The organism is Roseateles chitinivorans (assembly GCF_050632235.1).
Lineage (GTDB): Bacteria > Pseudomonadota > Gammaproteobacteria > Burkholderiales > Burkholderiaceae_C > Roseateles > Roseateles chitinivorans_A.
The window spans coordinates 4,301,696-4,356,666 of sequence record NZ_CP192584.1 but is presented as its reverse complement, the minus strand read 5'-3'; the positions used below and the strand labels follow the sequence as shown (position 1 = coordinate 4,356,666).

Here is a 54,971-nt window from a genome sequence, read left to right as displayed (position 1 = left end):
ATCGATCCGGACGGGCACAACATCGAGGCGGTCTGCCATTCGGCGGGCTGACCGCGCTTCAGTGCGCCGTTCAGCCCGGGTTCATCGCGGCGAACAGCGTCTCGTACTTGCCGTCGCGCTCCGCCCACCGGCGTGGGAGATCGCGGTCGAGCAGCACTTCGCCGCGCGGCGTCCGGCCGTCCTCAAGCAACTGCAGCACCTCGGCGACGTAGTCCGTCAGCGGCATCGCGCGCGGGTCGCTGGCCTGCTGCGCGCCGGTCAATTCGGTCTGCACGTAGGGCGGCGACAGTTCCAGGACCTCGATCGGCACGTGGCGCATCTGATGCCGCAGCGACTGCAGCCAGGAATGCAGGAAGGCCTTGCTCGCGCAGTAGGTCGGGAAGTCCGCGCGCGGCACGAAGGCCAGCGCGGAGCTGGTCGCCAGGAAGGCCGCGTCCGCCTTGCCCTTGAGCAGCGGCAGCAACGCGGCCGCGACGCGCACCACGCCCAGGATGTTGGTCTGCACGATGGCCTCGGCGTCGTCCGCGGTCCACGTGTCGCTGGTCATGTCCTCGGTGCGGGAGATGCCGGCGTTGGCGATGACGACGTTGAGTTCGGGGAAGTGCGCTCGCAAGGTCGCCGTGAATCGCGCGAGCGAGGCGGGGTCGTCGACATCGAGCGCCAGGCCGACGAGGCCTGGCCGCGCGAAGCTCATGGCCTCGAGCAGGGCTTGCCTGCGGCCCGTGACGATGACGCGATTGCCGCGGTCGTGGAGGGCCTCGGCGAGCGCGCGGCCGATGCCGCTGGAGCCGCCGGTGACGAGGATGGTGTTGCCGGTGAGTTTCATGGGAAGTCCTTCTGGGTTCTGGGAACCGGATGGCTGTGAAGCCGCAAACCAGACCGGCAGAAGGACGCCCGGGCGTGAGGGGACCCGGGCAGGCACTACAAGCGGTCATCGAAACGGCGTCACGATTCATCGAGAACTGCCCCGCTGGGCTCCTCTCGACAAAGGACGCGTTGGATGACGGTAACGCCTACGGCAGCGCGCAAGGCACTGCGGGGCGGAGTGTAGCGCGGGCGGCGGCGGGGCCGCTCAGAAGCCGTAGAGACTGAGCGCGTTGTCGGTGAGCACGACCTCGGTCATCGTGTCCGAGGCCAGCCAGTCAGCGAGCCATCGCGGCGAGACCGACGAGGCCTGCGACGCCTCATGGGCCGTGCACGGCCAGTCGCTGCCCCACACCAGCCGCATCGGACCCACGCGGTCCAGCCAGCGGGCCGCCAGGTCCTGGGCCTCGCATCCTTCCGCCAGCCGATAGGGCGCGCTGAGCTTCACGAAGAGCCGGTCGTGCTGACCGGCGACCAGGCCACTCACCTCGGTCGGCGACGCCGGCTTGCCGAAGTGGTCGACGACGACCGTCAGCGATTCGGGCAGCTGGCGCAGCACGTCCGCGAGGCGCCCGTGGTCCGTGTGGATCTGCAGGTGCCAGGACAGCGCCTCGAGCTGATCGAAGAGCGGATGCAGCGCCTCGCCGATGTGGTGATCGGTGCCGACCAGGTTGAGCCGGACGCCGCAGACGCCGAGCGCGTCCATGCGTCGCAGGTCGTTCACCGCGAAACCGGGCGAGACGACGGCCACGCCCCGCAGTTGCGCGGGACGTTGCGCCAGCAGCCGCAGCAGATGGGCGTTGTCCGTGCCGAGGAAGCTCGGCTGCACCAGCACGCCGTGCGAGACGCCGTGCGGCGAGACCGCCGCATCCCAGGCCTCGATGGGCGCCGCGTAGGCCGGCACGTAGCGCGATCCCGGTGCGCCGGCGGTCGTCAGATCGAACGCGTGGAAGTGCGTGTCGACCACGCCCGTGAGGGGCGGGGACACGGTCTCGGGCTGGCCTTCGGGCTTGACGGCGGGGAGGGGCGTCGGCATCATGCGCGAATTCTAGTCCTATAGAGGACTATAGGAAAACAGGTTTGAGCACATCCATCCGCCCGCGTACCTCGCGTACCCAGGACCCCTCGGGGACGCCCGGCACATCGGGCACCCCGGACAAGGCGCTGTCTCCCGCCGCCGGCGTCAGCCGCTATGCGCAGCTGGCCCAGGACCTGCGACAGCGCATCATCGACGGCGAGTGGTCCGCCGGCGCGGCCATCCCTTCGGAGACCGACCTCGCGCAGCGCTTCGGCGTGGCGCTGGGCACGGTCCGGCAGGCCGTCGCCATGCTGGCGGCCGAGGGCATCGTCCAGCGCGTGCACGGCAAGGGCACTTTCGTCACGCAGGGCTTGAACGGCCCGTCGCTGCTGCGTTTCTTCCGCTTCCGCGGTCCTGCGGACGGACCGCCGACGGCGCAGATCCGGCGCTGCCAGACCGTGCGCCTGCGCGCGGCCGAGGCGAAGGCGCTCGGCCAGGAGACCGGTGACGGCGCGCTGCGCGTGAAGCGTGTGCGGCTGCTCGACGGGAAGCCCGTCCTCGCCGAGGACATCCTGCTGCCGCTGGCCCGTTTCGCCGCGTTGCGCGACCTGCCGCCGGGCGAGTGGGAAGACCTGCTCTATCCGATGCTCGCGCGCCTGTGCGGCGTGACGGTCGCGCGTGCCAACGACGAATTGACCTTCGGTCAACTGGATGCCGCGACCGCGGCCCTGCTGGACCTGCCCGAGGGCGCGCCCGGGATCCGTGTCGACCGCCAGGCCTTCGACCTCGGCGGCCAGTGCATCGAGCTGCGCACCACCTGGGGCGACGCTACCGCTTTCCACTACAGCGCCGAGATGCGCTGATGACCGCCAGCGCGCGGAGTGCGCCGTTCCCTGATGCGCGGATCGCGCTGGTCCCTGATGCGCGGTGTGCGCTGTTCCCCGTTTTTTCCTGGAGACTCCCGATGATCACCCAACGACGCCATGCCGTGCTGACGGCGCTGGCCCTGGCCGCCCTGACGACCTTCTCCGGCGGCGCCTCGGCGCAGGCCTGGCCCACCAAGCCCGTGACCTTCATGGTGAGCTATCCGCCCGGCGGCGGCGCCGACCTGATCGCGCGGCTGATCGCGCCCAAGGTGGGCGAGGCGCTCGGCCAGACCGTCATCATCGAGAACCGCCCGGGCGGCAGCGGCCAGATCGCGGCGGGCGCCGTGTCGCGCGCGCCGGCCGACGGCTACACGCTGCTATTCGACGCGTCCTCGTATGCCGTCACGCCGACGCTGTTCCCCAACTCGCCCTACAAGCACGGCAAGGCTTTCAAGACGGTCGCGGTGACGGCGCTGTTCCCCAACGTCGTGCTGGTGAACGCGCAGTTCCCGGCGAAGAACGCCGCCGACCTGGTGGCCGCGGCCAAGGTGAAGACGGACGCGGTGGCCTTCGCCTCCTCGGGCAACGGATCGGCGCAACACATCGCCGGCGTGCTGTTCGAGCAGTCCGCGAAGGTCGAGATGATGCACGTGCCCTACAAGGGCGGCGGTCCCGCGCTGACCGACGTCATCGGCGGCCAGGTCCCGGTGTTCTTCGGCAACGTGGCTTCGACGCTGCAGTACGTGAAACAGGGCAAGCTGCGTCCGCTGGCGGTCAGCGGGAAGAAGCGCTCCGCGGCGCTGCCCGACGTGCCGACCGGCGCGGAGGCCGGCCTGCCGGGCTTCGAGATGTACGAATGGAACGGGCTGTTCGCCCCGGTCGGCACGCCCGCGCCGGTGGTCGACCGGCTGTCCAAGGCCGTTCAGCAGGCGCTGGCCTCGCCCGAAGTCAAGGCGCGGATCGCGGAGCTCGGCGGCGATGCCTTCCACGGCGGCGTGGCCGAGTCGGAGAAGTTCGTCGACGCCGAGCTGAAGCGCATGGCGACGCTCATCAAGGATCGCAGCATCACGGTCGAGTGAACGCGGCTCCGCTTTGGGCGCACCGCGTTGTTGCAAATCCTCGCCATAGCGCTGCTATGGCTCCGGTTTGCGCCTAGCGGTGCATCCCAAACCGGAGCCGCGTGGCGCGCGGGGTCAGTCGCGGAGCATCTTCAACCGGACGAGGCTCTCCGCGGTCGCCACGATCGCCTCCTCGTTCGAACGCGGCCGCCAGCCGAGCACGCGTCGCGCCTTGTTGCCGGACGCGTTGAGGTTGCGGTCGAGCAGCGAGGCGACGCTGCGTCCCGCCGGCGTGCCGCGGCCGATGAGCTTCACGAGCCAGTTCGGCAGCACCCGCGTCTTCACCCGATGCGCGGCGGCGCCGAGCTGACGCTTGAGCACCTTCGCGATGTCGACCATCCACAGGCTGTCGCCGGCGGTGGCGAGGAAGCGCTCGCCGTTGGCTGCCGGATCGACCATCGCGCGCAGATGCAGGTCTGCAACGTCGCGGACGTCGACGATGCCGGTGTTGATCTTCGGGCAGCCGGGCTGGCCGTTCATCATCCGCTGGATGATGCCGATGGAATGGGAGGTGTCGGGACCCAGCGCCGGACCGAGCACCGCGACCGGGTTGATCGCGGAGAGCTCGAGCCCGCGGCCTTCCTTCGCGATGAAGTCCCAGGCCGCGCGTTCGGCCAGCGTCTTGGACTTCTGATACGGCCAGACCTCGCCGGACTTGCCGGAGAGATCGCTCCAGTCGGTCTCGTCGAAGGGGCGGGACATCGGGCCGTGGCCGGCGCAGATCGCGCCGAAGGCGGAGGTCAGCACGACGCGCTTGACGCCGGCATCCCGCGCCGCGCGCAGCACGCGCAGGTTGCCGTCTACTGCGGGGCGGATCCAGTCGTCTTCGGTCGTCTGGGCGCCGGAGGGCGTCGGCGAGGCGCCGTGCAGCACATAGCGGCATCCGGCGGTGGCCTCGGCCCAACCGGCGTCGGCCGACAGGTCGGCGACGACGAAGGACAGGCGATCGCCGGGCTCGGCGCCGCCGACACGCAGATGCGTGAGCACCTCCGCCTCACGCTTCGCCGAACGGAGTGTGGTGCGCACGCGATAGCCGCTCGCGAGCAGCGCGAGGATGCAGTGCTGCGCGATGAAGCCGGTGCCGCCGGTCACCAGGACGAGATCGCCGCGCGGGTCGTTGGATCCGGTCGGCCGCTGGAGGTCGTTCGAGTTGCTCATGTCGTGGGGGTTCCTGTCGTTCACGGAGACGTTGCCGGCGGGCATCCGGTCCGGTGTCCGCCATGGCGCATGACCGGCACGATAGGCGTCGGGTTTCGAACTGTGAATGCTTGAGCGTTCGCATCACTTGCGCGATAGTTCGGAAATGCAGGCTGATCCGTTCTCCGACATCCTCAAGTTCACGCGCGCCGCATCGCTGGTCACCGGCGGATTCCAAGCCGGCGGCGAGTGGGCGATCCGCTTCCCCGCGCCGGACAAGATCAAGTTCTTCGCCGTGGTGAAGGGCCGTTGCTGGGTGCGGATCGAGGGCGAGCCGACGGCGCTCCTCTTCGAGACCGGCGACGTGGGGCTGTTGGCGTCGAAGCGGACGCTGGTGCTGTCGAGCGCGTTGGACGTCGAGCCGGTGGACGCGATGGCGCTGTTCTCCGGATCGGGCCGGTCGACGGCCACCTTGGGCGATGGCCAGGACTTCGCCCACATCGGGGGTCATGTCTTGCTCGACCCCGCGAGCGCACGTCTGCTCGAAGGCGTGCTGCCGGCGTGGATCCACATCCAGGCGGCCTCGCCGCGGGCGACGGTGTTCCGCTGGGTGCTGACCCAGCTGGTCGAGGAACGCGCCCATCCGCTGCCCGGCGCGCAGCTCGTGACGGAGCAGCTGTCGCAGCTGCTGTTCATCCAGATCCTGCGCGCGCATCTGGAGGCCTCGGGTCCGCTGCCGGCGGGATGGCTGCGCGCGCTGGCGGATCCGCGCATCGCGCCGGCGCTGCGTCTGATGCACGGCGAGCCGGCGCGCAGCTGGCATCTGGAAGAGCTGGCCAGCGCCTGCGCGATGTCGCGGACGACCTTCGCCGTGCGCTTCAAGGAGGTCGCCGGCGTCGCGCCGCTGAGCTACCTCGCCGACTGGCGCATGCGCCTCGCGGAGCGCGCGTTGAGGAGGAGGACACGCCGGTGGCGGTCCTGGCGCAGACGCTCGGCTACGCGTCGGAGAGCGCGTTCAGCAACGCCTTCAAGCGCATCATGGGACGCTCGCCGACGGCGTGGCGCAAGGCGGTGCCCGAGGTGCCTGCGGGCTGACCGCCGGTGTGCTGCCGGGGGCGCGATGTCCTGTCGCGCGATGTTCGATGCCGTTTGGCCGAAGGTCACTCAGCGCCGGAGCGCGTGCCGATTAGGCTTCCGGTCGGATGGACGGGCGTGCGGTCGTGAGACGCGCCCGCATCGACGCATGGAGCCCTTTGATGATCGAACAAGCCGCCTTCGCTGAACTCTTCCGGGGCCGTCCCGTCCCGCAGGAACTCTCCCGCCTGCTGGACTTCCAGAACGACCTCGATGCCGAATACACCGAGAGCCTCTTCCTGACCCTGCGGGAAACGAACGGGCTGACGGCAGGCTGGTCGAAGGATCCTGCCTTCCTCGCCCGGTTGACCGCCTTCGGCGTCGCCACTGGGTCGGGCTCGTTCTATGCGCTGTGGAATCCCGAGGATGGATCCGCGCCGGCGCAATGGCCGGTGATCGTGTTCGGCGACGAAGGCGGCGAATGGGTGATCGCCGGCAACGTGCGTGAGCTGCTGCAGCTGGCGGCGTTGGACGTCGAGCCCATGGTCATGCACGACAGCGCGTACTTCTACATCGACGATGAAGACGACGAGGAGGACGAGGACGACGAAGACGACGGCGAGTACATCGAGGCCATCGTCGCCTACCGCGACTGGTTGAAGGCGACCTTCGACCTGGAGGCCGTCGAGGATCCGGATCCCGTGGTCGAGGCCGCCCAGGCGCGATGGCAGGCCGCGTTCGACGCGTGGAAGCGGCCGTTCCTGCAAGGGGATGAGGGCACGGACACCGATGCCGCGTCGGACGATGAGGACGACGACGAGACGGAAGCCGGCGACGAGGCGCGTTCAACCGAAGAGGCGGCCCCGCCCGCACCGACCCGTCCCGACACGCCGGAGCGCCAGCTGCTCCTGGACTTCATCGCCGACGAGGCCAGCTCGCTGCGCTACGGCGAGCAGGGCGAGTTCTGGCCGAGCCACCATCACCTGATCACGCCCTTGATCGGCAAGGCGGGCAAGTTCCTCGTCGAGGCCGAGCACACCGCGTTCTTCTTCCACCTGCTCCGGCTGGACCACCTGCCGTCGCTGAAGTCGGAGGAGGACTTCGCGCTGCTGCTCCGTGCCTACGAAGGACTGCGCAGCATCGTGTGGCGCGGCTATCCCGTCTGCAGCCTGCCGCTGCATGCCGCGGTCTTCCTCTTCGGCCACGACCAGTTCGCGCGTCTGCCCGGGGAGCCGGAGCCGTCGCTGGCGGGCTACCGCTCGTCGCTGGACTTCCTGCGCTATGCGCGCTCGTTCTCCCACATGCCCGGCATCATGGGCAAGCGTCAGAAGTTCGCGGACCTGAGCGCCGATCGCGCCCTCGTGGCCCGGGTCCGCAAGACGCTGGTGCATGGCAACCAGGAACTGCTGGACGGGCTCGGTCAGCTGTGGCTCTGGGCCTTCGTGTTCCTCGTGCTGCAGGTGGAAGAGGAGGCGCAACCGGTCATCCGGCAGATCCGAGACGACGCCGCCAAGGCGGGCGATCCCAAGCACGTGGAGACGCTGGAGAGGTTCATCGCCGCCTCGGCGGGATGAGCGGTGGCCTTGTCACACCGTTGTCATCTGTCCGACTCAGACTCCTGAGCACAACAACAAAAAGAAGAGACGAACATCCAGAGCAGGAACGACCAGAACAAGAGCGACCAGTCCCACGACATGCGTCGCCATCGAGGCAAGGACAGCCTCCTCGAAGCGCTCCTTCAGCGCTTGCGCCAGGCCGGATTGACCTGGCAGCTTCGCCGGCATGAGCGGCGCCAACGCGCGATCGCCCGCCAACGAGGCCAGCCGGTGCCACCGGGGCTTCCCCTGCCGCTGAAGTCCGCCTGGCTCGCCTGGGTCGACATGGAGCATCCCGGCTGGAAGCCCGGCGAGCACGGCTGGCGGCTCGCGGCCCATGCCCTCGTCCAGTTCTTCGATGCCAGCGCGGCCGCCGCGCCGCTTGGATGCGCCTTGCCCTCGCGAGCCGCCGATCTGGTCTGGCACCTGTGGATCGAGCACGATCCCGACGGACTCGCCGCCTGGCAGCAGTCACGCTACGGCCGGACGGTGGCGCATCGCGAGCACGAGGCCGGCGACGACACCGGCGCGGCCTTGGCGCGCTGTCTGGTCCGCGCCGCGCGGGCGGAGCGGATCTCCCCGGTCAAGGGGCCGCTGCCGCTGGTGTTCCGGGTCGACGGGATTCTGGGGACCCCCTGGGGTTGGGCCTACGAACGCATCGCCGGCACGGTGCGGCACAAGGACCTGCTGGCGGATGGCCGGGCCGGCGGGAGTGCGCATCCGCACTACGCGCTGATGCCGGCGGCGCTGTTGACGTTCGGTCTCGTCAGCTGGCGCGAAGCCGGACATCTGGCGCGCGAACGCGCGAAGACGGGCGACAAGACCGGCGACAAGGGCGACGGAAGTTCATGCGGCAGCGCGTGCGGGGGCAGCCTGGGTGGCGGGGATCACGGCTGCGGAGGCGGTGCGGGTGACGGCTGCGGCGACGGCGGTAGCAGTGGCAGCAGCTGCGGGAGCAGTTGCGGCAGCGGCTGCGGGAGCTGAGGGTCAGGCGTCGCGTGCCTGGTTGAGGAACCTCACCAGGCTGTGCGGCGCCTCGTGGCCGAGGCACGCGTCGAGCACTTCGGCCGCACCCGCGGCGGCCTCGATGCTGCGAGGGAAGAGCGTCTGCTCATAGGCCGTGAGCGCGGCTTCGAGATCATCGGGATGTGCCGCGATCGCCTGGCCGAGCTCCGCGCCGTCGACCATCGCGAGATTCGCCCCGTCGCCCGCGGGCGGCATCAGATGCGCCGCGTCGCCGAGCAGCGTCACGCCGGGGACCCGCTCCCACCGGTGATCCGACGGCAGCGCATGGAGCGGACGCAGCACGGGATCCGTCTCGCCATCGGTGATGAGGGCGGTCAGCGCGGGATCCCAGCCGTCGAACTCGGACGCCACCCGACGCAGCGCGACGGCAGGATCGGCGGCCTCGATCCCGGCGACCCAGGCCATCGGTTGTCGCACCGCCACATACGTGTGCAGCATGCCGTCCGGCTCGCGGTGGGCAAAGATGCCCCGGCCCGGCGCCATCGCGAAGAACGCACCGCCGCCCACCGCCCGGGCGCTCGCCGGATGCCGGACATCGGCGTCGGACAGGTAGGTCTCGATGAAGGTCGTCCCGATGTAGGCGGGCTTCGCCTCGGAGAGCAGGGGGCGGACCTTCGACCAGGCCCCGTCGGCACCGACCAGCAGGTCCGTCGTCACCGTCGATCCGTCGGTGAAGGTCAACGCGTGCCGGCCTGCGCCGAGCGCGGCGACCGCCGCCAGCTTGCGGCCCCATTGCACCGTGCCTTCGGGCAGCGCGTCCAGCAACAGGCGGCGGAGCTCCCCGCGGCGCACCTCGGGCCGTCCGCCGTGGCCGTCGTCGGGGTGGTCGAGCAGCACCGCGCCGTGCCGGTCGAGCACACGCGAGGCTTGGCCGCCAGGATGGATGAGACGGACGAACTCGTCATGCAGCCGCGCGGCTTTCAATGCGAGCTGGCCGCTGTCGTCGTGGATGTCCAGCATGCCGCCCTGCGTGCGCGCCGTGGGCGAGGCTTCGGCCTCGTAGACGGTCGAGGGGATGCCGTGGACATGGAGTACCCGGGCGAGCATCAGGCCGCCGAGGCCGGCGCCGACGATCGCGATCGTGCGTGTCATCTTGAAATCCTTCAGGGTGGGGTGACATCGCCCGAACAGAAAACGGCCGATGCATGGAATGACGTTCCATGATGATGGAGCGGCGTTCCAGTTGTGTCAAGATCGGGGCATGGTCAAGAAGACACGTCCGCCTCAGCGGCGGGAGGATTCCCTCTCGCGGGATCGCATCATCGAAGCGTCGATCGAGCTGCTCGACAGCGCCGGGGAGGGCGGGTTGACCTTCCGGGCCTTGTCGGAGCGGCTCTCGACCGGACCCGGCGCGATCTACTGGCATGTCGCGAACAAGGGTGACCTGCTCGTCGCGGCCTGCGATGCGGTGATCGCCGGCGTGATGGCCGCGCACGTGGACCTGCGTGCCGACGCGAAGACGCCCGAGGACACGATCCGTGCGCTCGCGCTCGGCCTGTTCGATGCGATGGACGAGCATCCCTGGATCGGCTCGGTGCTCTTCCACTCGGCCGGCGCGTTGCCGGCGGTGCGTGTCCTCGAATGCCTCGGGCAGCAGGTGCGCGCGCTCGGCGCGCCGGCGGCGGGCGAGTGGTCCGCGACCTCGGCGCTGCTGCACTACATCCTCGGCGTCGGCGGACAGAACGCCGCGAACCGGCTCTCGGCGCAGACGCGCGAACTCGACCGGGATGATTTCCTCGGCGAGGTGGCGGACGCGTGGTCGGCGCTCGACGAGCGCGACTACCCGTTCACGCGATCGGTGGCGGACGCACTGCGCGAGCACGACGACCGCGGCGACTTCCTCGCGGGGATCGATCTGATCCTGGGCGGAATCAAAAGCCAGGTGGGAACGACGGCGCGAAAGCGCGCGGTCAGGCGGAGCTGAGCATGCAGGAGTTCCCAGAGTCGCCAGTCGAGCACAGGCCGATCCATTCACTGCTGCGCTCGCGCGGCTTCTGGATCACGGCTGTGCTGCTCGTGGTGGTGCTCGCGTTGATCTTTGGTTATGTCGAGATCCGGACGAGGGACTGCCGGCTGCTTTGCGGCGAGCGGGCCGGTAAGAACGCGCGGTTCGTCGTCAGTGGCGGCATCGTCCGCCAGTCTGACAAGCCGGTGACCGCACGCTGTGCCTGCGGCGGTTGAAGGGTTGAACGCGCGCGACGCGTACGCAAGGGCACGGACTTTGGATTCATCGGATTCCTGCCCCCGCTGTCCCTTGCAACGCTGACACCCGACCGGGCATGTGGGGCGCGCCCTTGCCCTAGCGGTTCCAGCGGTGGAAATCAAACCCGCTACACGGTCGAGACAGACGCATCCAAGGCGCCTCCGGCCGCGTAAAGGGACTCGGGCGGCAATCCTCCGCGCCCGTCTCCACCACAACGTTCCCTCCACAACGAGGAGCACTCCATGACCCCCTTCCCGTTCGCCCCTTCGGCGACGACCCTGCGCGCCGGGCTGTTCGCCGCCAGCGCGCTTTGCGCCGGCCTGGCCTTCGCGTCCAGTCATCGCGAGGCGCCGTTCATCACCACCGTCCCCAAGGCGGATGCCACCGACTTCTACATGTTCATGAGCTACGAGGCCGGCCGCACCGACTACGTGACGCTCATCGCCAACTACCTGCCGCTGCAGGATCCCTACGGCGGCCCCAACTACTTCTCGCTGGACCCGAACGCGCTCTACGAGATCCACGTCGACAACAACGGCGACGCCAAGGAAGACATCACCTTCCAGTTCCGCTTCAAGAACGCGCTGAAGGCCACCGCGCTGACGATCGGCGACAAGACCGTGCCGATCCCGCTGATCCAGTCCGGCCCCGTCTCCGACGTGAAGGCCGCCACGCTCAACGTCAACGAGAGCTACACCGTCGATGTCGTGCGCGGCGACCGCCGCTCCGGCACGCGGGCCGCGCTCACCAACGTCACCGGTGGCGGGACGTCCTTCGACAAGCCCGTCGACAACATCGGCAAGAAGACGATCGCCGATTACTCCGCTTACGCGGCCAAGCACGTCTACTCGGTCAACATTCCCGGCTGCAACCAGCCGGCCAAGGTCTTCGTCGGTCAGCGCAAGGACCCGTTCGCGGTCAACCTCGGCACGATCTTCGACCTGGTGAACGCGCCGGTCGGGCTGATCACCGACCCGGCCCAGATCAATGCCGCGCCCAACACGCTCGACGGCAAGAACGTCACCACGCTGGCGCTCGAGGTGCACAAGAGCTGCCTCGTCGCCGGCACCGAGCCGGTGATCGGCGGCTGGACCTCCGCCAGCATGCGGCAGGCGCGCATCCTCGATCCCGCGCCCAAGCCCGGCCATCAGACCAGCGACAAGGCCGGCGGCGCGTGGGTCCAGGTCTCCCGCCTGGGCATGCCGCTCGTCAACGAGGTGGTCATCGGCCTGCCCGACAAGGACCGCTTCAACGCCTCCAAGCCGAAGGACGACGCACAGTTCGCCACCTATGTGACCAATCCGACCCTGCCGGCGCTGCTCGCCACGGTGCTCAACCTGCCGGGCTCCGCGCCGACCAACCTGCCGCGCAACGACCTGGTCACCACCTTCCTCACCGGCATCAAGGGCGTGAACCAGCCCGCCAACGCGGTCGCGTCGGAGGAACTGCGCCTGAACACGTCCATCGCGGCCGTGCCCTTCGCGCAGCAGAACCGGCTGGGCATCGTCGGCAACCTGCTCGCACACGGCAATGACAACGCCGGTTATCCGAACGGCCGGCGACCCAAGGACGATGTCGTCGACATCTCGCTCGTGGCGGTGATGGGCGGCCTGTGCATGGCCAACGGCGACACCGACGCGCTGGGCTTCGGCGCGGCCTGCAAGCCGTCCGCGGTGCCCCTCGGCGCCACGGCCTTCAAGCTGCATGACGCGGTCGACCAAGCCGTCGTGCCGCTGCTGCCCGGCTTCCCCTACCTGTACCCGCCCATGGGCGGTACGCAGTGAACGAGGAGCGCATCATGAACGAGTCCTCTTCGAGTTCGTCCCGATCCTCCGATGACAACGGGCGGATCCGCGCGACGGCCTTGCGCCGTCCGGCCCTGGCGCTGACGGCGATCGCCGCCGCGGCGATGGTGGCCGGCTGCTTCGGCGGGGGTGGTGGCGGAGACGATGGCGGCGGCGTCCCTGGCGACCCGACGCCGGCGTCGGTGCCGGACAGCGCGCTCGGGTCCTCCACGGCCTACACGCAGTTCACGCTGACGACGTCGCAGTCGAGCAGCGAGACCGCGGAGCCGTTGACGGCGGACAAGGTGACGACGCCGCCCGCCAGCGAGACCGACGAACCGGCGTCCGTCAGTTGAGCGCCGCGCGAGCCTTCGCGCTCGCGTGCCTCGTCCTCGTCGCTGCCGTCGCGTCGGCGGCGCCCTTCACGCCTCGTCAGGACGACGAGGTCGTGGAGCGGTTGCCGCTGCGCGCGGGATCGGCGGGCGAGCGCGCGCGTCAGCGCGCCGAGCAGCGGGTGCTGGCGCAGCAGCCGCGCGATCTCGGACTGGCGCTGCGCGCCGCGCGCGAGGCCATCGAGCGTGGCCGGCGCTACGGTGATCCGCGTGACCTCGGCACCGCGCAGGCATGGCTGCAACCGTGGTGGAGCGACCCCGCCGCGCCGCCCGCGGCGCGTCTGCTGAAGGCGACGGTGCTGCAGGCGCGACACGACTTCGACGCGGCGCTCGGGGAGCTCGACGGCCTGATCGCCGAACGCGGACTGCCGGTCGCCTTGCAGGCGCAGGCGGAGCTCACGCGCGTCGGCATCCTGCAGGTGCGTGGACGCTGGGACGAGGCGCGGGCAGGCTGCGAGCGTCTGGTGGCCCCGCCGTTGTCGCTGCCGCACGGACACGCATGCCTGGCGGAACTCGACAGCCTGCAGGGCAGGGACGCCGCCGCGACGCAGCGGCTGGCGGCGCTCGATCGCGCACCCGGCGCGCCGCATGCGTGGATCGCGCTGCTGCGGGCCGAACTCGCCGAGCGCCAGGGACTTGCGGCGGCGGGACCGCTGTATGCGCGGGCGATGCAACTCGACGACGACCTCTACGTCCGCGCGGCCTACGCCGACTGGCTGCTGGACGCGGGCCGGCCGAAGGAGGCCGCCGCCATCGTGCGCGCCGGGCAGCCGGAGGGCGTCGATCAACTCCCCGATGCGCTGCTGCTGCGGCTGGCCATCGCCTGGAAGCGGACGGGCGATGCTGGCGCCGGGCGTGCGCAGACGGAGATGCAGCAGCGCTTCGATGCCGCGGCGCTGCGCGGTGATACCAGCCACGCGCGGGAGCGGGCGCGTTTCGCACTCGACGTGCGGGACGACGCGGCGAGCGCCTTGAAGGAAGCCACGATGAACTGGAGCCAGCAGCGCGAACCGTCGGATGCGGTGCTGCTGCTGCGCGCCGCGCGAGCCGCGAAGCAGCCCGGCGCGGCCGGGCCCGTCCGCGCTTTCATCCGCGAACGATCGATGCAGGACCAACGTTCGAAGGCGTTGGAATGAGAGTCGCCAAAGAGCAGATCGCCCGCACGGGCGCGTGGTTCCGGCGTCTTGTCGTCGCACTCGTCGCGCTGGTGGGTGTCCTGGGTGCGCCGGTCGCCGAGGCCCACAAGGCCAGCGACGCCTACCTGAACCTGCGCACGGACGGCGCGGTCGCGACGCTGCGCATCGACATCGCGCTGCGCGACCTCGACCGCGATCTGGTGCTCGACGCCGACGACGACGGCCTGCTGCGCTGGGGCGAGGTGCGGTCGCGCGCGCAGGACATCGAGGCGCTCGCCGATCGCGGCATTCAGCTGGAGGTCCGCGACGTCCAAGGGACTGCCTGCCGACCCGGCGCGTACGCGCCGCTGCAGCTGGAGCAGCACAGCGACGGACGTTATGCGGTGCTGGTGCGGACCTGGTCCTGTTCCGCGACGCCGGCGACGGGCACGCTGTCCTATGGGCTGTTCGCGACCACCGATCCGACCCACCGCGGCGTGCTGGTCTGGCGGCCGGGCGGGGTGGCGAAGACGGCCGTCATCGCGCCCGGGACGGTGAGCCTGTCGGTGACGTTGGGATCGGACGAGGCCCGGACGCATAGTCTGGCGAGCGTCTTCCGCGACGGCGTCCATCACATCTGGATCGGCGTCGACCATGTGCTGTTCCTGGTCGTCCTGCTGCTGCCGGCAGTGCTCCGCCGCGAGGCGGGGACGTGGCTCCCCGCCGCCGCATGGCGGCCGGCGCTGTGGAGCGTGCTCGGCGTCGTCACGGCCTTCACCGTGGCGCACTCGATCACCCTGGCGCTGGCGGTCTTCGACGTCGTCAATCCGCCGTCGCGCTGGGTCGAAAGCCTGATCGCGTTGAGCGTGCTCCTCGCGGCGCTCAACAACCTGCGGCCGGTGCTGGTCGAGACGCGCTGGCGGCTGACCTTCCTCTTCGGACTCGTGCACGGCTTCGGCTTTGCGAGCGCGCTGAAGGACCTCGGCCTGGCGCGGTCCGAACTGGCGGCGCCGCTGGTGCTGTTCAACCTCGGCGTGGAAACGGGACAGCTGGCGATCGTCGCCGTGCTGGTGCCGCTGGCCTGGGCGGCTAGGCGCTGGCGCGCTTATCCGCGGTGGGTGCTCGGCGCGGGTTCCGTGCTCGTCGCGCTGGTCGCGATCGTCTGGCTGGTCGAGCGTCTCTTCGATGTGCAGATCCTGGGAGTGGGCGGATGACAGCCGACCTTGTGATGGCAGCGGCGACGATGACCCTGGCCATGGGCCTGCTCGGCATGGCCTGCGCCGCGGAGCCGGCGGCGGAGACGGCGACCGTTCTCGCGTCTTCGTCCGCGTCCGCGTCGGCGTCAGCCACGACGCAGACGCAGACGCAGACGCTCGCGCTGCAACGCGTCGAGGTCGACGGTCGCCACTACGACAACGGCATCGGCAGCAGCGACGCCGCGTCGCAGGGGACGATCCGTGCGGCGCTCATCAAGAGTCGGCCGGTGCTGCGGCCCGGCGAGGTGCTGGAGTTCGTCCCCGGCCTGATCGTCACGCAGCACAGCGGCGACGGGAAGGCGAACCAGTACTTCCTGCGCGGCTTCAACCTCGACCATGGCACCGACTTCGCCACGACGGTGATGGGCCTGCCGGTCAACATGCCGAGCCATGCGCACGGGCAGGGGTATGCCGACCTCAACTTCCTGATCCCGGAGCTGGTCGAGCGCATCGACTACCGCAAGGGGCCGTACTTCGCCCGCAACGGCGACTTCGCTGCGGCGGGCTCCGCCGACATCGACTACCTGCGCGAGCTCGACGCGCCCTTCGTCAGCCTGACGCTCGGCGAGGGCCGCTACCGGCGTGCGCTGGCGGCCGGATCGACGCGCGTCGCGGAGGGCGTCCAACTGCTGGGTGCCGTGGAAGCGATGGGCAACGACGGACCGTGGCGACTGCCGGAGGACCTGAACCGGCGCAACCTCGTGCTGAGCCTGTCAGGCGCCTCGGGCGCCGACCGCTGGCGCGTCGGGCTGATGGACTACCGCGCCGACTGGACGTCCACCGACCAGGTGCCGCAGCGCCTCATCGATGCCGGCAGCTTCAACGGCCGGCCGTTCGGACGCTTCGATGCCATCGACCCGAGCGACGGTGGCAGCACGCGCCGCAGCAGCCTGTCCGGCGAGTGGTCGCGCGACGAGGGCGGGCGCAGCACCCGCGTGGCCGCGTACGCCATGGCGTACCGGCTGTCGCTGTACTCGAACTTCACCTATGCGATGGAGCGTCCCGACACCGGTGACCAGTTCGCGCAGAAGGACGATCGCCAGGTCTACGGCTTCAGCGCGAGTCACGCGAGGGAGACGACGCTGGCCGGGTTGCCGGCGCGCGGCGAGGTCGGCGTGCAACTGCGCCAGGATCGCGCGCGGGTGGGACTCTTCGACACGCAGGCGCGCACGACGATCGGAACGACGCGCGACGACCAGGTCAGGGAGACGCTCGCGAGCGTCTACGGCGATCTCGGCGTGGAGCTGACACCGTGGGCGCGCACGGTGATCGGCCTGCGCGCGGACCAGGCGCGTTTCCGCGTCGACAGCCTCGGCAATGCGATGAACTCGGGGTCGTCGCGGCAGACGCTGGCGTCACCGAAGTGGTCGCTGGTGCTCGGACCCTGGTCACGCACCGAGGTCTTCCTGAACGCCGGTCGCGGTTTCCACAGCAACGATGCGCGCGGCGTGACCGCCCGCGTCGATCCGCGCAGCGGCGATCCGGTGGATCCGGTGCCCGGACTGGTCAAGGCCAAGGGCTACGAGCTGGGCGTGCGCAGCGAGATCGTGCCGGGGCTGCAGAGCTCGCTGGCGCTGTGGAAGCTGGACTTCGATTCCGAGCTGGTCTACGTCGGCGACGCCGGCGCCACCGAGGCCAACCGGCCCAGCAAGCGTCACGGCGTCGAATGGAACAACCGCTACGTGCCGCTGCCCTGGCTGCTGATCGACGCCGACCTGGCCTGGACGCAGGCGCGCTTCTCCGATGCCGATCCCGCCGGCGCGCGCATTCCCAACGCCGTCGACAAGGTGGCCTCGTTCGGGGTGACCGTCCGGGAGCTGGGGCCCTGGTCGGCGAGCCTGCAGTGGCGTTACCTCGGCAGCGCGCCGCTGATCGAGGACGACAGCGTGCGGTCCCGCTCCTCGCTGACGACCAACCTGCGGGTGAGCCGCCGTTTCGGGGCGAAGACGGAACTGACGCTGGACGTCTTCAACCTGCTCGACCGCCGCGTGAACGACATCGAGTACTTCTACGAGTCCCGGCTTCCCGGAGAGACGCTGGCCGTGGCCGACCTCCATGTGCATCCGGCGGAGCCGCGCACGCTGCGCGTCACCCTGCGCCGCAGCTTCTGAGCTGGAGCCGTCCATGCCGGTCCGCGTCGAATCTTCCGGATCCGGTCTGATCCATTGGCGTGTCCGCTGCGTACAAGGCCCCATGACCACCCCCTCCGACGATTCAGGCCCCGACGCCGTTCCCGGTCGGCAGGCCGACGCGGCGCTGTCCGGACGTCCCGAGCGCGACGCGCGCCTGGCGGCGCTGATGCAGCGCGTCGCGTCCGCCGACCGACGTGCGTTCGACGAGCTCTACCGCGCCACGAGTGCGACGCTGTTCGGCATGGTGCTGCGCATCAACCGCGACCGCGGCCACGCGGAGGAGGTGCTGCAGGAGATCTACATCACCGTCTGGCGGCAGGCGCCCAGCTTCGACGTCGCGCACGGCAAGGTGTTGACCTGGCTCACGACGATCGCGCGGCATCGGGCGATCGACAGCCTCAGGCGCCGGGCGGCTCAACCGGCGACGATCAGCCGCTTCGGCGGCATCGATGGGTCCGACGGCGGCGATGGCGAACGCGACCTGCTGGACCACATGCCCAGCGAGCAGCCCAGCCCGCTGGACCTGCTGGACGACGCGAACCGGGCGCACGCGCTGGAGCGCTGCATGTCGCAGCTCAGCGGGGAGCAGCGCAGCAGCCTGGCGCTGGCGTATTACCAGGGACTCTCCCACTCCGAGGTGGCCGAGCACATGAGCCAGCCGCTGGGCACGGTCAAGAGCTGGGTGCGCCGCGGCCTGTCGAGCCTGCGAGGCTGCCTGGACCGGGCGGCCGAACGCCTCGGCGCGATGGGCAGGGCGGTCTGATGGACTACGGACATCCGGAACGCGCGGAACGGCTGGCCGCCGACTACGCGGTGGGGACGCTGCGGGGCGGCGCGCGCCGCCGTTTCGAACGCCTGCTGCCGGCGCATCCCGCGCTCGCCGCGGCGACGGCGGCGTGGTCGGCGCGGCTGCAACTGCTGGCGGGTCAGGTGGCCCCGGTCGAGCCGCCACCGCACGTATGGACGACGATACAGACGCGCCTCTTCGGCGCCGTGGCGGATTCGGCGGCATCGACTCGGACTTCAACAGCGGCCTCGACGGCCACTTCGACAGCGACTTCGACGATGGAGACACGCTCGACCGTCGGCGATCGCCCAGGCGCGCTGAGATTCTGGCGTGGGCTCAGTGCCGTGGCCCTTGCGGCGTCCGTCGTGCTGGCGGTGATCGTCGCCCGGCCCGTCCCCGAGGCGGCGCCCGTCGTGGTGGTGCTGCGCAGCACGCCCGAGGGCGTCGAACTCGTGAAGACCGGCTTCGTCGCCGGTGTGTCCGCGGATGGCCGGGCGCTGGTGCTGAAGCCGCTGGCCCCCGTGGTGATCGACGCGGCGCACGCGCTCGAGCTCTGGGCCGTGCCGAAGGCGGGGGCACCGCGCTCGCTGGGCTTGATCGCGGCGGGCGACGTCCCGACCACGGTGACGCGCGCGAACCTGCTCGACGACACCCAGGCCTTCGCTGTCAGCCTGGAACCCAGCGGCGGCTCGCGCACCGGCAAGCCGACAGGGCCGATCGTGTCGGCGGGCGGGATCTGAGGGAAGAACAGCCCCCACCATCGGGGCTGTTCTTGTGTCGCACAGCGGGGATGTCCCTCCTGTTGAGGACCTTGTCGAAAAGACGGAGTGCCGCTCGTCGTGCATACGATGACCCCCTCAACCCCAAGGAGACCCCATGCAAGCGAAGAACACGATCTGCGTCTGGTACGACAAGGACGCCGAAGAGGCCGCGCGCTTCTACGAGAAGACCTTCCCGGACAGCAAGGTGGGCCGCATCGCGCGCGCGCCGGGCGACTATCCCTCGGGCGTGGAGGGCGACGTGCTGGTCGTCGAGTTCACGGTGATGGGCATTCCCTGCATCGGTCTCAACGGCGGGCCGGCCATGAAGCACAGCGAGGCCTTCTCGTTCCAGGTCGCGACCGACGACCAGGCGGAGACGGACCGGCTCTGGAACGCGATCGTCGGCAACGGCGGTCAGGAGAGCGCGTGCGGCTGGTGCAAGGACAAGTGGGGCATCTCGTGGCAGATCACGCCGCGCGTGCTGTCGGAGGCGCTGAACAACCCCGACCGCTCGGCGGCCAAGCGTGCCTTCAGCGCGATGATGGAGATGCACAAGATCGACGTGGCGAAGATCGAGGCGGCGTTGAAGGGCTGAGCCGTTCAAGGGGCCGAGGAGACTCCGGCCTCAGTTCCTGGCGATCACCTTGTCGGCGAGCTTCTCGAGCAGATTGAGGAGTTTCTCGCCGATCAAGGTATGAAGATTCTTGGTGATGGGATCCGGCTCGGTCTTCATCGACGACGAGCTGCGGATGATCGTCAGCAGGATCATGGTGGGCACCGAGAAGAGCGCGACGACCGTGGTCACGACGATGTGCCACTTGTCGGCGGAGACTGCTGGCCAGTGGTCGAAGACGCCGACAAAGATGCCGAGCGAAAAAGTCCGGCGATGTAGAGGACGGCCGAAGCGGCCAATCCCCCACGAGCGGCCCAGGCCCGCAGGCTCAGGTCCAGCGCCTGCGGTCGGGTCACGAAGCTCCGCTCGACCTCGTTGTCGAGAGCAGGCGTCGCCGAATTTGGCACCTTGGGTAGGCCCTTGAGTGGAGCGTCAGTCGATCGTGGCATCGGGCATCTTCCTGGCGAAGTGTTTGCGAATCACCTCGTCGTCCATGACGGCGACCTTGGCGTTCCTCATCTCCTCCCACGGCCCTTCGCGCTCGCGACCCAGCGCGGAGAGCTCCAGATCTGAAAAATCACCATACTTCTCCAAGACCTCGTCGACGTAAAACCAGAAGGGCTCGTCGTCCCGGTCTGGTATGAGAGGTACGAACTTGCACGTCTCCGGCTCGAACTCGGGGAGCATCTCGATCGCCTTGGCTTCAAACTCCCTGAGGCGGTAATAGAGTGAGGAGAACAGCGGCCCATGCTCTCAGGCTTCAGGTCGCTCAGAAACGACCGATTGGCCAAGGAGCGTCAGCGTCCACGCGTGAATGAAGAACACGAACTTCTGTACCTCAAGATGCCCGAACTTGCGTCCCGCTTGTTTTCCGCGGTAGACGAATGCATTGGCGACGAGAGCAGGTGCGTAACTCATGGCATGCGATTATCCGAGCGCATCCCCGCGTTGACAGTGAGTCGACGGGGGAGACGGACTCCCTCTCGCGGGGGAATCGCGCACTGCAATTCGACGGACATCTGAAGATGAATGACAACAACGAGGGGGTAACCTACCCACAGCATTGACTCAACTGCTGAATCGCCGTTTCGCGCACATCGTCGTGTTCAGCGGCGCCGGCATGTCGGCCGACAGCGGCATCCCGACCTTCCGCTCCGGCAGCAACGGACTGTGGGGCGAATTCGATCCCCAGCAACTGGCAACACCTGGCGCCTGGGCGCGCGACAAGGAGACCGTCTGGGGCTGGTACGAATGGCGCCGCGGTCATGTGATGGCCGCGCAGCCGAATCCCGGCCACGTCGCGGTAGCGCGGCTGCAGCGCGAATGCGGCGCGCAGGTCGTGACGCAGAACGTCGATGACCTGCATGAGCGCGCGGGCGTCGAAGGCGCCTTGCACCTGCACGGCAGTCTCTTCGCGGCGCGATGCGACCGGTGCGGTGCGCGCGCCGATCTGGACGACCCGCCGCCTGAAGCGCAACGCCGGCTGACGCCGCCGACCTGCGCGGCATGCGGCAAGGGGTCGATCCGCCCCGGCGTCGTGTGGTTCGGCGAGCCGCTCGACGACGAGGTCGTGAACGCCGCGACGCGGCGCATCGCCCGGTGCGACCTGCTGCTGATCGTCGGCACGTCCGGCGTCGTCTATCCGGCAGCGGGCATGGTCGGGCTGGCCCCGAAGGACGCGGTGATCGTCGAGATCAATCCGCAGTCCGGGGAGGTGGCCGCCCAGGTGGACCACCGGTGGCAGACGACCGCGGCGCTCGGCCTGCCGATCCTCGCGGATTGGCTCGCCGACGCGGCATCGGGCGACCGCCGGGCCGGACTCAGGCCTTCGGCGGACGCTTGACGCCGTAACGCGGGCCGAGCTCGGCCCACAGGAATTCCGCGTCGTAGACCTTGCCGTCGGCGCTCCCGGCCGGCTTGTCGTGGAAGCACTGGATCGTCAGCGTCGTCGCCGGCTGCTTGCGCGTGACCGTCTTCGCCTCGCTGTAGGTCGTCGTCGAGACCGACCTGGTCTCGTTGCCTTCGGTCTTGGTCGAGGTCTCGGTCGTCTGCGTCGCCGGCACGTCGTAGCTGCTGGTCAGCACGTCGTTGCGCTCCTCGACGACGGCGAAGTAGCGGTAGCCCTTCGTCAACGTCACCTCGGCGCTGCGCAGCAGGGCCTGGTCCGCCGCCTTGGACGGCACGTCGTCCTGGTAGCCGGCGAAGGTCACGCGGTACCGGTCCTGCGCGAGCGGCGCGTCGCTGTAGCCATAGCCGCCGAACATGCGGGTATAGGACGTGAAAGCGCAGGCGTTCAGCAGCGCCAGCGCACCGATGGCGATCCATTTCTTCATTCAGGGTTCCTCCTCGGGGGCGACTGTCCGGAAGCGCCGTGACCGTCTCATTGCGGTCATGTTGCGGAATGCTTGGCAGTCGTCAGCAATTGCTGGTTCGAATAACGCGGCGGATTGTCGCCGGTTGACTGCCGAGGCTGCTGGCCCTCACCCCGCCCTCTCCCGCAAGCGGGAGAGGGAGTGAGAATGCACCGAGCCATTCGTTGCAGGAGCACTGGGGTGGCTCCCTCTCCCGCACTGCGGGAGAGGGTGGGGGTGAGGGCCAGCGGCGCCACGAACCGCGCAGTGCGGATTGGACCACCGGTCGAGGCAAGACCTGTCACCGCTCGAAGCGGTAGCCCACGCCGTAGATCGACCGGATCCGGTCCGTGCCGGCGCCCGCGCGCTCCAGCTTGCGCCGCAGGTTCTTGATGTGGCTGTCGACCGCGCGCTCGGTGACCTCGCGGCCGTCCACGTGCAGCAGATCCAGCAGCTGCGTGCGCGCATACACGCGCCCGGGCTGCGCGGCCAGGATGTGCAGCAGCCGGAACTCGATCGGCGTCAGGTCCAGCGGCTCGCCACGCCAGCTGGCGGTCCAGCCGGCCTCGTCGACGGACAGCGCCTCGCTGCCGGCCGCGAAGGCGGCCACCGCGGCGGCCGTCGCCATCTCGTGCGCGCGGCCGCGGCGCAGCGCCGCCTTCACCCGCGCCATCACCTCGCGCGGGCTGAACGGGTTCTTCGCGATGTAGTCGTCCGCGCCGGTCTCGAGCCCGGCAAGCCGGTCCGACTCATCCGCCCTGGCCGTCAGCATCAGGATGGGCACGCTGCTCATCGCGCGCAGCGTGCGGCACAGCGTCAGCCCGTCGATGCCGGGCAGCATCAGGTCCAGCAGGATCAGGTCGTGGCGCCGCGCCGTCCACGCCGGGATCACCTCGCGGCCGTCGGCCACGCATTCCGGCTCGTGTCCGGCCGCGCGCAGGTAGTCCGCCAGCAGTGCTGCCAGCTTGGGTTCGTCCTCGACCACCAGCACCCGCGACGGACCCGGCTCCATCGGCATCGGCGCCAGGCCCGACCCCGACCCCGATCCCGATCCCGATCCTTGCCCTGATCCGGAAGCCGATCCGCCCCCGGAACCGGAACCGGCACTCGATCCCGCGCCGTTCTCAGACATGGACCGGCAGCTCCACGCGCATCCACAGGCCGCCGAGCGGGGAGGGGCGCGCCTCGATGCGGCCCTCGTGCGCCTCGGCGATGCGCTGGCAGATCGACAGCCCCAGCCCCGATCCGCCACCGCGCCGGCTGCGCGACGCATCGACGCGGAAGAAGCGCTCGAACAGCCGCGGCAGGTGCTCCGGCCCGACGCCGGGCGAGGTGTCCTGCACGTCGATCACCGCATGCTCGCCGCTGCGTCGCGCGCTGATGCTCAGCGCGCCGCCGGCATCGGTGTAGCGGCAGCTGTTCTCGACCAGGTTGCCCAGCAGCTGCCGCAGCCGGCGCTCGTCGCCGAAGACGCGCAGCGGCTGTTCCGGCAGGTCCAGCTGCAGCGTCAATCCACTGCCATGCAGCCGCTCGCCGAAGGCGCCGGCCGTCACGTCGATCAGCTCGCGCAGGTCGACTTCCGACTTGCGGTAGGCGAGGGCGCCCACGTCCGCCATCGAGAGTTCATGCAGGTCGTCGACCAGCTTGTGCAGGATGCCGACCTCGCCCTGCAGCGAGCGCAGCGCCTGTGCGTCGAGCTTGCGCACGCCGTCCTCCAGCGCCTCCAGCTCGCCATGCAGCACGCCCAAGGGCGTGCGCAGCTCGTGCGAGACGTCGGCGAGGAACTCGCGCCGCATCGCCTCGTTGCGCTGCAGGGTCAGCGCCAGCTGGTTGAAGTCGCGGCCCAGACCGGCGATGTCGTCGTTGCTGCGCGTCTCCGGCACGCGGACCTCGAAGTCGCCCGCCGCGAGGCGGTGCGTGGCGTGGGCGACGCGCCGCACCGGACTCAGCAGCCGGCGAGAGATCCAGAACGCGACCGCGCCCGCGAGCAGCACGGCCGCGCCGCCCACCACCCAGGCCGAGCGCAGCTGCGCGTCGTAGAAATGCTTTTCGGCGCCCGGGCTCACCGATTCGATCGGGGTCAGCGTCAGCCAGCCGACGGTGAGGCCGTCGACGATGATGGGCCGCTCCACGGTCGGCTCCACCGGTCCCGCATAACCGGCGACGCGCTCGCGGTTTTCGTCGAACAGCGTGAAGCGCCGCGTCGCGCCCGTCAGCTCGGCCGGGCCGTGCTTGACCGCCGGCATGTCGGCCTCGGGCACCAGCGGCCGCAGCAGGCGGCCCCAGAGCTCCGGTTTCTCGCGCAGGAAATCCCAGCTCTTGCCGTTCTCGCGGTAGCCGGCGGTGACGCTGGTCCGGGCCAGTTCCAGCCGGTTGATGCCCTGCTCGTTGAGGTAGCCGATGAAGTCCCGGTTCAGGTTGATGTGCGAGAACACGCCCATCGCCAGCGCGACCGCCATGGCGGTGCTGAAGACGGCGGCGAAGAGCCGGGCGGTGAGGGTGAACGAGAGCTTCATCCGGAAGAGGGGCAGGAGCGCGGTGCGGACCGGGGGAACGAGCGGCGCCCATCGGGTCGGCGCAGAGGGTCGGAACGAGTGGCAGTGTGCCGAAAGTGATGGGAAAACCGTCGACGGACGGGATGATGAGGGCGTCCGCGTGCGACGGGCAAGCCATCCGGGCGGAGGCCGCGCGCCTGACGCGATCTTCAAGGTCTCTCCACATTCGTGGACGAGCATCCGCCGCCATGCCGAAGAAGATTCTGACATCCACGTCGTTGAAGTCCCTGATCCCGCCGCGCACCCCGCGCGCGCCGTCCCTGGGTCCGATCGCTGCGGCGCTGGCCGCCCTGGCCGTGCTGGTGCTCGCCGGCTGCGGCGAGAAGAAGGACGAGACCGCCAAGCGCGCCCCGCCCGAGGTCGGCGTGGTCGTGGTGACGACGCAGGACGCGCCGCTGGCGCTGGAGCTGCCGGGCCGGCTGTCCGCCAGCCAGGTCGCCGAGATCCGACCGCAGGTGACCGGCATCGTGCAGAAGCGGCTCTTCGAGGAAGGCAAGCTGGTCCGTGCCGGCCAGCCGCTGTACCAGCTCGACGCCGCGACCTATGAGGCCGAGCGCGCCCGCACCGCCGCCGCGCTGCAGAAGGCCGAGGCCCAGGTGGCCGTCGCCCGCAGCCGCGCCGAGCGCGACGCGGAACTGCTCAAGGCCGACGCCCTCAGCCGCCAGAGCGCCGACGACAGCGCCAGCACGCTGCGCCAGGCGCAGGCCGACGTGGCCGTGGCCCGCGCCGCGCTCGACGCCGCGCGCGTGCAGCTGGACCGGACCCGCATCACCGCGCCGATCTCCGGCCGCATCGAGGTGTCGACGGTGACCGCCGGCGCGCTGGTCACCGCCGCCCAGACGCAGGCGCTGACCACGGTGCAGCAGCTCGATCCGATGCACGTGGACATCGTCCAGAGCAGCGCCGAGATCCTGCAGCTGCGCCGCCAGCTCGACGCCCGCAGCGGCAGCAGCAGGATCAAGCTGGTGCTCGAGGACGGCACCGAATACTCGCGTCCCGGCACGCTGCAGTTCAGCGGCGTGACGGTGGACCGCGGCACCGGCGCGGTCACGCTGCGCGCGATCGTGCCCAACCCGGACGGCGCGCTGCTGCCCGGCATGGTGGTCCGGGCCAAGCTGCTGGCCGGCGTCGACAGCGGCGTGATCCTGGTTCCGCAGCAGGGTGTGACGCGCTCGCCCACCGGCGAGGCGACCGCGCTGGTCGTCGGACCGGAGAACAAGCTGCAGTTGCGCCAGCTGGTGCTGACCCGCGCGGTCGGCAACCAGTGGCTGGTCGCCAGCGGCCTCAAGGCCGGCGACAAGCTCGCGATCGAAGGCCTGCAGCGCGTGCGCGCCGGCCAGCCGGTGACGCCGGTGCCGGCGGGCATGAAGAAAGGCGGCGCGGCGGGCGCCAGCGGCAAGCCGGCTGCAGCCTCCGCGGCGGCTGCCGTCGCGGCGGAGACCGGCGGCCCGGCCGCGTCGGCGGCGACGCAGCCCGGCGCGCCTGGGGACTCGACCTCCGGACCGGCGACCGGCTCGGCCTCCGGCGCGGGGCGCTGACACCATGGCATCGTTCTTCATCGACCGGCCCATCTTCGCGTGGGTCATCGCGATCGTGATCATGCTGGCCGGGGCCGCCGCGGTGCGCATTCTGCCGCTGGAGCGCTACCCCGACATCGCGCCTACCCGCATCTCCATCAACACCAGCTACCCGGGCGCGGCCGCCAAGGCCATCGAGGACTCGGTGACGCAGGTCATCGAGCAGAACCTCAAGGGCATCGACGGCCTGTTCTCGATCGAATCCAGCAGCAACGCCTCGGGCGGCGCCAGCACCGTGCTGAGCTTCGTCGCCGGCACGGATCCGGACCTGGCGCAGATGCAGGTCCAGAACAAGGTCTCGCAGTCGCTGTCGCGGCTGCCGCAGGCGGTGCAGGCGCAGGGCGTGCGCGTGACCAAGGCGGGCACCGAGAACCTGATGGTCATCATGCTGACCAGCGACAACCCGGCTGTGACCTCCGCCGACCTGGGCGACTACCTGTCCAGCACGCTGGTCGACATCGTCAGCCGCATCGAGGGCGTGGGCGACGTCAACGTCTTCGGCTCCGGCTACGCGATGCGCATCTGGCTGGACCCGGCGCAGCTGCAGCGTTACGCGCTGGTCCCGGGCGACATCCGCAGCGCGCTGCTGGCGCAGAACACCGAGGTCTCGGCCGGCCAGCTCGGCGCCCAGCCGGCGCCCGAAGGCCAGCGCCTGACGGCCATCATCACCGCGCGGGCCAAGCTCACGACGGCCGAGCAGTTCCGCAACATCGTGCTGCGCGTGCAGCCGGACGGCTCCGCGCTGAAGCTGGGCGACGTCGCCCGCGTGGAGCTGGGCCGCGACAGCTACACCACCAACGTCAAGAGCACCGGCCAGACGGCCGCGGGCATGGCCATCCTGCCGGCCAGCGGCGCCAACGCGCTCAAGACCGCCGAACTGGTGAAGGCCAAGCTCGCGGAGCTGGAACCCTTCTTCCCGCACGGGATGAAGTCGACCATCACCTACGACACGACGCCCTTCATCAGCGTGTCCATCGAGGGCGTGGTGCACACGCTGATCGAGGCGATGGTGCTGGTCGTGGCGATCATGTACCTGTTCATGCAGAACCTGCGCGCGACGCTGGTGCCGGCGATCGCCGTGCCGGTCGTGCTGCTGGGCACCTTCGGCGTGCTGGCGGTGGCGGGCTACTCGATCAACTCGTTGACGATGTTCGGACTCGTGCTGGCCATCGGCCTGCTGGTGGACGACGCGATCGTCGTGGTCGAGAACGTCGAGCGCCTGATGCGCGAGGAGGGCCTGAGCCCGCGCGACGCGACCCGCGAGAGCATGAAGGAGATCAGCGGCGCGCTGGTCGGCATCGCGGTCGTGCTGTCGGCGGTGTTCATCCCGATGGCCTTCTTCGGCGGCTCGACCGGCATCATCTACCGCCAGTTCTCGATCACGGTGGTGAGCGCGATGATCCTGTCGGTGCTGGTGGCGATGAGCCTGTCGCCGGCGCTGTGCGCGACGCTGCTCAAGCCCGTGCACAAGGGCGAGCATGCGGCCCACGGCGGCCCGTTCGGCAAGCAGCTGGACTGGTTCTTCGGCGGCTTCAACCGCCAGTTCGACAAGTTCAGCGAGCGCTACACGGCGCGCGTGCGCTGGCTGACGGCGCGTGGGGTGCGCAGCTTCGCCGTCTACCTGCTGCTGATCGTCGGCATGGCGTTCCTGTACAAGTCGCTGCCGACTTCCTTCCTGCCGGACGAGGACCAGGGCAGCCTGCAGATGCAGGTCCGCATGGCGCCGGGCGCCACGGCCGAGCGCATGGAAGCGGTCGCGCAGGCGATGGAAACCTATCTGGCCGAGCAGAAGGAAGTGCAGTTCTACAACCTCGTGCGCGGCGCCAACGGCGACCAGGGCTCGGGGCAGGGCTTCATCCGGCTGACCGACTGGAAGGATCGTCCGGAAAAGCAGCAGGGCGCCGCGGCGCTGGCCGAGCGCTTCAGCCGCGAGCTGGGCAAGAAGATCCGCGACGCCAACATCTTCATCGTGCAGCCGCCGACGGTGCGCGGCCTGGGCGGCAGCTCCGGCATCCAGCTGTTCCTGCAGGACCTGGGCGGCGTCGGCAACGAGGCGCTGGCCGAGGCACGCGAGCGCCTGATCGACGAGGCCAACAAGCATCCCGAGCTGGCGCGCGCGCGCATCAACAGCCTGACCGAGACGCCGCAGCTGCAGATCAACATCGACGACCACAAGGCGGGCACGCTGGGCGTGGCGACGACGACGATCAACGACACGCTGTCGATCGCGCTGGGCAGCAGCTACGTCAACGACTTCATCGACCGCGGCCGCGTCAAGCGCGTGCTGGTGCAGGGCGAGGGCGCCTACCGCGCCGACCCGGACGCGCTGCGCCACTGGTACGTGCGCAACGCCAGCGGCGCGATGGTGTCCTTCAACGCCTTCGCCACGGCGACCTGGCAGAACGGTCCGCGCCAGCTGGTCCGCTACAACGGCAGCGCGGCGTACGAGATCCAGGCCGACGTGCCGCCGGGCGTGAGCTCCGGTGCGGCGATGAAGGCGATGGAATCCATCCTGCGCGAGATGCCTCCGGGCATCGGCTTCGAGTGGTCCGGCCGCAGCTATCAGGAGCGGCTCTCGGGCGACCAGGCGCCGATGCTGTATGCCGTGTCGGTGCTGTTCATCTTCCTGTGCCTGGCGGCCCTGTACGAGAGCTGGTCCGTGCCGTTCAGCGTGATGCTGGTCGTGCCGCTGGGCATCATCGGGGCGCTCGCGGCCAGCCACCTCGGCGGGCAGCAGAACGACGTGTTCTTCCAGGTCGGGTTGCTGACCACGGTGGGCTTGTCGGCGAAGAACGCGATCCTGATCGTGGAGTTCGCCGAGACCTTGCGAGGGCAGGGGATGAGCGTGCTCGAGGCGACCTTGAAGGCGTGCCGGCAGCGATTGCGGCCGATCCTGATGACCTCGCTGGCCTTCATGATGGGCGTGCTGCCGCTGGCCTTCGCGAGCGGCGCGGGCTCGGGCTCGCAGCGCGCCATCGGCGTCGGCGTTCTCGGCGGCATGGGCAGCGCGACGCTGCTGGGGATCTTCTTCGTGCCGCTGTTCTACCTCTGGGTGAAGCAGCGCTTCAGCCGGGCCAAGCCTGCGCATGCAGCAGCGACCGGCCACGATGCCCATGGCGCCGGCGACGCGGCCAAGCCGGAGGTGCGGACATGAAGAGCACCATCACTCTGACGATGCGACTCTCCGCGATCCCGCTGCTGCTGGGTTTGAGCGCCTGCGGCAGTCTGGTGCCGAGCACCGACGCGCCACGCCCGCCGCTGCGCGAGGACTTCCGTCCGAACGCGGCCTCATCGCCCACCGCCCCGGCTTCATCGGCATCGACGACGCCAGCGGCCTCGCACGAATGGCGCGGCTTCTTCGCCGATGCGCGGCTGGACGAGGTCGTCGCGACGGCGCTCGACCAGAACCGCAGCCTGCGCGCGAGCGCGGCCGCCGTCGAACGCGTGCGGGCGCAGTACCGCGTGACCGCCGCGGACCGGCTGCCGGAGATCGGCGTCGGCGCGTCCGCGACGCGCCAGCGCACGACCAACGGCGACGGCGCGACGACGACCTACGGCGTCAACCTCGGCCTGGCGAGCTACGAGATCGATCTCTTCAACCGGCTGGGCAGCCTGGAAGGCGCGGCGCTGTCGCGCTTCCTCGCCGAGCAGGAGACGCAGCGCAGCGCGCGGCTGAGCCTGGCCGCGGAAGTCGCGACCGCATGGCTGTCGCTGGCGGCGGCGCAGCAACGCCTGGCACTCAACCGGGAACTGCGCGACAGCCAGCAGCGTTCGCTGGACCTGGCGGAGCGGCAGTACGCGCTCGGCGCGGCTTCCGGGCTCGATCGTGCGCGAGCGCGCACGGCGTTCGAGTCCGCGCGCGGCGACGCGGCGGAGAGCGTGAGCGCGGTGACGCAGGCGCGGCTGCAGCTGGAGCTGCTCGTCGGTCAGCCGCTGCCGGATCGGCTGCTGCCGACCGCGCAGGAGGCGCAAGGCGCAGCGGGCGTTCCCACGGCCTCAATCGGGTCGACTGCATCGGGCGTGACGGCTTTGCCGGCGATTCCCGGCGGTCTGCCTGCCGAAGTGCTGCTGCAGCGGCCCGACCTGCGCGCGGCCGAGCGGCGCCTGCGCGCGGCGGCCTTCGACGTCGGCGCGGCGCGCGCGGCGCGGTTCCCGCGCCTGACGCTGACGGCCAGCGCCGGGACGCGCAGTCCCGATCTGGACGGCCTCTTCAAGAGTGGCAGCGGCGTGTGGAGCATCGTGCCGCAGATCGATCTGCCGATCTTCGACGGCGGCCAGCGCCGCGCGCAGGTCGAGGTCAGCGAGGCCAGCCGGCAGGAAGCGCTGGCGGGCTACGAGTCCGCGCTGCAATCGGCCTTCCGCGAAGTCGCGGATGCGCTCGCGGTGCGCGATCAACTCGCGGAGCGGCTCGATGCGCAGCAGGCGCAGGTCGACGCGGCCGAGCAGTCGCAACGGCTGGCTGAACGCAGCTACCGCCTCGGCGGCAGCAGCCAGCTGGAGCTGCTCGATGCGCAGCGTCAGTTGACGACGGCCAGGCGCGCGCTGGTCACGCTTCGCCAGACCGAGCAGGCCAATCGCGTGGCGCTGCTGAGGGCGCTCGGCGGACGCTGGACGCAGTGAGGGGAACCCTGAGCCTCAAGCGTTCGCGGCGATGCGAAAGTCTTTGATGAGGTCTTTCGAATCCGAATAAATCGAAAATAAAGCTTTCGATTTATGTTGTAAGGAAAGAAAAAACGTGGCGTAAACCATATTCGAAAGAATTCGATGGCTTCCTAGACTCCCCTGGTCATTCACCACGACCAGGGGATTTCATGAAGCAAGCCACGCGTCCGGACACGTCGATGAACCCGTCGACCCACACGGCGTTCCACACGTTCACCCGTCTTTCCGCCGTCGTCGCGCTGGCCGGCGCGGCGGCCGGTTTCTCGACCACGGCCGCGGCGGCGCCGACCGGCTTCGGCCTGATCGCCTACTGGGGCGAGACTGCCAGCACCTACGGCGGGCAGGTGCCCTCGGGCAGCTACGTCGTCATCAATCCCAACAGCGGCGCGCAGGGGCTGAGCGCGAGCCAGGTCACCAACTGGAAGGCGGTCATCGCCAACATCCGCGCGCAGGGCGGCAAGGTGCTGGGCTATGTGCCGACCGGCTACGACCGCAACACCGCCGACGAACTGAGCCGCTACAACGCGATCCCCGCCGAGTTCTCGGCCTACAAGAACACGCTGGGCGGCGTCGACGGCTTCTTCTTCGACGAGGCCGCGCACGACGACGCCTCGCTGACCGACGCGCAGAAGTGCAGCGGCACGCCGTCGAAGTGGGCCAACGTGCGCTCGATGGTGTCGGGCTCCGGTGCGGGCGGCATCAAGGTCTGGAACGCGGGCTGGCCGGGCGCGAGCGGCTGCTTCGTCAGCGCGGCGCAGTCCGGCGAGCACATCGTGATGTACGAGGCCGCGTACGCCGACTACCTCAACGGCGCGAGCTGGCTCAACGGCGACGTGCAGAACCTGGCGACCTCGCTCAACGTCAAGACCTGGCTCCTGATCCATTCGGCGACGCAGGCGCAGATGCAGGCCACCCTCAAGGGCACGACGGCCAACTACGTGTACGTGACCAGCATGACCTACAACCCCAGCCTGCCGTGGGGTGGGCCGATCTGGAACTACACGCCGACCTACTGGGGCAACGAGACGACCAGTGGCACCGAGCGCTGGTGTCTCAAGAGCTTGAAGAGCGGCGGGAGCTGCTGACACCCAGCCGAGGCCAGGCCCGCGCCGCGAGTGGCGACGTGGCGACGTGGCGACCTGGCCTCGTGGCCAGGGTTCGCCATGAAAAAGGGGAGAGCCGCCTTCCAGCGACTCTCCCCTTGCCATCGCGGGGTTGCCCCCTCGCGGCTTACTTCAGCGTATAGCTCTGCTGCGCCGTGTCATACGCGCCGTTGCGCGCCGGATCCCAGTAGGTGAAGCTGTAGCGCACGACGTCGCCCTTCTTCAGGCCGTTCACCGTGAACGCGTTGCCGCTGCCTTCCTTGAGCATGCGCACGTTCAGCTGGCCACCGCCGTTGACCGTGTAGTGCACGTCGGCCCAGGTGCCCGTCGCCTGCGAGAACTTCACCGTGGTCGCCGTCGGCTGGCTGATGCCGTCCGGCGTGGTCGGCGTGGTCGGCGGGTTCGGGTCCGTCGGCGTCGTCGTGCCCGTATCCCAGTACACGTCGTCGATCGCGAACTGGAAGGCCTGCGTCGGCAGCTTGGTGTTGTCGCCCGAGAACATGAAGATGTCCGCGATCGACTGCAGCGCGACCTTCGGTCCGATCAGCGTCGAGATCGGCACCGTCGCCGTCGCCCACTCGCCGTTGCGCACCAGGCCGAAGGCCGTCGTGTTCGCCGGGAAGTTCACCCAGTTCTGGTTGGTGAAGGTATCGCCGATGCCGATGTTGAACGACACGTTCGCCGGGATCTTGATGCGGAACTTCAGGTTGCCGTTGCGGTAGTTCGTGAGGTCACGCAGCTGGCGCGCCTGGATGCCGCCGCCGTACCACTGGCCCGGCGTGTTGTAGCTCCACGCGATGACGTTGGTGCCCTCGGCCGGCTGGATGTTGCCCGCGCCGGTCGAGGCGCCGTTCCACAGGAAGATGTCCGACGTGCTACCGGCCTGCAGCTTGTTGGTGATCGCGGTGTTGTCCGTGAACACGCCGAACTTGCCCGCCGCTTCCGGCACGGTCTGGTTGCCCAGCTTGACCTCGCCCTTGCCGTCGAGCTCGTACACGCGGACGTAGTCCACGTACATCGTGCCCGGCAGCGGCGCCGTCACCTGCGACGGATTGGCCGCGTCGGTGAAGTTGCCGCCGACCGCCAGGTTCAGCAGGAAGTAGTACGGGGCGCGCAGGGCGTCGGTGTTCACCGGCAGCGGCTGGTCGTACATGTCGTGCTCGCCGTCGTCGTCGACGACGGTGAAACGCATCTGGCTGTCGGTCCAGTAGAAGCGGTACTTGACGAAGCGGTTCGCGAACGATTTCGTCGGCTTGTACCAGTTCTTGGTCTGCCAGGCCGTCGAGGCGGCGCACGATTCATTGCCCGGCACGCAGGCGGCCTGCGCCCAGGTGATCACGTTGGCGCCGACGAAGTAGTCCGGCCCTGGCGCGCCTGCGGCGGCCCAGGCGGACGACTTGTGGCCCAGCTCGGCGATGTCGATCTCGCCCTTGCGCGGCCAGACCTGCGGGCTGGTGCCCAGCAGCCACGCGGCCGGCCACAGGCCGGTCTGGAGCTGCGGCGTCGCCATGCGGATCTCGATCATCCCGTACTTGACCTGCACCTTGTTGAAGGTGTCGAGCTTCCCCGAGGTGAACTCGTTGCTGCCGATGGTCTGCCGGCGCGCCTGGATGGCCAGCGCGCGCGTGCCCGCTTCGAACGGCACGTTGGCGATCGAGAGGTTGTTGGGGCTGTAGTACTCGAGCTCGGCATTGCCGTAGCCGCAGAGGTTGATCTGGCAGCCGTTGCCGTCATAGGGCGTCCAGAGCGAGGTGTTCAACGAGGTGCCGTTGAATTCCTCCGACCACAGCAGGCGGCCGATGGTGGGGTTGGTCACGCTGGCGTGGGCCTGGGCGGCGCCCAGGACCAGCAGGCCCAGGGCCACGGCCTTCAGGGTGCCGGGAGCCTCGAAACGATTCCGAAAACGCATGTCAATCCTTCATCGCAAGGGTGCGAATCGATGGTGGAAGTCCTGCCGCCGGAAACAGCGCGGCAGTGGCGGGAAGGGCGCCGCCGGGCGGTGAGCCCGGCGGACCCTTCGATGCGGGGAGATCCGATCCGGCTTACCAGCCGATCGTGTACGTCACCGTGGTCGGCGCGTTCGTGTGCAGCGACGGGCTGAAGCCGCCGACGTCGTCGTAGGCGAAGCCGTACGCCAGGCCGTAGCCGTTGGCGGCGCCTTCGGTGCCCTTGATCGAGTGGTCATGCCAGAACTTGGCGAACCAGTTGCCGCGCGTGCCGGCCGGGTAGAAGGCCGCCGGGCGGTACCAGTCGGCCGGGGTGGCCAGCACGTGGCGGTTCAGCGCCGCGCACACCTGCGCCTGGATCTGCAGCTGGATCGACTTGGCCGCGTCGGCCGGCGTGTCGACCTGGAAGCTGCCGTCGGGCTTGCGCGGATCGTCCAGCTTGCCCGAACCCAGGAAGACCTCGGCCGTATTGGGCTTGCCGTTGATGTAGTACGTGCCGTTCGAGCGCCCGCCGGTGAAGACGAAGCGGTTGGTGCTGCCGTCCACGCGGCCGCGGAAGGTGCCCAGGTTGTCCAGCGTGAAGACCAGGTCCTGCGTCTTGAAGCGGTTCCACATGTCGCCGATGTAGCCGTCCAGGTAGGCGCCGTTCACGTCGCCCGGGCGGAAGGTGAAGTGCGCCGGCGCCAGGATGCGGGTGCGGTAGGGGACGTTGGCGAAGTTGGGATCCGCCAGGCTGCGGAACTCGGCCGGCACTTCCTGCTGGAACTTGGTGAACAGCGCGTCGCGCGACTCGGTCAGCGGCTCGCCGACGGTCTTGTCGTAGCCGCCCAGGCCCTGCACGCGCAGCTTCAGCGGGAAGCCGAAGTGGTCCACGCGGGTCGTGTTGATGAAGATGCCCTGGTCCGGCTGGCCCTTGGGGATCAGCGCGAACTCGCCGAAGTCGAAGATCACGTCCAGGTTGGGATCGCTCGAGTTCTCGATGTTGGCGCCGGCGTAGGCGATGTTGCCCGCGCCGTCGGTGTTGACCTCGATGAACATCGGGCTGCCGACCGACATCAGCACGCGCGCCGAGTTGACCGGCGGGATCGTGATCTGCCGGGTCTGCGACAGCGGGAAGAAGTAGTTGGCGTACTTGCGGCCGTTCTTCGTCACCGTGTTGTCGGACAGGCGCATCGGCACGACGTTGCCGGCGGCGTCGACGTACACGAACTCGCCGGTCTGCCAGCTCTTGCCGATGATGGCCCAGTAGACCTGCGAGTCGGGCCAGCGGCCGTTGGTCGCGTTCTCGATCTTGAAGGTGGTCTTGGCGTTCCAGTCGGCAGGATTGCCGGGGTTGCCCGGGGTGGTCGGCGGCGTGCCGGGATCGGTCGTGCCGCCGCCGGTCGTGACGGTCGCCGTGAAGCGGGCGCTGTCATAGGCCGGGTTGCCGTTGTTGTACGTGAACCAGTAGTCCACGCGGGTGCCGGCGGCCGCGCCCGGCAGGGCCAGCTCGTAGCGCGCCGCGCCGCCGTTGAAGGGCATGCGCAGATTCTGCTGCGCGCCGCCGTTCAACTGGTAATGCGCGTCGACCCAGGTCGTCGCGACGTTGGACTTGAACCAGAGCGTGGCCTGGCTGCCGTTGAACGCGACGCCGTGCGAGAAGCTCGCATTGGACTGCGCCTGCGTGGTGGGCGCGCTGAAGCTCAGCGCGAGGAAGGCCAGGCAGGCGCCCAGCCAGGAGAGGAGGCGATTCATGAAGTCTCCAAGAGTGTTCGATGGTGTGCTGGAGTGCACCGATCGGCGCGGCCGGCCAGCGTTCTGCGACGCTCGTCCGGGTCCGCGACTTTTCTCCTGCGCAACCATCGTAGGCAAAAGCCGCGGATTCTGAAAGCGCTTTCACAAATTGGAGGTATGCGATTGAAACCGCTTGAAAGCGGCGGTCGCCGGATGCGCCTGCAGCGGCGGCGTGAGCGCCGGGGCGATGTCCGGGTTTCAGGCGACGCGGGCGGGCGCGGTCCGGATGCCGGAAACGCCGCCGGGCGAGGAGCGGCACGGGTTGGCACGGACCTCGCTTATCGTCATGGCCGCTTTTTCTCCACGTGGTGGTGATGCCCGATGCCGACACCTTCCGCAACGTCTGATGCCGAGTTCTCGTTCCGCCGGATCGCCGTGCCCGCGTTCGGGCCGTCGATGCTGTTCGGCCTGGGCGAGGGCGCGATCCTGCCGATCGTGCCGCTGATGGCGCGGGACCTGGGGGCATCGGTGTCGATGGCGGCCTTCGTGGTGACGCTGATCGGACTGGGCTCGCTGCTCAACAACATCCCGGCCTCGGTGATCACGATGCGCTGGGGCGAACGCTGGGCGATCGTCGCGGCGGGCGTCTGGAGCGCGCTGGGCATGGCGCTGTGCGTGCTGCTGCCCGGCGTGCTGGCGCTGGGCATCGGCTGCTTCATGGTGGGCATGTCCCAGGCGGTCTACAACCTGGCGCGGCAGAGCTACCTGACCGAGGCCGTGCCGGCCGCATATCGGGCGCGGGCGCTGTCGACGCTGGGCGGGGTGATGCGGATCGGCATGTTCATCGGGCCGTTCCTGTCGGCGGCGGCGGTGCATGCGTTCGGGCTGCAGGCGGCGTTCGGCGTCGGCATCGCGGGCGTGCTGGCCGCGGCGGCGATCGGCGCGCGGCTGCCGGACCTGGAGGCACCGCCGCATCCGGCCGGCGCGGCCGCGCCGGCGCCGGTTTCGCTGAAGTCCATCGTGGCCGACCACCGCAAGGTCTTCCTGACGCTGGGCCTGGGCGTGATGCTGGTCAGCGCGGTGCGCGCGTCGCGGCAGGCGGTGATCCCGCTGTGGGCGGACCACCTGCTGCTGGCACCGGCGGTGACCTCGCTGATCTACGGCATCTCGGGCGGCATCGAGATGCTGCTGTTCTACCCGGCGGGCCGCGTGATGGATCTGAAGGGCCGCCGCTGGGTGGCGGTGCCGTCGATGGCGATCATCGGCCTGGCGCTGCTGGCAATGCCGTTCACGGTCGGTTTCACGACGCTGCTGATCGCCGCGACGGCGATCGGTTTCGGCAACGGCATCGGCTCGGGCCTGATCATGACGCTGGGCGCCGACCACGCGCCGCGCCACGGCCGCGCCTACTTCCTCGCGGTGTGGCGCTTCCTGTCCGACGTCGGCGGGTCCTGCGGACCCGCTCTGCTGTCGGCGCTGGTGGCGACGGCGTCGCTGGCCGGCGGCATCGCCGTCACCGGCCTGCTGGCGATGCTGGCGGCGACGTTGCTGGGGATGTGGATCCCGGCGAAGGTGGCCGAGCGGTCGCGTTGACATCGACGCGGCGGACCAGGACCGCCGTGATGTGGACGGGGACCCACGCTTCCCCGATCTTCAGCATGGCCGTCCGTTGATGATCGACCTCCAGCGGCCAGGGCTGTCCCGCGCGGAGGCGATAGTCGTCCTTGACTTGATAGTGCAGGCTCGAGACGTCCACGACGTCGTCCGGGCCTCTCGGAGATCCCTCCGGGCCGAGCCCCAGCTGCTTGCGCAGTTGCTGGAGGACAGGCCCCAGCACGGTGTGCATCTGTTCAGGCGGCACGGTCTGGTCGACGGTGACCTTGAAGGCCGACGTGTCGTCGGGCGCGTCCGTCGTGACGGTCCGGGAGACCGGCACATGCTGGCCGAACAGCGCAAAGCTCACTGGCGCCGTGTCCGTCGTCGTCGTCCCCGCGATGAACGAATGCCCCGCGCGCTGGTAGGCGTGTCTCAGCAGTTCGAGCAGCCAGCGGGACCAGGGGCCTTCCGCGTCCGCAGCCTGCTCGAGGCTCCGCCGCACCGCGTCACGTCGTGCGTCGGACAAGTCCGGACGGGCCAGCAACTCGGCGGCGATCTGCCGGGAGGCCGCGAGCAGATCGTCCTGGTTGACGATCCCGATGAGGCGACCCTCGTCGTCGACGGCGACGTCGAACGGCGCCTTGAGGAAGGCGTGCAGGATGAGGGCGTTGTCGTCCTGGCTGGTGGCGGAGGTCCTGGTGGTCGGCCTCGGGTCGTCGCCGTCCGACGCCACCGCGACGGATCGGCGCCAGCGGTGGATCCAGCGTCCGTCCTCCCGACGGAGCACCTCGGCGGACAGCTCCTCCGCCCGCTTGTCCTGGCCGCCCAACATGGCGGAACTCATGCCCAACAGGCGGAAGGTCGCCCGGTCGCCCACCGACCAGCCGGCCGGGATCGACAGGGTCTCCTCGACCGCGAGGGCGGGTGCGGACAGGGCGGCGAGCCAAAACGAGGCGAAGAGGCCCGCCGCGGCGCGGCGCGGCAGGCGAGGGGCGAAGATCGACGGCGGCACGACAGGCTTCGGGGATGACGGGGCCGCCAATGTAGACCAGCGCCCGCCGGCGCTATCGCCGGGCGGCCCCGATTACGGTGAAATGCGGCAATCCCGTCAAGGCCTCCGCGCTGATCCCGCGCCGGTCCATCACCGGCGGGACGAGGGCCTCCCGCCAGCGATCCTCGAAGGCCTCCACCTCGCGCAGGTAGCGGACGTGGCTGGCCGCGCCGGTGCCGGCGAGCCGCTCGCCGGTCAGCGTCAGTGCCAGTCCCGGCGACAGCCACGACCATCGCCCGACCCATGCGGCCTGCCGCAGGCGCGCGTCGTCGAAGCGCCGCATCAGCGGGCGCAGTGCGCGGTCCTGGTCCAGCACGCGCGGCACGAAGCTGGCGGGCCACGTCGCCGGCAGTGAGGCGGGGATCGTCGGATGCGCGGCGTACCAGGCGCGGGCGAGGGCGTCCTCGTGCGTCTCGCTGTCCTGCTGCGCCTCGCGGATCTGCACGATCGCGGCCAGGCGCGACGGCATCGGCGCCTCGCGTTGCGCGCCCCAGACCAGGCCGGCGGGAACGACGAAGGTCAGCATCAGCCACAGGCCCAGCGCGGCGAGCATCGTGGCGGGGCCGGACAGCGGCAACGCGGAGAGCATTCCGCCGAACGCCACCCACACCGCGCAGAAGACCGCCAGCGCGAGCGCCCAATGCCCGGCCGCGTCGACCGAGGCACCAGGGTCGAGCAGCAATGCCGGCAGGGTGCCGAGCAGGGCCAAGCCCCACAGCGCGAAGAACCGCCACCCGAGTGCCGCGAGCAGCACCGGCGTCATGCCACGTCGCGCCTGCACGCGCAGCAACCCGAGGCGACCCTGCTCGCGTTCCTCCTGCAGCAGTCCGGCGCAGAGCGCCAGCGCGACCAGCGGCAGCAGCAGCGCGACCAGGGCGGGAACGCCGGGCAGGCCGCTGTCGACGAGCAGCGGGTTGCGCAGCGGCCCGGGAGGCCGGGCGTCCACATGGCGGCTGTCGAGCGTGGCCTTGAGCTGCGCCGGCAGCACGCGCAGCCGGTCGACGCCGAGGGCGAGTCCGCCCTCGACCGGCAGGCGCGTCGCGCCGAGGTCGCCCCGGCCCAGCTGGTAGGTCTCCTGCGCGGCGGCGGGGCCGGGTGGCAGGGCACTGAACTGCGCGACGGCGGCGGTGACGAGCGCGGTCCGCCGCACCTCGTCCGCAGCGGCGGCCTGCCGCCACTCGCGGGCTTCCCACCCGGCGGACAGCGCCCCGGTCAGCAGCGCCAGCAGCAGGGCGCCCAGCGCGATCCAGGCGAGCGGCTGGCGTCGCAGCCGCAGTCCTTCGGCGCGCCAGGTGTCGAGATCGGGAACGACGCTCATGGGACCACCTTCCGCGCGCTGAACCAGAGGCCGCCGAATGCCGCCGTGAGCCACAGCGTCAGCAGGCCGAGGTCCGGCAATGCCGCGCCCAGGGTGAAGCGCCAGCCGGGCGGCTCGTAGGTCCAGGCGGGCATCGCCTGCCATTGCGCGTCGCCGGCATAGCGGCTCTCGAACGACGTCAGGCCGCGCGTCGCGTCGCGGTCCCATTCGTCCATGCGGGTCGTGAAGGTCTGGCGGTACTGCTCGGCCGCGTCCTCGAAATGGCGACGGTGCGCGAGGTCCGTGCCCGCGAGTGCCCCGCCGACCGCGTGCATCGAGGCGTAAGGGCTGATCGCGGTCAGGCCGCGCAGCAACTTCTGCTGATGCCACTGCGCTGCCCACAGCGCGTCGAAATGCAGCGCATGCACGCGCGCGGCGTAGGCGTCGCGGTACAACCGCCGCGCGGCGTTCGCGCCGAGCGGCAGCTCGTCGAGCCGGCTCACGCCGTGCTCGGCGAGCAGCCTGGACTCGAAGGCTTGCAGGCGCTGCTTCGCGTCGCCGTCGCCGGGCAGTCCCTGGTCGATGTCGCGGCCGATGGCGGCCCAGAAGTCCTGGCCCGTCGGCAGCGGCGACAGCCGCTGGACGGCCGCCGCGCCCAGGCGAGGCACGAGGAAGACGGCGGCGACCCACAGGCCGATCAGGGTCAGCAGCGCGGCGCGGGAGGTGTGGCAGCACGCGGAGACGATCACCGTCACCGCGGCCCAGACGGCGCAGGAGACAAGCAGCGCGGCGCCGAACGCGATCGCCGCCATCACGCCGTTGCCGTCGACGACGAACCAGGCGCCCAGCAGCAGCGCCGGGAGCAGCACCAGCGACACGGCCGCGCACAGGCCGAGCCACTTGCCGAAGATCGTCGGCCGGGCGCGCAGGCCGCAGGCTTGCAGCATGCGCAAGGTGCCGGACTCGCGTTCGCGGGTGACCGCGCCGTGACCGAGCACCGCGATCAGCAGCGGCACCAGCGCGCCCAGCACGAAGGCCGGCGTCAGTTCGCCGAGACCGAGGGCCGGCGCCGCGTCCGCCGCCGGCGTGAACATCGCCATGTTGCGCTTGTGCGGCTCCAGCCACAGCGCCTGTCCGGCCTGCGCATCGATGCCGGGCTCCACCGCGGCCAGCGGCGAGGCCGGCTTGAACGCATAGAGCCCGAAGTGCGCGCCCCGGTGCGGATGCTTGTCGCCCTGGTGGTCCCATTGCGCGCGCGAGGCGGCCTCGACCTCCCGCCGTTCCTGCTCGGCGAGATCGAGCCGTTGCTGCGCCAGCGCGAGCATCGCGGTGAACAGCAGCATCAGCGCCGCGCCCAGCACCCACAGACGCCCGTCCCGGAGCTGCGCGCGCATCTCCTTCATCACGAGGGCGGCCATCATGACGACAGCTCCCCGGCGGCGCGCGCGCCGCGGCGCGCGCTTCCGGCCGTTTCACCAGACACCTGGCCGGACACTTGGCCGGACACTTGGCCGGACGCGCCACGCACAGGGCCATGCTCGTCGCCCCGCGCATGCCGGAGGTAGAGGCGCTCCAGCTCCTCGTGCGCCACGCCGCGCGCCTCGAATTCGGCGACGAGGCGGCCCTCGCGCAGGATGCCGATGCGGTCCGCGACCTGCAGCGCGTTGAAGAGGTCGTGCGTCGCCATCAGGATCGCCATGCCCGCGTCGCGGGCGTCGAGCACCCCGCGCGCGAACTCGTTCGCCGCCGACGGGTCGAGGCCGGAGGTCGGCTCGTCCAGCAGCATCGCGCGGGCCTGTCGCGCCTTCGCGATCGCGAGGCCGACCTTCTGCCGCATGCCCTTCGAATAACCGTCGACGCGGCGCGAGTGCGCCTCGGCGGGCAGGCCCGACGCCGAGAGCAGGTCGCAGGCGCGCCCGAAGTCGATCCGCAGTCCGGAGAGCGTGCAGAAGTACTGCAGGTTCTCGATGCCGGTGAGGTAGGGGTAGAGGGCGACGTTCTCGGGCAGGTAGGCGAGCCGGGCGCGCGCGCCCTGCGGGTCGCGCGTGGCGTCGATGCCGTCGACCAGCGCCTGGCCGGCCGCCGCCGGCACGAAGCCGAGCAGCGCGTTGAGCGTCGTGGTCTTGCCCGCGCCGTTGCCGCCCAGCAGCGCGTAGACGCAGCCGGGCGGCACCCGCAGGTCGAGCGCGTCGAGCGTCACGCGCGCGCCGCGACGCACGACGAGACGCCGGGTCTCGAGCAGCAGGGCGGCGCTCATCAGAAGAAGACCTTCAGCGACGCGCCGACGGTGCTGCGCGGCACCGGCGAGAGCATCAGGCCGGCGGCACTGCCGTAGGCGATCTCGGTGCCGTAGCGGTGCGGCTGGAACACCGCGTACAGCGTCGCCTGCATCGACGCCCAGTCGTAGGTCGCGCGCAGGTCGTAGCGCGTGTAGACGGGCATCTCGCGCTCCTGCGTCGCGGGCGTGCCGACGTAGTAGGGGATGCCGGCGATGTAGTAGGCGTCGGCATTCAACGTCATCCGGCCTGCGCCCAGCGCGAAGCGGTGCTGCACGCCGCCCTTGATCTGCCGGCTGGGCACCGACAGCTTCGCGCCGGTGTTGGCCGCGGGGTTGTCCACCTGGGCTTCCAGGATGCGGCCGAGGCTGGCGTAGACGCTGGTCGACGCGGCGAGCTGCCAGCGCGTCTCCAGCTCGACGCCCTTGCGCGTCGTCTGGCCGACCGACTTGAACGAGCCGTCGGCCTGGCCGGTGATCTCGTCGTCGTTCTGGATGTAGTACGCCGTGCCGGACGCGGTCCAGCCGGCCAGCGGCGCGGTGGTGAAGCCGACGTCGTAGGAGCGGACCTTGCTCGGCGCCACCGGGCTGATGACGCCGCCGGCCGCGCCCAGCGGACCGGTCGCGCCGCTGCTGCTGATCTGCTCGGCCGCCGGCGAACGCATGCCCTGCGCGACGTTGGCGAACAGCTCGAGCGCCGGCAGGACGGACCATGACGCGCCCAGCTTGGGCGTCAGAACGCCCTTGCGGTAGCCGGTGCTGGCGGCCGGCAGCTTGAGGTTGTCGATGTCGTAGTCGAAGCGGTCGTAGCGCGCGCCGGCGCTGAGCTTGAGGTCGCGGACCGGTCGCCACTGCGCCTGCGCGAACACGCCGTAGGTGAGCAGGTCCAGGTCTTGCGCGTTGACGTAGTTGGCCGTCGGCGCGCGGCTGACGAAGATCCGGCGCGAGGCGTCGCCGCGGTCGGCGCGCGCCTCGGCGCCGACGGCGAGGGCGGCGTCCTCGCCCAGGCGGAAGTTCTGCAGGACGCGCCCGCCGAAGATGTTGCGGTGGTCGACGCCGACCGTGTGCGTCGTGTCGTTGGTGGTGATGCCGCGCGTGCGGTCGAAGCGCTCGGCGTAGGCCGTGCCGTACCAGCCGGCATCGCCTTCGGCGGGCGCGCGGTTCAGGACCAGCGAGCTGCGGCGGGCGTTGCCGAAGCCCGGGTTGTTGGCCTGCGTCGAGCGGGGGTCGAGGCCCTTCTCCAGATCGGGCAGCAGCAGGTAGCCGGCGGCGTCGAAGTCGGCGACGTAGCGCGTGAAGCGCAGGCTGTAGCGGGCGTCCCCCACGCGGGTGCCGAGTTTCCAGAAGACCGTGTCGCGGTCGGTGCGGGAATCGTGGCGGTAGCCGTCGTTGCGGTAGAGGTCGGCGACGAGCAGCGAGTCGATCTTCGGCAGTCCGCCGATGGACGTGCTGCCGGACGCGCCGTTCGAAGCCCCGCCGAAGGTGTTGGACAGCACGAGCGTGGCGCGGCGCAGGCCGTAGCGCTCGGCGCTGACGCCGAGGCTGGAAGGCGTCGCCGCGCCGCCGTCGCGGGTGCGGATGTCCACCGCGCCGGCGCGGTTCTGGTCGCCGTACAGCGCGGAGATCGGCCCCTTGACGACGTCGATGCCGCCGATCACGTCGCCGACCAGCCATTCGAGGAACACGGGACCGTGGCCGGCGCCGCCCTGGCTGGAGGGGATGTTCTGCGGCACGCCGTCGACGTAGACGGCGGTGTCGGCCCCGTGCGTGCCCTGCGTCGCGAAACCGCGCATGCGGAAGCCGTTGCCGGTCTCGCCCTGGTCGATGTTGTTGGCCAGGACGCCGGGCACGCGGCGGAAGACGTTGGAGATGTCGCGGCCGATGGTGGTCGAGGCGATGTCCTCCTCGCCCAGATGCTGGACGGAACCGGGCAGGGCGGTCGGCTTGAGGCTCAGTTCGTTGCGATCGCCGGGTTGGCGGAGCGTCGAGGCGGATTTGCCGGAGACCTCGACGCGTCGCAGCGCTTGCGCGTCGGTGGGCGTGTCTGTGGCCGGAGCAGGCGCCTCCGCATCCGCATGTGCGACGTCGACCGCGAAGGTCAACGCGAGGAGGAGGGCGAGGGGAGTCGGCGCGAAGCGGGAGGAGACGGACGAGAAACGATTCGAGTTCATGAGGGAAGGCCCGGGAAGAAGAGGGTCGACGCCAAGCGCGGCGCCACCCGGCACCGGAGGTGCGGATGAAGCCGTGAAGACGTGGAGAGGTCAGGCGTCCGGAGCGGACGGACTCAGGCCCGGGGTGGCCCTCGAGGATGCGCGGCCAGTGCGCAGCGACCGGTGGGCAGGCCACAGGTTGGCGCGATTGGCGGAGGAGACGCTTCCGCGTGGAAGCTGAAGACCAGTGGTGTGGCCGACGCGGCGAAGAGCTGCGCATGGAACAGGCACCACGCGCAACTGCCGCCCTTTACCTCGCCGGCGCCGCCACCATCGACGCCGTCGGTATTGCCATGATCGTCGAAGGCGAACGCGTCGGTCGCGGCGGAGACATCTGCTGCGACATCGGAGCCCCCGCCGTCAGCGGAGATCGCCGACGCGCCGACGATGTCAGCGATCGGCTGGCTCGCGTGCTTCGCCTCGTGCAACGGCCACGCCAGCAGCACGCTCGCCACCAGCAGGGCGAACGTCCACAGCGTGAGGGACCGGTTGAAACGAGGCATGGTCGCGGAGGTCGGGCGTTGAAAAGCGCGGGCGGGATTGTGCACCGGACTTCATGACGCCCCGTTGGTCATGCGCGTCCGACCTGGGGATTCATCGGCTGGTAGAGTCGCAACCCATGATCAACAGGTGGATTGCGACATGAAGGTCTCGGTGCTCGCCCTGGAAGGCCATTTCGACACCGGCCTGGCCGTGACGCTGGATGTCCTGCGGGCGGCCAACAACCTGTCGGCGCTGCTGCCAGGGCTGGCGGCGCCGTTCGACGTGACGGTGGTCGGCGTGCGCAAGCGCGTGCGCTCGGGGCAGGGACTGACGGTGCCGGTGCAGGAGATCTCCTCGCGGTCGCGTCCGGATTGGGTGCTCATGCCCGCGCTGGCCGCGACCACGCCGGACCGGTTGCTGCCCGCGCTCGAGCGGCGCGACGTGGCCGATGCGATGGACCAGCTGCGCACCTGGCATGCGAAGGGCGTGCCGATCGGGGCCTCCTGCATCGGGACCTTCGTCGTCGCGGAGGCGGGGCTGCTCGACGGCCGCGAGGCGACGACGACGTGGTCGCTCTCGCCGCTGTTCCGCCAGCGCTACCCGGAGGTCGCGCTCGACGAATCGCGGATGCTGGTGCCGACCGATGTCGGCGTCACGGCGGGCGCGGCGATGGGGCACCTCGACCTCGCGCTGTGGCTGGTCCGCAAGGCGAGTCCGGAGCTGGCGGCGCTGGTGTCGCGCTACCTGCTCGCCGACATCCGCAGCCTGCAGGCGCCGTACATCATCCCGAATCACCTCGCGCAATCGGACCCGCTGATCCTGAGCTTCGAGCGCTGGGCGCGCGGACGGCTGAAAGACGGCTTCTCGCTGCAGGACGCCGCCGGCGCGCTGGCGACGACGGCGCGCACCTTGCAGCGGCGCTGCCAGGCGGTACTGGGCAAGTCGCCGCTGGACTACTTCCAGGACCTGCGCGTCGAGCGCGCGCAATCGCTGCTGCACGGGAGCGGGTTGGACCTCGAGGCCATCGCGGCGGAGGTCGGTTACGCCGACGGCGCGACGCTGGGCACCTTGCTGCGCCAGCGGCTGGGACGCGGCGTCCGCGAGCTGCGCAACGACCTGCGCTGAGCAGCGCCGATCGTCGGTCAGCGGCGCGGTGCCGCGTCCGTCCGGCCCTCAAGCTCTCAAGCTCTCAGGCCGGAGCCGGTGTCATTTCGCCGGGATCAGGCGAGCCAGCGGCATGAGCGGCACGACCGGACGCAGTTCATAGCTCATGACGCCCGACGCCACCAGCGGCAGCGTGTTCAGCGCGGCCTGGGCGTCTTCCAGCGACGGCACGTCCATCAGGAAGATCGGACCGGCCTTTTCCTGGAACCAGAACTGGTCGACCTTGCCGGAGAGGTAGAGGCGGACCGTGTCATGGACCTCGGCGGGCATGTGCGCGTTGATGACCTCGGGGGTCAGCGAGGGGGTGGGGGACGAGATGGCGAAGACCTTCATGGTGAGCTCCTTGTCAGTTCGAAGGGGTGGATGACGGAGTGAACTCTATCGACGGGCCTCAGAGGAATGAACGGTCACAAACGACATCTTTGAAGTCGATTGCGACATCCCGTGTCGCCGACGGAGCGGGCGACTACAGTTGCGCCATGCCTGTTCCACCTGTTGAATCGCCGGCCGACGTTCCGGCCGATCCGCCCGCCGGCTTCCGGCCTGGGTCCCCGCTCAAGCTGCTGCGGACCGGTCGCCTGCTGATGCGGGCCTCCACGCCCGCGCTGGCCGAGGCGACGATCGACTTCCAGTCGCGCAACCTCGCGCACTTCGCCCGCTGGGATCCGACGCGGCCGGTGGACCATTGGGAGCTGGACGTCACGCGGACCCGCCTGGCCTGCGAAGAAGCCGCCTTCGACGCGGGCACGATCTGGCGCTACTGGCTGTCGCTGGCCGATGCGCCGGACCGCGTGATCGGCGTGTGCGCGGTGTCCGAGGTGGTGCGCGGCGTGTTCCAGAGCGCGATGCTGGGCTACAGCCTGGACGTGGGCTGTGTCGGCGGCGGCCTGATGCAGGAGGCGCTGAAGCACCTGATCGACGAGGTCTTCGGGCCGGCGGTGTCGCTGCATCGCCTGCAGGCCTCGGTGAGGCCGGAGAACGCGCGCAGCCGTCGCGTGCTGGAACGCCTGGACTTCCGCCGCGAAGGCTTCAGCCCCCGCTACCTGTTCATCGATGGCGCCTGGCGCGACCACGAGACTTTCGCGCTGATCAATCCGCATTGGGGCGAGACCCAGCGGCCGGCGGTCTGAGGGACGGCTTGAGGATGAAACAGCAGCCTGGGGACGTGTTCATCGGTGCTGGCGTGGTCGCCACGGCGATCGCATTGACCTACCTGGTATCAGGTCCTGTCGCGGTCATCGGGCTGATCTGGCTCGCGCTTTCGGCCAAGCTCGTGCTCCATCTTCTCTCGCGCGATGACGAAGGCGCCCAGTTGCTCGGAACGCTGCTGCTGTTGGCCGTGCTGCTTCGTCACCTGATGCCGCGGCGTTACAAGCAGATGATCCTGCAATGGCAGCACGACGGCGTTCCGCCGAGGATCGATGGGGTCGAATGACGGGTCGACAGTGCTCACGTCGGAGGTGCTGACGGTGGTGCTGACGATGGTGCTGACGGTGGTGCAGGCGCAGCTGCGTGAGGGTTTGAAGGCTTGAAAGGACCGAAAGCTCGACCTTCGCATGAGCATGTGCGCCGACCTTCTTTGGCCGGGCACGCCAACGCCCGCAGGCTATGAGGTTGTCGTGACTGATGAATCCCCGAAAGCCCCCATGTCCCTTCGTTCGTCCCCCCGTCCGCTGATCTCCGGAATCCCGCTGAGCGCCGTCGCGCTCGCCGCCATCGCCAGCCTTGTGCCGGCTGTCCAAGCCCAAGCCCAAGCCCAAGCTCAGACCCAAACCCAGACGGCGTCGCCGTCGGCCGCCGTCGGCGACCAGCTCCAGCAGGTCGTCGTGACCGGTACCCGTCGCGTGAATCGGACGGTCGCGGAGTCTGAATCGCCCGTCGACGTCCTCAGCGTGGCCGATCTGCAACGGACCGGCACCTCGGAACTCGCGACTGCGCTCGGGCAGCTGCTGCCGTCGCTGAACTTCCCGCGTCCGTCGCTGACCGACGCCTCCGACGCCGTGCGGCCCGCGCAGCTGCGCGGGCTCTCGCCGGACCAGACCCTGGTGCTGATCGACGGCAAGCGCCGCCACACGACCGCGGTCGTGAACATCAACGGCACGCAGGGCCGCGGCTCCGCGCCGGTGGACCTGAACACCATCCCGTTCGCCGCCATCGAGCGGGTCGAAGTGCTGCGTGACGGCGCCGCCGCCCAGTACGGCTCCGACGCGATCGCCGGCGTGATCAACATCGTGCTGAAGAAGGGCGCCAAGGGCGGCAGCGTCAGCGCTGAAATCGGCCAGACCGACGCTGGCGACGGCTTCCGTCATACCGAATCGGCCAGCGCCGGTTTCGCGCTCGGCCAGGACGGCTGGGTGCGCTTCGCGCTCGAGAACCGCCATCAGCAGCGCACCAACCGCGCCGGCGTCGACACGCGCGACGCGGCGACCGAGCCGCGCCTGGGCCAGGTCAACAACCGCCTCGGCGATCCGGACAGTCATCAGCAGTCCGCCGTGATCAATGCCGAAGTCGCGCTGACCGGCAGCCTGCAGGCCTATGCCGTCGCCACGCTCAGCCATCGCGACACGGTCTCCGCCGCGTTCTGGCGCACCCGCGCGACCGCCGTGGCCAACAACGTCGCGGGGCTGTACCCCGAAGGTTTCCTGCCGCTGCAGGACAGCACCACCGTCGACACCGGGATCGTCGCCGGCCTGCGCGGCGAACTCGCCGGCTGGTCCTGGGACGCGAGCCTCAACCATGGCCGCAACCGCTTCGACATCGACGTGGCCAACACGGCCAACTACTCGCTGGGCAACGCGAGCCCGACCCGCTTCGACGCCGGCCGGCTCAGCAACCAGCAGACGGTGCTGAACCTGGACCTGTCGCGCGAGGTCGACCTCGGCCTCGCCGCGCCGTGGACCCTGGCGCTCGGCGCCGAAGCCCGCCGCGAGCGCTACGAGATCGACGCCGGCGAACCCGCGTCGTACCAGAGCGGCGGCGCGTCCGGCTTCCCCGGCTTCCAGCCGAGCAACGCCGGCGCGCATTCGCGTCACGACATCGCCGCCTACGCCAGCCTGGAAGGCCAGGTGACGAAGGCCTTCAGCGCCTCCGCCGCGCTGCGGGCCGAGCACTACAACGACTTCGGCAACGCGACCTCGGCCAAGCTGTCCGGCCGCTATGCGTGGTCGCCAGCCGTCGCGCTGCGCGGCACCGTGTCCACCGGCTTCCGCGCGCCGTCGCTGGCGCAGCAGTTCTTCGCGACCACGTCGACCAACCTGATCAACGGCGCGCTGGTCGATGCGGGCACCTTCCCGGTCGAATCGGCCGCCGCGGCGGCGCTGGGCGCCAAGCCGCTCAAGGCGGAGAAGTCGCGCAACCTGAGCCTCGGCCTGCTGCTGCAGCCGCTGGCGCAGTGGCAGACCACCGTCGACGTCTACCAGATCGACATCGACGACCGCATCCTGCTGTCGGCCAACCTGACGCTGCCCGCTGCGCTGCGCAACCAGCTGGCGGCGCAGGGCGTGCTGGTCAGCGCGGGGCGCTACTTCACCAACGCGCTGGACACGCGCACGCGTGGCGTGGACATCGTGAGCACCTGGCAGCAGGACTGGGGCGGCGCGGGCCGCGGCCAGTACACGGTGGCCTACAACCACAACAAGAACTCGATCCGGCATGTCGACGACAACCCGGCGATCCTGACCGCCAACAGCCTGGAGCTGATCGACCGCGTCTCGCTGGCGCGCGCCACGATCGGTTCGCCGAAGGACAAGCTGGTGCTCGGCGCCGAGCATCGCTGGGGACCTTGGATAGTCCGCGCGGCGGCGAGCCGTTACGGCAGCTTCGTGATCCGGCAGTCCAACGCGACCAACGACCAGACCTTCGGACCGGCGTGGCTGCTGGATGTGTCGGCGGGCTGGGAGCAGGGCGCCTGGTCGCTCAGCGCCGGCATCGACAACGTCACCAACCGCTATCCGGATCGCGTGATCACACCGAACGCGGTCGGCGGCATCCTGGCCTACAACCAGTTCTCGCCGTTCGGCGCGAACGGACGCCAGTACTACGCGAAGGCCGCTTACCGCTGGTGAGCGGGCGGCGTCGTCGGCAGCAGCCGGCGCTGACGCCAGACCGGCGCATCGGTCGGGAACAGCATCGTGCCCGGTTGGAGCAGGCACAGGTGCTGGGCTGCGGCGATGCGCTGGCGCTGTGGGCCGTGCGCCAGCAGCTCGGTCGCGACGGCCGCGTCCAGCGGCCGGCCGACGAACAGGCGACGGCCTGGGGCGAGAGATTGCCGTGACGTCTGCCGCGTCTGCCACCAGCGCAGCACGCGGTCCGCGTCCGGCCAGGGCAGGTGCTCATCCGGATCGGTGGTGATCTCGTCATCGTCCGGATCGTCGCTGGGGTCGGCCGTGGACATGGCGGGCGGGCGGCGTTCCAACTCGTGCTTGGCGAGGTCCGCGCCGGTGAGCAGGCTGAACGATTCCGCCGCCAGCCGCGCCAGCGCCGGATCGTGCATCCACGCGATGAGCGACGCTTCGTGCGTCGCATCGCCCGTGTGGCCCATGCCCGCGATGACCTCGCGCAGGGCCGACGGCGATGTCGCCATCGTCCGCAGCAATTCGCGCGAGGCGTCCAGCGGCATTGCCTTGACCACGCGGCGCAGGGCGCGTTCGCGCCAGCGCCCCGGGCCCAGGCTCATCGCGGTCAGCGTCTCGATCGCGCGGTCACGCTCGCCGAGCAGCAGGGCGGCGCCCGCGGCGCGATAGCGGCACGCGCGATGATCGTCCTTCAACGCTCGAACGCAGTGGTCGAGCAGGTCGCGTCGGCCCAGCTCGCCGGCTGCCTGGAGCCCGCGGGCGCGCAACGACGGATCGGCGTCCTCGATCGCCCGAGCCAGCGCTGGTCCGGGATCCACGCGATGCATTGCGCAGCAGGCCAGCGCGAGCCGCCGCCACAGCGGGGACGGTGCGTTCAGCAGATCCCGGATCGTGCCTTGCAGGAAGCGCGGCGAGGCCCAGCCGGACGCCGCCATCAGCATCGGCGCCAGCGTCGGTTTCGCCTCGGCGATCGCCAGCAGGCGGTGGACGGCCGCGAGGTCCTCGCTCTCCAGGGCCATCAGCGCGAGCGGCGCGGCCGCCCAGGCCTCGTCATGCGCCAGCAGTCGCCGGCAGGCCGTCAGGCCGCCCGGCGCGGTCCGCAGTCCGTCGATGGCCGCGGACAGGCGCTGATCCAGGTCTTCCAGATCGCGCAGCAGGTAGTGCGGCTGTCCGATGGCCTGCGTGCGCAGGTGCCAGAGGAATGCAGCCTCGTCGGCGTGTTCCCCGACGATGTCGGCATAGAGGTCCTCGCCGCCGGCATCGGCATGGGGGAACCTGCGGGAAGGGTCGAGAGCGGGGTCACGTGTTGCGCTCCGCGCCTCAGCGGCGTTGCGGACCGGTGTAGCGGTACGGTGGCGCGCCAAGCTCGCCGAAGTCCTCCAGGTCCGCCACGGAGCGGAGGAACGGATGGTCCTCCGGATCGAGCGAGCGCAGGAAGGCATCCCAGAGCGCGACATTGCTGGCGGGGTCGTAAGGACGCCCCGGGTCGTAGGCCTCCCGCGGCACGGGCGATCCCAGTCGCGGGAAGTTCTCGAACAGATCCGGCTTGTAGCCCGCCAGCTCGACATCGACGGCGTGGAAGCGTTCCAGCCGCTGCAGGCAGGCCTCCCACCAGGCGTCGAACGGCGCGGGGTCGGGGCAGACGTGATGGGCCAGGTGGTACATCCAGAGCGCCTGCAACGACGGATCCGGATCGTTGCCCATGTCGTGCAGCGCGGTGTTGAGGATGTCGATGGCCAGGGCGATCGCGCCCGTCACCGGCCCGTGCCACTCGAACTGGCTGGCCTCCACATACTCGACATAGGCCTCGTGGACCGCGCCGGCCCAGGCCGCGTCCAGGTACTGCCGCGCCAGCGGCGGGACGGGATGCCGGGAGAAGCGGCGCAGCAGCCACTCGGCCGAGGCGATGGCCAGTCCCAGGCTGGCCTTGCCGGTGAGGTGGGACAACCGCGCGGACACCTCGCCGTCCTCGCCGTCGTCCTCCTGCTGGTAGTAGGCGTGCTGTCCGTACTCGTCCCAGGGGTAGTCGCAGGCCTGGCCGGCGGCTTCGCTGCCGGAACGGTCCTCGTGATCGGCGCTCATCAGGCGGGATCCTTCAGGTGGGGGTAGGGGGCACCGACGAAGCCGAGCGCGCGCATCGCGTCCGGCGCGCGCAGGTACCGGTTACGGCGCCAGTCCAGCGTGGCCACGAAGGCTGCGACGAGCGCCTCGCGGTCCTGCGCGGCGTAGGGAACGGCCGGGTCCAGGAGCTCCGGCGGCAAGGCCGGGCCGCGATGGGGCGCGATGAACGCGAGGTAGGCCTCGTAGGTCGGGAACTCGCGCTTCTGCCGGAACGGTTCCGCCGGGCGGCGGGCGAAGCGTTGCACGCGCTCGATGGCCTGCTCGAACCAGGCGACGAAGGCGGGACGGTGCTCGGGCCCCATGACGCGCTGCGTGATGTGCGAGGCATGGAAGGTCTGCATGATCGGCGCGTAGTAGCTCTCCAGGTACTTCTCGCGATTCAAGGCCTTCCTCTGGTAGCTCATCACCTCCATCAGCGCCGACTGGGCGGGCGGCGTGTCCACCGGCTTGCGGACATCGCCCGCGTCCCGGTCGACGTAGCGTCCATCGATCTGGAACGCGAACGCGGCCTGCGCCAACTCCAGTGCCGAGGCCGCCAGGGCGGTCGAGCCTTCCAGTCGGGCCGCGGTCCACGCCAGGACGCCGGCGCACAGCGTGATCTGGCCGCAGTTGGTGAGCATGTCCAGCTTCTCCAGCAGCGGCGTCACCGCATTGGCCGGACCGCCGTGCCGTCCCGCGCCCCGCCACGCGAATTCGGGCGTGGGCTGGGACAGCGTGTCCGGCAGGAAGGCCGGCCGGAAGGGCCTGTCGGCAGGGGGGCGTTCAGTCATCGCAGTCGGGTTTCTTCTTCTGGTTGTGCTCGTCGCAGATCCAGATGTCGAGACATCCGGCGGCCTCGATGGCGCAGATCAGCGGGCTGCAGCTTTCCTCGCAGGGGGAGCGGGTGGTCAGGTTCTTCTTCGGGCCGTTGGGCCAGTTGATGTTCAGCAGCAACTGGCCGCCGTTGGCATTGCCGCCGGACAGCAGGGCCTTCTTGAAGATCTCGTCGATGATCTTGGGCTCCGCGTGCGCGGGGTAGTTGGGCGTCATGCTCTCGAAGCTCTTGTAGTCGTGCGGCGTCTTCTCGGTCTTGCCGAAGCAGGCCAGCGTACCGTGACTCTGCCGGTCGATGCCGGACTTGGACTTTCCCGGCGTGATGTTGAGGAACTCCTGGACCCCCGGCTCGGCGAGCACCTTCGCGCGGTCGACCTGGGTGCTCACGCCCGTGGCCCAGTCCGCGCCCGGCTGGCCCTTGCTGCAGGCCTTGTAGTCGATGGGCGCGCTCTCGCCCTGGCGGAAACGGCCGTGGGACACGGTCTGGTTGCTGGGGATCGACTTGTCCTTGCGCGCGTCCTCGTTCTTCTGGGCCAGCTCGACGCACTCCTCGTCGACCTCGAGCTTGGCCGCGCCGCCGTTGTTGACGGTCGGCGGCGTGTTGCACATGTTCGAGTGGTTGTGCGTCGTCAGGTCCATGAAGCGCGTGACGTTCGCGCCCTCGGCCTTCACGTCCATCGACCAGGCCGCGAACTTCATCGGTCCCGTCAGGTTGTGCGACCCGACGCCCATGCCGAAGCTGCGCGTGGCGGGCTCGTCGCCGGTGCTCTTGCTGTACTCGGACGCGTTCTTCTTGCCGACCTCCTGGCCGCCGATCTTCACCGTGCGGCTGCCGCCGCTGGTGTTCGAGGACACCGCCGTGTTGGGGTAGGGGATGGGGATCGGGCCCGCGGGCGGACCGGGCGGCGACAGGCAGACATCGGGCATTGCGGCGATCGACCGGTTGGACGAGGCCTTGGCCGAGATTTCCTTGCCGTTGGCGAAGACGTTCTTTCCCATGTCTCAGGATCCTGTGGCGTCGCCGCGCTCGAAGCGCGTGATGAGGGCGATCCGGCTGCCGTCGTCCTCGCCGGCGTGCAGCAGCGCGTGCTGGCCGGGCGCGTAGGCCTTGACGCCGGCCTCCAGCGCCCAGCCCAGCAGGCAGGGGAAGGTGGCCGCGCCGACCTCGCCGATGCCTTCCGCCGGATGCCAGACGTCCATGAAGCCGCGCGGCCGGCGCGAACCGCCGTCCGGCGCATGGTCCAGGCGCGCGCCGGCCAGCGCCTGTTCCTTGAACTTGAAACGCTCGCCGTTGTGGTCGCTGATGGAGAAATGGAGGTCGTGGAAATCGATGCCGGTGCCGGTCAACGCGCTCCGGATGGCCTGCGTCAGGCCGTCGCCTCGAACCGGCGCATCGGCGTGGCCGCCGTCGCGGCTCGCGTCGACCGCCTGGCCGATGCCGGCGATGACGAGCTCGTCGCGCCGGGTGTCGCCCGACGGCGTCACGATGACGCCGCACGCGGCTTCTCCCGGCAGGAACCCGTTGCTGTTGGCGGGACTGAACAGCCGGCCCCGATCGAGGTAGTGCTCGATCAGCGGCTGGGTCAGGAAACTCTCGGCGCCGACGATCAGGCAGGCGGGGGCGCCGCGCCCGATCAGGCCGGCGGCGACGGTCAGCGCCTGCGCGATACCGGTCCGTCCGCCCGCGATCACCCCCGATCGCGGAGGCAAGGCGTCGCCACGGTGTCGTGCCAGGGCCGACAGGACCAGGTCATCGAAGCCCGGCGCGCGATGCGGCCGGTCCCGCGGCGAGAGCAGGACCAGCACGGGCAGCTCGGGCGCGGGCAGTCCCAGTTGCCGGGCCTGTGCGGTGCACTGCGCGATCACCGGCGCCAGCAGTTCGGGGATCATCGTCGGGCCGGACCACCATTGCCGCAGCCGGGGACGTGCGACGCGCACGTTCGTCCCGGCGAAGCGGTCCCACAACGGCGCTTCGCGGGCTCCGCCGATGCCGGCCCGCAACGCGGCGCAGGTGGTCGCGCCGGTGTTGCCCAACGCGGTCAGCATCGCGTGGCCGACGATGGCCAGGGGCGCGCTCATCGACGTCCTCCGCGCCGCGCCCGCACCAGGTCGGCCAGATGCCGGTAATGCGTCTTGCCGGTCTGCCGCGCGCGCAGCAGCCCGGGCGTGCGGCTGAGCGTGGTCTCGATCTGCATCTCGCGCAGTTCGAAGGGGTCGCGATCGAGCGGGCAGGCCGCGCG

50 protein-coding genes and 1 pseudogene (2 of these 51 running past the window's edge) are annotated in these 54,971 nt (G+C 70.1%); 26 read left to right on the top strand and 25 right to left on the bottom strand.

Annotated elements, in window-relative coordinates:
* Positions 1–51 carry the 3' portion of a VOC family protein gene (locus tag ACQ859_RS19685; RefSeq protein ID WP_431262360.1) on the top strand. It extends 321 nt beyond the left edge of the window, so only the last 51 of its 372 coding nucleotides appear in the window; the start codon falls outside the window, past its left edge; it ends in the stop codon at positions 49–51.
* Positions 52–70: 19 nt separating this feature from the next.
* Here ACQ859_RS19685 and ACQ859_RS19680 read toward each other — a convergent pair whose 3' ends face one another.
* Both ACQ859_RS19680 and ACQ859_RS19675 read right to left on the bottom strand, forming a co-directional pair.
* Positions 71–826 (bottom strand): SDR family oxidoreductase, encoded by a 756-nt coding sequence (locus ACQ859_RS19680; protein ID WP_431262359.1) that lies wholly within the window; start codon positions 824–826, stop codon positions 71–73.
* Positions 827–1,072: 246 nt separating this feature from the next.
* Positions 1,073–1,903: an amidohydrolase family protein gene (locus ACQ859_RS19675; protein ID WP_431262358.1), complete on the bottom strand. Its 831-nt coding sequence runs from the start codon at positions 1,901–1,903 to the stop codon at positions 1,073–1,075.
* Positions 1,904–1,944: 41 nt separating this feature from the next.
* On the opposite strand from ACQ859_RS19675, the gene ACQ859_RS19670 reads away from it, so the two are divergent.
* Positions 1,945–2,745 carry a GntR family transcriptional regulator gene (locus tag ACQ859_RS19670; protein ID WP_431262357.1) on the top strand — a complete coding sequence of 267 codons (801 nt, stop codon included), beginning with the start codon at positions 1,945–1,947 and terminating at the stop codon, positions 2,743–2,745.
* Between the two features lie 101 nt (positions 2,746–2,846).
* Positions 2,847–3,827: a tripartite tricarboxylate transporter substrate binding protein gene (locus ACQ859_RS19665; RefSeq protein ID WP_431262356.1), complete on the top strand. Its 981-nt coding sequence runs from the start codon at positions 2,847–2,849 to the stop codon at positions 3,825–3,827.
* 114 nt (positions 3,828–3,941) lie between these two features.
* Here ACQ859_RS19665 and ACQ859_RS19660 read toward each other — a convergent pair whose 3' ends face one another.
* Positions 3,942–5,024 carry an SDR family oxidoreductase gene (locus tag ACQ859_RS19660; RefSeq protein ID WP_431262355.1) on the bottom strand — a complete coding sequence of 361 codons (1,083 nt, stop codon included), beginning with the start codon at positions 5,022–5,024 and terminating at the stop codon, positions 3,942–3,944.
* 106 nt (positions 5,025–5,130) lie between these two features.
* On the opposite strand from ACQ859_RS19660, the pseudogene ACQ859_RS19655 reads away from it, so the two are divergent.
* From ACQ859_RS19655 to ACQ859_RS19645, 3 genes and pseudogenes are all read left to right on the top strand, one after another.
* Positions 5,131–6,098 (top strand): annotated as a pseudogene (locus ACQ859_RS19655) (AraC family transcriptional regulator).
* A gap of 161 nt (positions 6,099–6,259) precedes the next feature.
* Positions 6,260–7,651 carry a hypothetical protein gene (locus ACQ859_RS19650; protein ID WP_431262354.1) on the top strand — a complete coding sequence of 464 codons (1,392 nt, stop codon included), beginning with the start codon at positions 6,260–6,262 and terminating at the stop codon, positions 7,649–7,651.
* Between the two features lie 120 nt (positions 7,652–7,771).
* Complete coding sequence (locus ACQ859_RS19645; RefSeq protein WP_431262353.1) at positions 7,772–8,656, top strand: hypothetical protein; 885 nt, start codon at positions 7,772–7,774, stop codon at positions 8,654–8,656.
* Between the two features lie 3 nt (positions 8,657–8,659).
* Here the strand turns inward: ACQ859_RS19645 and ACQ859_RS19640 are convergent, their stop codons facing one another.
* Entirely contained in the window at positions 8,660–9,790 is a 1,131-nt protein-coding gene (locus tag ACQ859_RS19640; RefSeq protein WP_431262352.1) for an FAD-dependent oxidoreductase, read from the bottom strand.
* A gap of 109 nt (positions 9,791–9,899) precedes the next feature.
* Between ACQ859_RS19640 and ACQ859_RS19635 the strand changes: the two genes are divergently transcribed.
* The 10 genes from ACQ859_RS19635 to ACQ859_RS19590 all read left to right on the top strand — a co-directional run bounded on the left by ACQ859_RS19635 (position 9,900) and on the right by ACQ859_RS19590 (position 19,723).
* Entirely contained in the window at positions 9,900–10,622 is a 723-nt protein-coding gene (locus tag ACQ859_RS19635; protein ID WP_431262351.1) for a TetR/AcrR family transcriptional regulator, read from the top strand.
* Between the two features lie 2 nt (positions 10,623–10,624).
* Positions 10,625–10,879, top strand: a complete 255-nt coding sequence (locus tag ACQ859_RS19630) for a hypothetical protein (RefSeq protein WP_431262350.1) — start codon at positions 10,625–10,627, stop codon at positions 10,877–10,879.
* 264 nt (positions 10,880–11,143) lie between these two features.
* Entirely contained in the window at positions 11,144–12,685 is a 1,542-nt protein-coding gene (locus ACQ859_RS19625) for a DUF4331 domain-containing protein (RefSeq protein WP_431262349.1), read from the top strand.
* A 14-nt stretch (positions 12,686–12,699) separates the two neighbouring features.
* Entirely contained in the window at positions 12,700–13,041 is a 342-nt protein-coding gene (locus tag ACQ859_RS19620) for a hypothetical protein (RefSeq protein ID WP_431262348.1), read from the top strand.
* Positions 13,038–14,213, top strand: a complete 1,176-nt coding sequence (locus ACQ859_RS19615) for a hypothetical protein (protein WP_431262347.1) — start codon at positions 13,038–13,040, stop codon at positions 14,211–14,213. The genes ACQ859_RS19620 and ACQ859_RS19615 overlap by 4 nt, the downstream gene beginning before the upstream one ends.
* Positions 14,210–15,406 carry a HupE/UreJ family protein gene (locus tag ACQ859_RS19610; protein WP_431262346.1) on the top strand — a complete coding sequence of 399 codons (1,197 nt, stop codon included), beginning with the start codon at positions 14,210–14,212 and terminating at the stop codon, positions 15,404–15,406. Before ACQ859_RS19615 ends, ACQ859_RS19610 begins: the two co-directional genes overlap by 4 nt.
* The gene (locus tag ACQ859_RS19605) at positions 15,403–17,559 is read left to right on the top strand and encodes a TonB-dependent receptor (protein ID WP_431262345.1); all 2,157 of its coding nucleotides are present in this window, start codon (positions 15,403–15,405) and stop codon (positions 17,557–17,559) included. Before ACQ859_RS19610 ends, ACQ859_RS19605 begins: the two co-directional genes overlap by 4 nt.
* A gap of 82 nt (positions 17,560–17,641) precedes the next feature.
* Positions 17,642–18,343 carry a sigma-70 family RNA polymerase sigma factor gene (locus ACQ859_RS19600; protein WP_431262344.1) on the top strand — a complete coding sequence of 234 codons (702 nt, stop codon included), beginning with the start codon at positions 17,642–17,644 and terminating at the stop codon, positions 18,341–18,343.
* Positions 18,343–19,107: an anti-sigma factor gene (locus ACQ859_RS19595; protein ID WP_431262343.1), complete on the top strand. Its 765-nt coding sequence runs from the start codon at positions 18,343–18,345 to the stop codon at positions 19,105–19,107. The genes ACQ859_RS19600 and ACQ859_RS19595 overlap by 1 nt, the downstream gene beginning before the upstream one ends.
* Positions 19,108–19,243: 136 nt before the next feature.
* Positions 19,244–19,723 (top strand): VOC family protein, encoded by a 480-nt coding sequence (locus tag ACQ859_RS19590; protein ID WP_431262342.1) that lies wholly within the window; start codon positions 19,244–19,246, stop codon positions 19,721–19,723.
* Positions 19,724–19,753: 30 nt separating this feature from the next.
* Here the strand turns inward: ACQ859_RS19590 and ACQ859_RS19585 are convergent, their stop codons facing one another.
* From ACQ859_RS19585 to ACQ859_RS19575, 3 genes are all read right to left on the bottom strand, one after another.
* A complete protein-coding gene (locus ACQ859_RS19585) occupies positions 19,754–19,933 on the bottom strand; it encodes a hypothetical protein (protein ID WP_431262341.1) in 180 nt (59 codons plus the stop codon).
* Positions 19,934–20,173: 240 nt separating this feature from the next.
* Entirely contained in the window at positions 20,174–20,428 is a 255-nt protein-coding gene (locus ACQ859_RS19580; protein WP_431262340.1) for a hypothetical protein, read from the bottom strand.
* A 66-nt stretch (positions 20,429–20,494) separates the two neighbouring features.
* Positions 20,495–20,659, bottom strand: coding sequence for a hypothetical protein (locus ACQ859_RS19575; RefSeq protein WP_431262339.1), 165 nt, complete (start codon positions 20,657–20,659; stop codon positions 20,495–20,497).
* A 145-nt stretch (positions 20,660–20,804) separates the two neighbouring features.
* Between ACQ859_RS19575 and ACQ859_RS19570 the strand changes: the two genes are divergently transcribed.
* Entirely contained in the window at positions 20,805–21,584 is a 780-nt protein-coding gene (locus ACQ859_RS19570) for an SIR2 family NAD-dependent protein deacylase (RefSeq protein ID WP_431262338.1), read from the top strand.
* Here ACQ859_RS19570 and ACQ859_RS19565 read toward each other — a convergent pair.
* From ACQ859_RS19565 to ACQ859_RS19555, 3 genes are all read right to left on the bottom strand, one after another.
* Positions 21,562–22,074, bottom strand: a complete 513-nt coding sequence (locus tag ACQ859_RS19565) for a CC0125/CC1285 family lipoprotein (RefSeq protein WP_431262337.1) — start codon at positions 22,072–22,074, stop codon at positions 21,562–21,564. The two genes, ACQ859_RS19570 and ACQ859_RS19565, sit on opposite strands and share 23 nt — an antisense overlap.
* A 319-nt stretch (positions 22,075–22,393) precedes the next feature.
* Complete coding sequence (locus tag ACQ859_RS19560) at positions 22,394–23,104, bottom strand: response regulator (RefSeq protein WP_431266602.1); 711 nt, start codon at positions 23,102–23,104, stop codon at positions 22,394–22,396.
* A gap of 112 nt (positions 23,105–23,216) precedes the next feature.
* Positions 23,217–24,608, bottom strand: a complete 1,392-nt coding sequence (locus ACQ859_RS19555; protein ID WP_431262336.1) for an ATP-binding protein — start codon at positions 24,606–24,608, stop codon at positions 23,217–23,219.
* Positions 24,609–24,835: 227 nt separating this feature from the next.
* Here ACQ859_RS19555 and ACQ859_RS19550 point away from each other — a divergent pair, with 227 nt between their 5' ends.
* The 4 genes from ACQ859_RS19550 to ACQ859_RS19535 all read left to right on the top strand — a co-directional run bounded on the left by ACQ859_RS19550 (position 24,836) and on the right by ACQ859_RS19535 (position 31,971).
* On the top strand, positions 24,836–26,185 hold the full coding sequence (locus ACQ859_RS19550) for an efflux RND transporter periplasmic adaptor subunit (protein WP_431262335.1): 1,350 nt from the start codon (positions 24,836–24,838) through the stop codon (positions 26,183–26,185).
* Positions 26,186–26,189: 4 nt separating this feature from the next.
* The gene (locus ACQ859_RS19545; protein ID WP_431262334.1) at positions 26,190–29,378 is read left to right on the top strand and encodes an efflux RND transporter permease subunit; all 3,189 of its coding nucleotides are present in this window, start codon (positions 26,190–26,192) and stop codon (positions 29,376–29,378) included.
* A complete protein-coding gene (locus tag ACQ859_RS19540; protein ID WP_431262333.1) occupies positions 29,375–30,844 on the top strand; it encodes an efflux transporter outer membrane subunit in 1,470 nt (489 codons plus the stop codon). Before ACQ859_RS19545 ends, ACQ859_RS19540 begins: the two co-directional genes overlap by 4 nt.
* Before the next feature lie 191 nt (positions 30,845–31,035).
* Complete coding sequence (locus ACQ859_RS19535; protein ID WP_431262332.1) at positions 31,036–31,971, top strand: spherulation-specific family 4 protein; 936 nt, start codon at positions 31,036–31,038, stop codon at positions 31,969–31,971.
* A gap of 145 nt (positions 31,972–32,116) precedes the next feature.
* Here ACQ859_RS19535 and ACQ859_RS19530 read toward each other — a convergent pair whose 3' ends face one another.
* Positions 32,117–33,898, bottom strand: a complete 1,782-nt coding sequence (locus tag ACQ859_RS19530) for a glycoside hydrolase family 16 protein (protein ID WP_431262331.1) — start codon at positions 33,896–33,898, stop codon at positions 32,117–32,119.
* A 133-nt stretch (positions 33,899–34,031) separates the two neighbouring features.
* The gene (locus ACQ859_RS19525; protein ID WP_431262330.1) at positions 34,032–35,669 is read right to left on the bottom strand and encodes a glycoside hydrolase family 64 protein; all 1,638 of its coding nucleotides are present in this window, start codon (positions 35,667–35,669) and stop codon (positions 34,032–34,034) included.
* Between the two features lie 360 nt (positions 35,670–36,029).
* Between ACQ859_RS19525 and ACQ859_RS19520 the strand changes: the two genes are divergently transcribed.
* Positions 36,030–37,241, top strand: a complete 1,212-nt coding sequence (locus tag ACQ859_RS19520; RefSeq protein ID WP_431262329.1) for an MFS transporter — start codon at positions 36,030–36,032, stop codon at positions 37,239–37,241.
* On the opposite strand, the gene ACQ859_RS19515 is transcribed toward ACQ859_RS19520, so the two are convergent.
* The 6 genes from ACQ859_RS19515 to ACQ859_RS19490 form a co-directional block, all read right to left on the bottom strand.
* A complete protein-coding gene (locus tag ACQ859_RS19515; protein ID WP_431262328.1) occupies positions 37,162–38,256 on the bottom strand; it encodes a hypothetical protein in 1,095 nt (364 codons plus the stop codon). The genes ACQ859_RS19520 and ACQ859_RS19515 overlap by 80 nt on opposite strands.
* Positions 38,257–38,308: 52 nt before the next feature.
* A complete protein-coding gene (locus tag ACQ859_RS19510; protein ID WP_431262327.1) occupies positions 38,309–39,613 on the bottom strand; it encodes a DUF3526 domain-containing protein in 1,305 nt (434 codons plus the stop codon).
* Positions 39,610–41,013 (bottom strand): DUF3526 domain-containing protein, encoded by a 1,404-nt coding sequence (locus tag ACQ859_RS19505; protein WP_431262326.1) that lies wholly within the window; start codon positions 41,011–41,013, stop codon positions 39,610–39,612. The genes ACQ859_RS19510 and ACQ859_RS19505 overlap by 4 nt, the downstream gene beginning before the upstream one ends.
* Positions 41,010–41,849, bottom strand: a complete 840-nt coding sequence (locus tag ACQ859_RS19500; RefSeq protein WP_431262325.1) for an ABC transporter ATP-binding protein — start codon at positions 41,847–41,849, stop codon at positions 41,010–41,012. Before ACQ859_RS19500 ends, ACQ859_RS19505 begins: the two co-directional genes overlap by 4 nt.
* On the bottom strand, positions 41,849–44,038 hold the full coding sequence (locus ACQ859_RS19495; protein WP_431262324.1) for a TonB-dependent receptor: 2,190 nt from the start codon (positions 44,036–44,038) through the stop codon (positions 41,849–41,851). The genes ACQ859_RS19500 and ACQ859_RS19495 overlap by 1 nt, the downstream gene beginning before the upstream one ends.
* Positions 44,039–44,151: 113 nt before the next feature.
* Positions 44,152–44,580, bottom strand: a complete 429-nt coding sequence (locus ACQ859_RS19490) for a hypothetical protein (RefSeq protein WP_431262323.1) — start codon at positions 44,578–44,580, stop codon at positions 44,152–44,154.
* Between the two features lie 139 nt (positions 44,581–44,719).
* On the opposite strand from ACQ859_RS19490, the gene ACQ859_RS19485 reads away from it, so the two are divergent.
* Positions 44,720–45,685 (top strand): GlxA family transcriptional regulator, encoded by a 966-nt coding sequence (locus tag ACQ859_RS19485; protein WP_431262322.1) that lies wholly within the window; start codon positions 44,720–44,722, stop codon positions 45,683–45,685.
* Positions 45,686–45,766: 81 nt separating this feature from the next.
* Here ACQ859_RS19485 and ACQ859_RS19480 read toward each other — a convergent pair whose 3' ends face one another.
* Positions 45,767–46,057 carry a hypothetical protein gene (locus ACQ859_RS19480; RefSeq protein ID WP_431262321.1) on the bottom strand — a complete coding sequence of 97 codons (291 nt, stop codon included), beginning with the start codon at positions 46,055–46,057 and terminating at the stop codon, positions 45,767–45,769.
* A 146-nt stretch (positions 46,058–46,203) separates the two neighbouring features.
* On the opposite strand from ACQ859_RS19480, the gene ACQ859_RS19475 reads away from it, so the two are divergent.
* From ACQ859_RS19475 to ACQ859_RS19465, 3 genes are all read left to right on the top strand, one after another.
* Positions 46,204–46,854: a GNAT family N-acetyltransferase gene (locus ACQ859_RS19475; protein ID WP_431262320.1), complete on the top strand. Its 651-nt coding sequence runs from the start codon at positions 46,204–46,206 to the stop codon at positions 46,852–46,854.
* Positions 46,855–46,868: 14 nt separating this feature from the next.
* On the top strand, positions 46,869–47,159 hold the full coding sequence (locus ACQ859_RS19470) for a hypothetical protein (protein ID WP_431262319.1): 291 nt from the start codon (positions 46,869–46,871) through the stop codon (positions 47,157–47,159).
* 211 nt (positions 47,160–47,370) lie between these two features.
* Positions 47,371–49,788: a TonB-dependent receptor plug domain-containing protein gene (locus tag ACQ859_RS19465; protein ID WP_431262318.1), complete on the top strand. Its 2,418-nt coding sequence runs from the start codon at positions 47,371–47,373 to the stop codon at positions 49,786–49,788.
* On the opposite strand, the gene ACQ859_RS19460 is transcribed toward ACQ859_RS19465, so the two are convergent.
* The 6 genes in view from ACQ859_RS19460 to ACQ859_RS19435 are tightly spaced (at most 3 nt apart) and all read right to left on the bottom strand, a layout consistent with a single transcriptional unit that may run on beyond the window.
* Positions 49,776–51,161 (bottom strand): TIGR02270 family protein, encoded by a 1,386-nt coding sequence (locus ACQ859_RS19460; protein ID WP_431262317.1) that lies wholly within the window; start codon positions 51,159–51,161, stop codon positions 49,776–49,778. The two genes, ACQ859_RS19465 and ACQ859_RS19460, sit on opposite strands and share 13 nt — an antisense overlap.
* Complete coding sequence (locus ACQ859_RS19455) at positions 51,118–51,879, bottom strand: hypothetical protein (RefSeq protein ID WP_431262316.1); 762 nt, start codon at positions 51,877–51,879, stop codon at positions 51,118–51,120. The genes ACQ859_RS19460 and ACQ859_RS19455 overlap by 44 nt, the downstream gene beginning before the upstream one ends.
* The gene (locus ACQ859_RS19450; RefSeq protein ID WP_431262315.1) at positions 51,879–52,688 is read right to left on the bottom strand and encodes a hypothetical protein; all 810 of its coding nucleotides are present in this window, start codon (positions 52,686–52,688) and stop codon (positions 51,879–51,881) included. The genes ACQ859_RS19455 and ACQ859_RS19450 overlap by 1 nt, the downstream gene beginning before the upstream one ends.
* The gene (locus ACQ859_RS19445; RefSeq protein WP_431262314.1) at positions 52,681–53,730 is read right to left on the bottom strand and encodes a DUF4150 domain-containing protein; all 1,050 of its coding nucleotides are present in this window, start codon (positions 53,728–53,730) and stop codon (positions 52,681–52,683) included. Before ACQ859_RS19445 ends, ACQ859_RS19450 begins: the two co-directional genes overlap by 8 nt.
* A 3-nt stretch (positions 53,731–53,733) precedes the next feature.
* Positions 53,734–54,810, bottom strand: a complete 1,077-nt coding sequence (locus ACQ859_RS19440) for a hypothetical protein (RefSeq protein WP_431262313.1) — start codon at positions 54,808–54,810, stop codon at positions 53,734–53,736.
* A protein-coding gene (locus ACQ859_RS19435; protein ID WP_431262312.1) for a DUF2169 family type VI secretion system accessory protein crosses the window boundary here: on the bottom strand, positions 54,807–54,971 show its final stretch. The gene runs 945 nt beyond the window's last position; 165 of the gene's 1,110 nt are visible here — the last part of the coding sequence; the start codon falls outside the window, past its right edge; it ends in the stop codon at positions 54,807–54,809. The genes ACQ859_RS19440 and ACQ859_RS19435 overlap by 4 nt, the downstream gene beginning before the upstream one ends.

Excerpts from the sequence above, each read along its gene's own strand:
- ACQ859_RS19680 (WP_431262359.1), bottom strand. The coding sequence starts at position 826 with ATGAAACTCACCGGCAACACCATCCTCGTCACCGGCGGCTCCAGCGGC.
- ACQ859_RS19675 (WP_431262358.1), bottom strand. The coding sequence starts at position 1,903 with ATGATGCCGACGCCCCTCCCCGCCGTCAAGCCCGAAGGCCAGCCCGAG.
- ACQ859_RS19665 (WP_431262356.1), top strand. The coding sequence starts at position 2,847 with ATGATCACCCAACGACGCCATGCCGTGCTGACGGCGCTGGCCCTGGCC.
- ACQ859_RS19660 (WP_431262355.1), bottom strand. The coding sequence starts at position 5,024 with ATGAGCAACTCGAACGACCTCCAGCGGCCGACCGGATCCAACGACCCG.
- ACQ859_RS19650 (WP_431262354.1), top strand. The coding sequence starts at position 6,260 with ATGATCGAACAAGCCGCCTTCGCTGAACTCTTCCGGGGCCGTCCCGTC.
- ACQ859_RS19645 (WP_431262353.1), top strand. The coding sequence starts at position 7,772 with ATGCGTCGCCATCGAGGCAAGGACAGCCTCCTCGAAGCGCTCCTTCAG.
- ACQ859_RS19640 (WP_431262352.1), bottom strand. The coding sequence starts at position 9,790 with ATGACACGCACGATCGCGATCGTCGGCGCCGGCCTCGGCGGCCTGATG.
- ACQ859_RS19635 (WP_431262351.1), top strand. The coding sequence starts at position 9,900 with ATGGTCAAGAAGACACGTCCGCCTCAGCGGCGGGAGGATTCCCTCTCG.
- ACQ859_RS19630 (WP_431262350.1), top strand. The coding sequence starts at position 10,625 with ATGCAGGAGTTCCCAGAGTCGCCAGTCGAGCACAGGCCGATCCATTCA.
- ACQ859_RS19625 (WP_431262349.1), top strand. The coding sequence starts at position 11,144 with ATGACCCCCTTCCCGTTCGCCCCTTCGGCGACGACCCTGCGCGCCGGG.
- ACQ859_RS19620 (WP_431262348.1), top strand. The coding sequence starts at position 12,700 with ATGAACGAGTCCTCTTCGAGTTCGTCCCGATCCTCCGATGACAACGGG.
- ACQ859_RS19610 (WP_431262346.1), top strand. The coding sequence starts at position 14,210 with ATGAGAGTCGCCAAAGAGCAGATCGCCCGCACGGGCGCGTGGTTCCGG.
- ACQ859_RS19605 (WP_431262345.1), top strand. The coding sequence starts at position 15,403 with ATGACAGCCGACCTTGTGATGGCAGCGGCGACGATGACCCTGGCCATG.
- ACQ859_RS19600 (WP_431262344.1), top strand. The coding sequence starts at position 17,642 with ATGACCACCCCCTCCGACGATTCAGGCCCCGACGCCGTTCCCGGTCGG.
- ACQ859_RS19595 (WP_431262343.1), top strand. The coding sequence starts at position 18,343 with ATGGACTACGGACATCCGGAACGCGCGGAACGGCTGGCCGCCGACTAC.
- ACQ859_RS19590 (WP_431262342.1), top strand. The coding sequence starts at position 19,244 with ATGCAAGCGAAGAACACGATCTGCGTCTGGTACGACAAGGACGCCGAA.
- ACQ859_RS19580 (WP_431262340.1), bottom strand. The coding sequence starts at position 20,428 with ATGCTCCCCGAGTTCGAGCCGGAGACGTGCAAGTTCGTACCTCTCATA.
- ACQ859_RS19575 (WP_431262339.1), bottom strand. The coding sequence starts at position 20,659 with ATGAGTTACGCACCTGCTCTCGTCGCCAATGCATTCGTCTACCGCGGA.
- ACQ859_RS19565 (WP_431262337.1), bottom strand. The coding sequence starts at position 22,074 with ATGAAGAAATGGATCGCCATCGGTGCGCTGGCGCTGCTGAACGCCTGC.
- ACQ859_RS19560 (WP_431266602.1), bottom strand. The coding sequence starts at position 23,104 with ATGGAGCCGGGTCCGTCGCGGGTGCTGGTGGTCGAGGACGAACCCAAG.
- ACQ859_RS19555 (WP_431262336.1), bottom strand. The coding sequence starts at position 24,608 with ATGAAGCTCTCGTTCACCCTCACCGCCCGGCTCTTCGCCGCCGTCTTC.
- ACQ859_RS19550 (WP_431262335.1), top strand. The coding sequence starts at position 24,836 with ATGCCGAAGAAGATTCTGACATCCACGTCGTTGAAGTCCCTGATCCCG.
- ACQ859_RS19545 (WP_431262334.1), top strand. The coding sequence starts at position 26,190 with ATGGCATCGTTCTTCATCGACCGGCCCATCTTCGCGTGGGTCATCGCG.
- ACQ859_RS19540 (WP_431262333.1), top strand. The coding sequence starts at position 29,375 with ATGAAGAGCACCATCACTCTGACGATGCGACTCTCCGCGATCCCGCTG.
- ACQ859_RS19535 (WP_431262332.1), top strand. The coding sequence starts at position 31,036 with ATGAAGCAAGCCACGCGTCCGGACACGTCGATGAACCCGTCGACCCAC.
- ACQ859_RS19530 (WP_431262331.1), bottom strand. The coding sequence starts at position 33,898 with ATGCGTTTTCGGAATCGTTTCGAGGCTCCCGGCACCCTGAAGGCCGTG.
- ACQ859_RS19525 (WP_431262330.1), bottom strand. The coding sequence starts at position 35,669 with ATGAATCGCCTCCTCTCCTGGCTGGGCGCCTGCCTGGCCTTCCTCGCG.
- ACQ859_RS19520 (WP_431262329.1), top strand. The coding sequence starts at position 36,030 with ATGCCGACACCTTCCGCAACGTCTGATGCCGAGTTCTCGTTCCGCCGG.
- ACQ859_RS19510 (WP_431262327.1), bottom strand. The coding sequence starts at position 39,613 with ATGAGCGTCGTTCCCGATCTCGACACCTGGCGCGCCGAAGGACTGCGG.
- ACQ859_RS19505 (WP_431262326.1), bottom strand. The coding sequence starts at position 41,013 with ATGATGGCCGCCCTCGTGATGAAGGAGATGCGCGCGCAGCTCCGGGAC.
- ACQ859_RS19500 (WP_431262325.1), bottom strand. The coding sequence starts at position 41,849 with ATGAGCGCCGCCCTGCTGCTCGAGACCCGGCGTCTCGTCGTGCGTCGC.
- ACQ859_RS19495 (WP_431262324.1), bottom strand. The coding sequence starts at position 44,038 with ATGAACTCGAATCGTTTCTCGTCCGTCTCCTCCCGCTTCGCGCCGACT.
- ACQ859_RS19490 (WP_431262323.1), bottom strand. The coding sequence starts at position 44,580 with ATGCCTCGTTTCAACCGGTCCCTCACGCTGTGGACGTTCGCCCTGCTG.
- ACQ859_RS19485 (WP_431262322.1), top strand. The coding sequence starts at position 44,720 with ATGAAGGTCTCGGTGCTCGCCCTGGAAGGCCATTTCGACACCGGCCTG.
- ACQ859_RS19480 (WP_431262321.1), bottom strand. The coding sequence starts at position 46,057 with ATGAAGGTCTTCGCCATCTCGTCCCCCACCCCCTCGCTGACCCCCGAG.
- ACQ859_RS19475 (WP_431262320.1), top strand. The coding sequence starts at position 46,204 with ATGCCTGTTCCACCTGTTGAATCGCCGGCCGACGTTCCGGCCGATCCG.
- ACQ859_RS19470 (WP_431262319.1), top strand. The coding sequence starts at position 46,869 with ATGAAACAGCAGCCTGGGGACGTGTTCATCGGTGCTGGCGTGGTCGCC.
- ACQ859_RS19465 (WP_431262318.1), top strand. The coding sequence starts at position 47,371 with ATGTCCCTTCGTTCGTCCCCCCGTCCGCTGATCTCCGGAATCCCGCTG.
- ACQ859_RS19455 (WP_431262316.1), bottom strand. The coding sequence starts at position 51,879 with ATGAGCGCCGATCACGAGGACCGTTCCGGCAGCGAAGCCGCCGGCCAG.
- ACQ859_RS19450 (WP_431262315.1), bottom strand. The coding sequence starts at position 52,688 with ATGACTGAACGCCCCCCTGCCGACAGGCCCTTCCGGCCGGCCTTCCTG.
- ACQ859_RS19445 (WP_431262314.1), bottom strand. The coding sequence starts at position 53,730 with ATGGGAAAGAACGTCTTCGCCAACGGCAAGGAAATCTCGGCCAAGGCC.
- ACQ859_RS19440 (WP_431262313.1), bottom strand. The coding sequence starts at position 54,810 with ATGAGCGCGCCCCTGGCCATCGTCGGCCACGCGATGCTGACCGCGTTG.